At 60.8% G+C, this 57027-nt stretch carries 55 protein-coding genes (2 of these 55 only partly in view); 39 read left to right on the plus strand and 16 right to left on the minus strand.

Features of this window, described 5'->3' with window-relative positions; all coding sequences use genetic code 11:
• Positions 1–1523: the 5' portion of an extracellular solute-binding protein gene (locus tag NBG89_RS18020; protein ID WP_431321060.1), read on the minus strand. It extends 313 nt beyond the left edge of the window; the window shows 1523 of its 1836 coding nt (coding positions 1–1523); it begins with the start codon at positions 1521–1523; the stop codon falls past the left edge of the window.
• 113 nt (positions 1524–1636) lie between these two features.
• Positions 1637–2251, minus strand: coding sequence for a TetR/AcrR family transcriptional regulator (locus NBG89_RS18025; protein ID WP_431321061.1), 615 nt, complete (start codon positions 2249–2251; stop codon positions 1637–1639).
• Positions 2252–2302: 51 nt separating this feature from the next.
• On the opposite strand from NBG89_RS18025, the gene NBG89_RS18030 reads away from it, so the two are divergent.
• The 7 genes from NBG89_RS18030 (at position 2303) to NBG89_RS18060 (ending at position 8980) form a co-directional block, all read left to right on the plus strand.
• Positions 2303–2875: an isochorismatase family protein gene (locus NBG89_RS18030; protein WP_431322732.1), complete on the plus strand. Its 573-nt coding sequence runs from the start codon at positions 2303–2305 to the stop codon at positions 2873–2875.
• A 117-nt stretch (positions 2876–2992) separates the two neighbouring features.
• A complete protein-coding gene (gene mepA / locus NBG89_RS18035; RefSeq protein WP_088691476.1) occupies positions 2993–4063 on the plus strand; it encodes a penicillin-insensitive murein endopeptidase in 1071 nt (356 codons plus the stop codon).
• 92 nt (positions 4064–4155) lie between these two features.
• Positions 4156–4536: a methylglyoxal synthase gene (locus NBG89_RS18040; RefSeq protein ID WP_088691001.1), complete on the plus strand. Its 381-nt coding sequence runs from the start codon at positions 4156–4158 to the stop codon at positions 4534–4536.
• Positions 4537–4571: 35 nt separating this feature from the next.
• Complete coding sequence (locus NBG89_RS18045) at positions 4572–5597, plus strand: glucokinase (protein ID WP_431321062.1); 1026 nt, start codon at positions 4572–4574, stop codon at positions 5595–5597.
• Positions 5598–5693: 96 nt separating this feature from the next.
• Positions 5694–7481 (plus strand): ABC transporter ATP-binding protein, encoded by a 1788-nt coding sequence (locus NBG89_RS18050; protein WP_431321063.1) that lies wholly within the window; start codon positions 5694–5696, stop codon positions 7479–7481.
• Between the two features lie 17 nt (positions 7482–7498).
• Positions 7499–8323, plus strand: coding sequence for a 4-hydroxy-tetrahydrodipicolinate reductase (dapB, locus tag NBG89_RS18055; protein ID WP_431321064.1), 825 nt, complete (start codon positions 7499–7501; stop codon positions 8321–8323).
• A 21-nt stretch (positions 8324–8344) separates the two neighbouring features.
• A complete protein-coding gene (locus NBG89_RS18060) occupies positions 8345–8980 on the plus strand; it encodes a 2,3-bisphosphoglycerate-dependent phosphoglycerate mutase (RefSeq protein WP_431321065.1) in 636 nt (211 codons plus the stop codon).
• A 62-nt stretch (positions 8981–9042) separates the two neighbouring features.
• Here the strand turns inward: NBG89_RS18060 and NBG89_RS18065 are convergent, their stop codons facing one another.
• Positions 9043–9456, minus strand: coding sequence for a winged helix-turn-helix transcriptional regulator (locus NBG89_RS18065; RefSeq protein WP_431321066.1), 414 nt, complete (start codon positions 9454–9456; stop codon positions 9043–9045).
• A gap of 87 nt (positions 9457–9543) precedes the next feature.
• Between NBG89_RS18065 and NBG89_RS18070 the strand changes: the two genes are divergently transcribed.
• Entirely contained in the window at positions 9544–10413 is an 870-nt protein-coding gene (locus NBG89_RS18070; protein ID WP_431321067.1) for an oxidoreductase, read from the plus strand.
• A gap of 50 nt (positions 10414–10463) precedes the next feature.
• Here the strand turns inward: NBG89_RS18070 and phnF are convergent, their stop codons facing one another.
• On the minus strand, positions 10464–11195 hold the full coding sequence (phnF, locus tag NBG89_RS18075; RefSeq protein ID WP_431321068.1) for a phosphonate metabolism transcriptional regulator PhnF: 732 nt from the start codon (positions 11193–11195) through the stop codon (positions 10464–10466).
• Positions 11196–11293: 98 nt separating this feature from the next.
• Here phnF and phnG point away from each other — a divergent pair, with 98 nt between their 5' ends.
• The 7 genes from phnG (at position 11294) to NBG89_RS18110 (ending at position 16534) form a co-directional block, all read left to right on the plus strand.
• Positions 11294–11761, plus strand: coding sequence for a phosphonate C-P lyase system protein PhnG (gene phnG, locus NBG89_RS18080; protein WP_431321069.1), 468 nt, complete (start codon positions 11294–11296; stop codon positions 11759–11761).
• The gene (phnH, locus tag NBG89_RS18085; RefSeq protein ID WP_431321070.1) at positions 11761–12384 is read left to right on the plus strand and encodes a phosphonate C-P lyase system protein PhnH; all 624 of its coding nucleotides are present in this window, start codon (positions 11761–11763) and stop codon (positions 12382–12384) included. Before phnG ends, phnH begins: the two co-directional genes overlap by 1 nt.
• Before the next feature lie 3 nt (positions 12385–12387).
• Positions 12388–13497 (plus strand): carbon-phosphorus lyase complex subunit PhnI, encoded by a 1110-nt coding sequence (locus NBG89_RS18090; protein ID WP_431321071.1) that lies wholly within the window; start codon positions 12388–12390, stop codon positions 13495–13497.
• Positions 13494–14375 carry an alpha-D-ribose 1-methylphosphonate 5-phosphate C-P-lyase PhnJ gene (locus NBG89_RS18095; RefSeq protein WP_431321072.1) on the plus strand — a complete coding sequence of 294 codons (882 nt, stop codon included), beginning with the start codon at positions 13494–13496 and terminating at the stop codon, positions 14373–14375. The genes NBG89_RS18090 and NBG89_RS18095 overlap by 4 nt, the downstream gene beginning before the upstream one ends.
• Positions 14372–15148: a phosphonate C-P lyase system protein PhnK gene (gene phnK, locus NBG89_RS18100; RefSeq protein WP_431321073.1), complete on the plus strand. Its 777-nt coding sequence runs from the start codon at positions 14372–14374 to the stop codon at positions 15146–15148. The genes NBG89_RS18095 and phnK overlap by 4 nt, the downstream gene beginning before the upstream one ends.
• A 64-nt stretch (positions 15149–15212) precedes the next feature.
• Positions 15213–15923, plus strand: a complete 711-nt coding sequence (phnL, locus tag NBG89_RS18105; protein WP_431321074.1) for a phosphonate C-P lyase system protein PhnL — start codon at positions 15213–15215, stop codon at positions 15921–15923.
• Positions 15920–16534 (plus strand): DapH/DapD/GlmU-related protein, encoded by a 615-nt coding sequence (locus tag NBG89_RS18110; RefSeq protein WP_431321075.1) that lies wholly within the window; start codon positions 15920–15922, stop codon positions 16532–16534. The genes phnL and NBG89_RS18110 overlap by 4 nt, the downstream gene beginning before the upstream one ends.
• 81 nt (positions 16535–16615) lie before the next feature.
• Here the strand turns inward: NBG89_RS18110 and NBG89_RS18115 are convergent, their stop codons facing one another.
• Entirely contained in the window at positions 16616–16828 is a 213-nt protein-coding gene (locus NBG89_RS18115; RefSeq protein WP_431321076.1) for a hypothetical protein, read from the minus strand.
• Between the two features lie 289 nt (positions 16829–17117).
• Here NBG89_RS18115 and phnC point away from each other — a divergent pair, with 289 nt between their 5' ends.
• The 8 genes from phnC (at position 17118) to NBG89_RS18155 (ending at position 24443) form a co-directional block, all read left to right on the plus strand.
• A complete protein-coding gene (phnC, locus tag NBG89_RS18120; protein ID WP_431322733.1) occupies positions 17118–17963 on the plus strand; it encodes a phosphonate ABC transporter ATP-binding protein in 846 nt (281 codons plus the stop codon).
• 90 nt (positions 17964–18053) lie between these two features.
• Positions 18054–18959: a phosphonate ABC transporter substrate-binding protein gene (gene phnD / locus NBG89_RS18125; RefSeq protein ID WP_431321077.1), complete on the plus strand. Its 906-nt coding sequence runs from the start codon at positions 18054–18056 to the stop codon at positions 18957–18959.
• Between the two features lie 69 nt (positions 18960–19028).
• Positions 19029–19997, plus strand: coding sequence for a phosphonate ABC transporter, permease protein PhnE (phnE, locus tag NBG89_RS18130; RefSeq protein ID WP_431321078.1), 969 nt, complete (start codon positions 19029–19031; stop codon positions 19995–19997).
• 8 nt (positions 19998–20005) lie between these two features.
• A complete protein-coding gene (phnE, locus tag NBG89_RS18135; RefSeq protein WP_431321079.1) occupies positions 20006–21346 on the plus strand; it encodes a phosphonate ABC transporter, permease protein PhnE in 1341 nt (446 codons plus the stop codon).
• A 131-nt stretch (positions 21347–21477) separates the two neighbouring features.
• Positions 21478–22173 (plus strand): DUF1045 domain-containing protein, encoded by a 696-nt coding sequence (locus NBG89_RS18140; RefSeq protein ID WP_431321080.1) that lies wholly within the window; start codon positions 21478–21480, stop codon positions 22171–22173.
• Positions 22174–22186: 13 nt separating this feature from the next.
• Positions 22187–23326 carry an alpha-D-ribose 1-methylphosphonate 5-triphosphate diphosphatase gene (locus tag NBG89_RS18145; protein WP_431321081.1) on the plus strand — a complete coding sequence of 380 codons (1140 nt, stop codon included), beginning with the start codon at positions 22187–22189 and terminating at the stop codon, positions 23324–23326.
• Positions 23323–23922, plus strand: a complete 600-nt coding sequence (gene phnN, locus NBG89_RS18150; RefSeq protein WP_431321082.1) for a phosphonate metabolism protein/1,5-bisphosphokinase (PRPP-forming) PhnN — start codon at positions 23323–23325, stop codon at positions 23920–23922. The genes NBG89_RS18145 and phnN overlap by 4 nt, the downstream gene beginning before the upstream one ends.
• A gap of 14 nt (positions 23923–23936) precedes the next feature.
• Entirely contained in the window at positions 23937–24443 is a 507-nt protein-coding gene (locus NBG89_RS18155; protein ID WP_431321083.1) for a GrpB family protein, read from the plus strand.
• Between the two features lie 379 nt (positions 24444–24822).
• Here NBG89_RS18155 and NBG89_RS18160 read toward each other — a convergent pair whose 3' ends face one another.
• Both NBG89_RS18160 and polA read right to left on the minus strand, forming a co-directional pair.
• Complete coding sequence (locus tag NBG89_RS18160; protein WP_431321084.1) at positions 24823–27168, minus strand: DNA translocase FtsK; 2346 nt, start codon at positions 27166–27168, stop codon at positions 24823–24825.
• A 172-nt stretch (positions 27169–27340) separates the two neighbouring features.
• Positions 27341–30340 (minus strand): DNA polymerase I, encoded by a 3000-nt coding sequence (gene polA / locus NBG89_RS18165; RefSeq protein ID WP_431321085.1) that lies wholly within the window; start codon positions 30338–30340, stop codon positions 27341–27343.
• Between the two features lie 422 nt (positions 30341–30762).
• On the opposite strand from polA, the gene NBG89_RS18170 reads away from it, so the two are divergent.
• Positions 30763–31179, plus strand: coding sequence for a MarR family winged helix-turn-helix transcriptional regulator (locus tag NBG89_RS18170; RefSeq protein ID WP_088691027.1), 417 nt, complete (start codon positions 30763–30765; stop codon positions 31177–31179).
• Positions 31180–31182: 3 nt separating this feature from the next.
• Here NBG89_RS18170 and NBG89_RS18175 read toward each other — a convergent pair whose 3' ends face one another.
• A complete protein-coding gene (locus NBG89_RS18175) occupies positions 31183–33567 on the minus strand; it encodes a bifunctional diguanylate cyclase/phosphodiesterase (protein ID WP_431321086.1) in 2385 nt (794 codons plus the stop codon).
• A 201-nt stretch (positions 33568–33768) separates the two neighbouring features.
• Here NBG89_RS18175 and NBG89_RS18180 point away from each other — a divergent pair, with 201 nt between their 5' ends.
• The gene (locus NBG89_RS18180; RefSeq protein ID WP_431321087.1) at positions 33769–35157 is read left to right on the plus strand and encodes a M20/M25/M40 family metallo-hydrolase; all 1389 of its coding nucleotides are present in this window, start codon (positions 33769–33771) and stop codon (positions 35155–35157) included.
• Positions 35158–35301: 144 nt separating this feature from the next.
• Positions 35302–35424, plus strand: coding sequence for a hypothetical protein (locus NBG89_RS18185; RefSeq protein ID WP_431321088.1), 123 nt, complete (start codon positions 35302–35304; stop codon positions 35422–35424).
• A 251-nt stretch (positions 35425–35675) separates the two neighbouring features.
• Here the strand turns inward: NBG89_RS18185 and NBG89_RS18190 are convergent, their stop codons facing one another.
• Complete coding sequence (locus NBG89_RS18190; protein ID WP_088691029.1) at positions 35676–35858, minus strand: hypothetical protein; 183 nt, start codon at positions 35856–35858, stop codon at positions 35676–35678.
• Between the two features lie 181 nt (positions 35859–36039).
• Positions 36040–36366, minus strand: coding sequence for a GCG_CRPN prefix-to-repeats domain-containing protein (locus tag NBG89_RS18195; protein WP_431321089.1), 327 nt, complete (start codon positions 36364–36366; stop codon positions 36040–36042).
• 234 nt (positions 36367–36600) lie between these two features.
• Between NBG89_RS18195 and NBG89_RS18200 the strand changes: the two genes are divergently transcribed.
• From NBG89_RS18200 to NBG89_RS18220, 5 genes are all read left to right on the plus strand, one after another.
• A complete protein-coding gene (locus tag NBG89_RS18200; RefSeq protein ID WP_431321090.1) occupies positions 36601–38949 on the plus strand; it encodes a PBP1A family penicillin-binding protein in 2349 nt (782 codons plus the stop codon).
• Positions 38950–39184: 235 nt separating this feature from the next.
• The gene (gene dnaK, locus NBG89_RS18205; protein WP_431321091.1) at positions 39185–41101 is read left to right on the plus strand and encodes a molecular chaperone DnaK; all 1917 of its coding nucleotides are present in this window, start codon (positions 39185–39187) and stop codon (positions 41099–41101) included.
• 85 nt (positions 41102–41186) lie between these two features.
• Positions 41187–42314 carry a molecular chaperone DnaJ gene (gene dnaJ / locus NBG89_RS18210; protein WP_088691033.1) on the plus strand — a complete coding sequence of 376 codons (1128 nt, stop codon included), beginning with the start codon at positions 41187–41189 and terminating at the stop codon, positions 42312–42314.
• Between the two features lie 270 nt (positions 42315–42584).
• Complete coding sequence (locus NBG89_RS18215; RefSeq protein ID WP_431322734.1) at positions 42585–44420, plus strand: adenylate/guanylate cyclase domain-containing protein; 1836 nt, start codon at positions 42585–42587, stop codon at positions 44418–44420.
• Between the two features lie 147 nt (positions 44421–44567).
• On the plus strand, positions 44568–44777 hold the full coding sequence (locus tag NBG89_RS18220; protein ID WP_431321092.1) for a hypothetical protein: 210 nt from the start codon (positions 44568–44570) through the stop codon (positions 44775–44777).
• Between the two features lie 15 nt (positions 44778–44792).
• On the opposite strand, the gene NBG89_RS18225 is transcribed toward NBG89_RS18220, so the two are convergent.
• A complete protein-coding gene (locus NBG89_RS18225) occupies positions 44793–45161 on the minus strand; it encodes a helix-turn-helix domain-containing protein (protein WP_431321093.1) in 369 nt (122 codons plus the stop codon).
• A 316-nt stretch (positions 45162–45477) separates the two neighbouring features.
• Here NBG89_RS18225 and mbfA point away from each other — a divergent pair, with 316 nt between their 5' ends.
• Positions 45478–46461, plus strand: coding sequence for an iron exporter MbfA (mbfA, locus tag NBG89_RS18230; protein WP_431321094.1), 984 nt, complete (start codon positions 45478–45480; stop codon positions 46459–46461).
• Between the two features lie 92 nt (positions 46462–46553).
• On the opposite strand, the gene NBG89_RS18235 is transcribed toward mbfA, so the two are convergent.
• The gene (locus tag NBG89_RS18235) at positions 46554–47153 is read right to left on the minus strand and encodes a transglutaminase-like cysteine peptidase (RefSeq protein WP_431321095.1); all 600 of its coding nucleotides are present in this window, start codon (positions 47151–47153) and stop codon (positions 46554–46556) included.
• A gap of 151 nt (positions 47154–47304) precedes the next feature.
• Positions 47305–48105, minus strand: a complete 801-nt coding sequence (locus NBG89_RS18240) for an alpha/beta hydrolase (protein ID WP_431321096.1) — start codon at positions 48103–48105, stop codon at positions 47305–47307.
• Between the two features lie 179 nt (positions 48106–48284).
• On the opposite strand from NBG89_RS18240, the gene infC reads away from it, so the two are divergent.
• The 5 genes from infC (at position 48285) to pheT (ending at position 53557) form a co-directional block, all read left to right on the plus strand.
• Positions 48285–48821, plus strand: coding sequence for a translation initiation factor IF-3 (infC, locus tag NBG89_RS18245; RefSeq protein ID WP_025658610.1), 537 nt, complete (start codon positions 48285–48287; stop codon positions 48819–48821).
• Positions 48822–49113: 292 nt separating this feature from the next.
• Positions 49114–49317, plus strand: coding sequence for a 50S ribosomal protein L35 (gene rpmI / locus NBG89_RS18250; protein WP_007529267.1), 204 nt, complete (start codon positions 49114–49116; stop codon positions 49315–49317).
• Between the two features lie 39 nt (positions 49318–49356).
• Positions 49357–49761, plus strand: coding sequence for a 50S ribosomal protein L20 (gene rplT, locus NBG89_RS18255; protein WP_007798644.1), 405 nt, complete (start codon positions 49357–49359; stop codon positions 49759–49761).
• Positions 49762–50035: 274 nt separating this feature from the next.
• Positions 50036–51118 (plus strand): phenylalanine--tRNA ligase subunit alpha, encoded by a 1083-nt coding sequence (pheS, locus tag NBG89_RS18260; RefSeq protein WP_431321097.1) that lies wholly within the window; start codon positions 50036–50038, stop codon positions 51116–51118.
• 15 nt (positions 51119–51133) lie between these two features.
• Positions 51134–53557 (plus strand): phenylalanine--tRNA ligase subunit beta, encoded by a 2424-nt coding sequence (gene pheT / locus NBG89_RS18265; RefSeq protein ID WP_431321098.1) that lies wholly within the window; start codon positions 51134–51136, stop codon positions 53555–53557.
• Positions 53558–53609: 52 nt separating this feature from the next.
• Here pheT and NBG89_RS18270 read toward each other — a convergent pair whose 3' ends face one another.
• On the minus strand, positions 53610–53969 hold the full coding sequence (locus NBG89_RS18270) for a nuclear transport factor 2 family protein (protein WP_431321099.1): 360 nt from the start codon (positions 53967–53969) through the stop codon (positions 53610–53612).
• 99 nt (positions 53970–54068) lie between these two features.
• Complete coding sequence (locus NBG89_RS18275) at positions 54069–55064, minus strand: aldo/keto reductase (RefSeq protein WP_431321100.1); 996 nt, start codon at positions 55062–55064, stop codon at positions 54069–54071.
• Between the two features lie 126 nt (positions 55065–55190).
• On the opposite strand from NBG89_RS18275, the gene NBG89_RS18280 reads away from it, so the two are divergent.
• Together NBG89_RS18280 and NBG89_RS18285 are read left to right on the plus strand one after the other, a co-directional pair.
• Complete coding sequence (locus tag NBG89_RS18280; RefSeq protein WP_431321101.1) at positions 55191–56081, plus strand: LysR family transcriptional regulator; 891 nt, start codon at positions 55191–55193, stop codon at positions 56079–56081.
• A 69-nt stretch (positions 56082–56150) separates the two neighbouring features.
• Positions 56151–56768, plus strand: coding sequence for a hypothetical protein (locus NBG89_RS18285; protein ID WP_431321102.1), 618 nt, complete (start codon positions 56151–56153; stop codon positions 56766–56768).
• Here the strand turns inward: NBG89_RS18285 and NBG89_RS18290 are convergent.
• A protein-coding gene (locus NBG89_RS18290; protein ID WP_431321103.1) for an N-acetyltransferase family protein crosses the window boundary here: on the minus strand, positions 56758–57027 show its 3' portion. 174 nt of this gene lie beyond the right edge of the window; the window shows 270 of its 444 coding nt (coding positions 175–444); its start codon lies beyond the right edge, outside the window; its stop codon occupies positions 56758–56760. The genes NBG89_RS18285 and NBG89_RS18290 overlap by 11 nt on opposite strands.

Here is a 57027-nt window from a genome sequence, read left to right on the forward strand (position 1 = left end):
TTCATCGTCTCCGCCCACACGTTCCAGATCATGTCGTAGTCAAAGCTGCGCACCCGGTTGGTGTATTGCGAGGCATCGACGGTCCGGACACGCGCATCGATGCCGATCTTCTTCAGATTGTTGGTATAAGGCACTGCCCAGCGTTCCAGCATCGGGCTCGACAGCAGGATCTCGAAGCTCATCGGCTTGCCGGTCTTGGTATTGACCATACGGTTGCCCTTGATCTCCCAGCCGGCGTCCCTGAAGAGCCCGATCGCCTTGCGCAGGTTGTCGCGGCTCTTCTGCGGATCGCCGCCGACCGGATTGGTATAAGGCGTGGTGAAGACCGCAGGTGACAGCTTGTCCTTGAGACCATCAAGGATTTCAAGCTCGCGGCCTTGGGGCAGTCCGGAGGAGGCGAGCTCGGTGTTCCAGAAATAGCTGTCGATGCGCTTGTAGGTGTTGAATGCGACGGTGCGGTTCAGTTCTTCGAAGTCGAAGCCGTAGTTCAGCGCCTCGCGAACCTTTTCATCCTTGAAGATATCGCGACGCGTGTTCGGTACCAGGGCTTGCATGATGCCGGTGGCGCGCAGCGCGTTGGGGACGTCCTCCTTCTTCACGCGTCCGTCCTTGACGGCGGGGAAATCATAGCCGGTCGCCCAGCGCGCCGCTTGCGTCTCTTGCCAATAGTCGCTGTTGCCGGCCCGGAAGGCCTCGAACTCGACGTCCCGGTCGCCGAAATAGGTGTAAGTGATCGAGCCGAAATTGTTCTGGCCAACATTCACATTGAGGTCCTTGCCCCAATAGTCGTCGCGCAACTCGTAGCGGATCGTTGCGCCCGGGGCGAAGGCAGCGATCTTGTAGGGACCGGATCCCATCACAGGCTCGAGCGTCGTCTTGGAAATGTCACGCGGCTTGCCGTCTGGCCCCGTGCCCTCCCACCAGTGCTTAGGCACTACGGTCAGCTGTCCCAGGATATTGGGAAGCTCCTTGTTGTTCTTCTCGTCGAAGGTGAAGGTCACGTCGCGTTCGCCCGTCTTCTCGGCCTTTGCGACATGCTTGTAGTAGTTGGACAGGAGCGGGTTGAGCTCCTTCGATTTGTCGAAACTGAAGACGACGTCATCAGGCGTCACCGGGTTTCCGTCGGCCCACTTGGCTTCCTTGCGCAGCCGGAAGGTTGCGCTCGATACGTCGTCGGGAAAAGAAACGCCTTCCGCCAATAGCCCGTAGGAGGCGAGCAGCTCATCGTCGGCCGATTTCATCAGCGTTTCGAAAGGCAGCGTCAGGCCGACCGCCGTTTCGCCCTTCGCAAGCAACGGATTGAAGGTGTCGTAGGTGCCGGAGGCGGAAAGCCGCAGGTTGCCGCCCTTCGGTGCATCCGGATTGACGTAGTCGAAATGCTTGAAGCCTGGTTTGTATTTCAGCTCGCTGATGACGGAACTGCCGATCTGGAAATTTGGCTCCTGTGCAACGGTCTGCAATGGCAACGCCAATGTGCCGAAGAGAGAAAGGACCACACCAAGTTTCGACCACGTAAGCGCCATTCGCCAACCCCGATTGTTTTTCTGCTTTCGCCGACAATAGGCGAAAAGCAGGCGAAAAACAGGTGAGGCGGCTGTTTTTGTCTGGCTCGCGGGATCGTGACCAATGCGGTCTGTCAGGTCGTTGCTTCCTCCAGCCTTTTGCGCAGCATTCCGCGCAGTTCCGTCACCATGCGTGGGTCGCCTCCGATATCCGGATCGTGCGCTGCGGTGACGATGATCCGAAGGAGTTCGAGCACCAGCGCCGCCAATAGGTCCACGTCGTCGCCAATCGACGGCACGGCCTTCCGCAGCAGTGCTGTGATATTGCCGCGCAGTTCCGCCCGTGATTGCACCTTGCGTTCCTTGGGAATGTCCCGGCGCGCCGCCAGGACCGGAAATTCGCGATGCTCTTCCAGAAAGGCGCCAAGTCGGGCGAATATCGCGTCGCCGATCTCCGCCGCGCGTTTGCCATCCACCTTTGCCTGTAGATCCACCAGCGCCGCGTTGAGCTGCCGCAGCCGTTCGAGATGCAGCGCTTCCGCCAGGAGCATCTTGGTCGGGAAGAACTGGTAGAGCGAGCCGATCGAGGATTTTGCCTCAGCGGCGATCTCGGTCATCGTCGCGGCTTCGTAGCCTCTATCGAGAAACACCTTGGCCGCCGCCTCGGTCAGAACGGCGACGCGCTCCCGCCCGCGCTTCTGCTTCGGCGAACGATTCATCAGATCGGGGCTTGATTTTTGTGAGGTCATCCTCATATTTCCAATTGTGAGGATGGCCTCATGTTTATTCCGGAGTCTTTCATGTCCCTCTACGATCCCAAGACCACGGCCCTGATCTCCATCGATCTGCAGGGCTTTATCATTTCCAGGCCTGTGGCACCCCATTCCGCCCAGCAGGTGATCGAAAATACGGCCGCAATCGCCAAGTCGCTGAAATCCGCCGGCGGCACCACGATTTTCGTGACGGTCGGATTTTCCGCAGACTATGCCGATGCTGTCAACCAGCCGACCGACGAGCCGGCTGCCTTCCCACAGGGTGGATTGCCGGCCGAAGCCCTGCGCGAGCCGCCCGAGATCGCGGCCCTCACGCCCGACGTGCGCATCACCAAGCATCAATGGAGCGCCTTCTACGGGACTGAAATGGACCTGCAACTGCGCCGGCGCAGCATCAAGACCGTTATTCTCACCGGCATCGCCACCAATTTCGGTGTTGAAGCCACCATCCGCGATGCCTTCGCGCATAACTATGCGGTCATCGCCGTCGAGGATGCGATGACGACGTTCTCAGGCGAGATGCAGGCCTTTGCCTGTGAGCGCATCTTCCCGCGCCTTGCCCGGGTGCGCAAAACCGCCGACATTCTCGCGAACGCCTGAGCCTCACACGCTGCCCGAGCTGGTGTGGGTGAAAACATCGATTCACCAAAATTGCTTTTCACTATAGATTCGATCGCAAATCACTCGGCCGCGCGCCGCAGACGCTCAGGACATGGCATGGCTCTCCATACCACCAGGACTTTTCAGACATTTTTGAAATTGGCATTTGCCGGCATGCTCGGTGCAAGTCTCGTCGCCGGCGATGCCGGCGCCGAAGATAAGCAGCCGAGTCCCGGGAGCGCTAAGGCCATTTTCGGCTCTGTCTCTCTGCCGAGCCAAGGCGCAGCTCAGCCTTATGGCTTCTACGCGAAAGGTTGCATGTCCGGAGCTGTCGCTCTGCCGATCGATGGACCAACCTGGCAGACCATGCGGCTTTCGCGCAATCGCCGTTGGGGCAATCCCGCCATGATCTCGCTGCTGGAACGGCTGTCCCGTGACGCGGCAAAGTATGACGGATGGCCGGGCCTGCTCGTCGGCGATATCTCGCAGCCGCGCGGCGGGCCGATGTTTAACGGCCATGCGTCGCACCAGATCGGACTTGATGCCGACATTTGGCTGACGCCAATGCCCGCTCATCCGCTGAGCGTCGAGGAACGCGAAACGCTGCCCTTCACGACGATGCTGCAGAAGAATGCGTTCCTGACCATCAATCCCAATGTCTGGACCGAATCGCGTGCCAGGCTGTTGATGCGTGCGGCGAGCTATCCCCAGGTGGAACGGATCTTCGTCAATCCTGCCATCAAGAAGAAGATGTGTGACACCTGGACGGGCGATCGCACCAATCTCGGCAAGCTGCGCCCGATCTACGGCCACGACTCGCACTTCCATATCCGCATCAAGTGCCCGCCGGGCGCAACCGCCTGCAAGCCGCAGGCGCCAGTGTCTGCCGACGATGGATGCGGCAAATCGCTGGCATGGTGGTTCACGAAGGAACCATGGGCTCCGCCGAAGCCACCAAAGCCCGGCACGAAGCCCGTCAAGCCGCGCGAAGTGATGGTCTCTGATCTTCCGAACGCCTGCTCGGCGGTCCTTGCAGCACCGTCCGTTGACTCCATCCAGGCGGCGACGTTCGGGGGTGCCGCCGATGCCCCGGCGGTCGCGCCGATGGCGGTGATGCCTGCCGCGGCGTCCGACGAGGGACTGCCTGCCATCGGGCCGGTGCCGGATGACAAGCCGTCCGTCGAGTGACGTATTGCCAGTGCTGGCGGTGGTCTTTCAAAAGACGGGCGCTTCGTATAGAAGCAGTCAAATCGATTGAATTTCAGGCGGAGGTCCTTTTCATGGCCGGCGGCAAGTGCCTTGCATTGATTGCGCATGACCAGAAGAAGGACGACATGGCGGAGTTCGCACGCCGCAACCGTGAGACATTCGCGAAGTGGAAGATCGTTGCCACGGGCACGACCGGCGGCCGGGTTCTTGAGGCCGCTCCGGACCTCGATGTGACCCGCCTGAAAAGCGGCCCGCTCGGCGGCGACCAACAGATCGGCGCACTGATTGCCACCGGCGAAGTCGATGCGCTGATCTTTTTTGTCGATCCTCTGACACCGATGCCGCATGATGTCGATGTCAAGGCTTTGATGCGGCTTGCAATCGTCTACGATATCCCGATGGCGCTGAACGAAGCGACCGCCGACAAGCTTATTGCCACCCTTCACGCGTAACCGGCGCTTGATTGCGCGCACGTACGGAACCTGCCATGCCCCAGTTCGATACCAGCGACACCGCCATGCCTTTCCCAATCCTGATCGGCGATATCGGCGGCACGAATGCCCGTTTTGCGATCATCCCGGACGCCGCGGCAGAGCAGATCCATTTTCCGAATGTCCGCACCGCCGATTTCGAGACGATCGACGATGCGATCCGCAGCTGCATTCTTGAAAAGAGCAGCTTGCGACCGCGCTCGGCAATCCTTGCTGTCGCTGGCCCGATCAGCCGGGACGAGATACCGCTGACGAACTGCGACTGGGTTGTCCGCCCACGCACGATGATCGACGGCCTCGGCATTGAGGACGTGCTCGTCGTCAACGACTTCGAGGCGCAGGCACTGGCAATTGCCAACCTCTCTGACGAGAACCGCGAGCGCCTTGGCAATGCATCGGGCGAGATGGTCGCATCCCGTGTCGTCCTTGGTCCGGGTACCGGTCTCGGCGTCGGTGGGCTTGTTCATGCACGAGGCTCCTGGATTCCCGTGCCGGGCGAGGGTGGCCACGTCGATCTCGGGCCGCGCACCGCGCGCGACCTTCAGATCTTCCCGCATGTGGAGACGATTGAGGGCCGGGTTTCTGCAGAGCAGATTCTGTGCGGCCGGGGTATCGTCAACCTCTACCGGGCAATCTGCACGGCGGATGGTGTCGAGCCCGTCTACTCCGACCCCGCAGACATCACCTCACACGCGCTTGCCGCTACCGACAAGGTTGCCGTTGAGACGATCAGCCTGTTCTCGACCTATCTCGGCCGCGTTGCAGGCGACATGGCAATGATCTTCATGGCGCGCGGTGGCGTCTTCCTGTCAGGGGGTATCTCGCAGAAGATCCTGCCCGCGCTCAAGAAGCCGGAATTCCGGGCTGCGTTCGAGGACAAGGCGCCGCATTCGGCGTTGCTTGCGACGATCCCGACTTATGTCGTCACACACCCGCTTGCGGCGCTTGCGGGCCTTTCATCTTATGCCCGCAAGCCCGAGAGCTTCGGCGTCTCGACGGACGGCCGTCGCTGGCGGGCGTAGCGGCACTGGTCAAAACGCCGTCAACTCTTTATAGAGCCGGGCGAGAGCACGCAGCCATGAAGACATGCGTGTCCTGACACACAGGAAGACTGATTTTTGCAAGCACCGGACACCCAGCAGAAGCCTCTAACGAGCGACAGCATCACCGGCATTTTGAAGCGCATTATCGCGGAAAACGGCCGTGAGCATCTGTGGGGCTATGTTTTTGCCATAAGCTGCCTCGTCATCGTTGCCCTGTCGACGGCGTATACTGCCTGGATCATGAAGTCGGTGATCAACGAGGCGTTCGCAAATCGGCGTGCGGATATCGTCTGGGCGATCTGCTTTACCATCTTCATTGCCTTCGTCGCGCGCGGTTTTGCGAGCTACGGCCAGGCCGTGGTTCTGTCCAAGATCGGCAACAACATTGTCGCGCAGTATCAGCAGCGTGCCTATTCGCACCTGATGAAGCTGTCGCTCGGTTATTTCAACCAGACGCGATCGGCCCATGTTGTTGCGCAGCTCAACCAGAACATCAGCGGCATCCGCGATGTGATGAACCTGACGATCACGTCGACGGTGCGCGATCTCCTGACGTTCATCTCTCTGCTCGTCGTGATGATCATTCAGGATCCGCTGCTCAGCCTGGCGGTTTTCGTTCTGGCGCCACCTCTTCTTTACGCGTTGCGATATGTGTCGAAGCGGCTTCGCGTGGCAACCAAGGATGCGATCCACGTCAACAGCCACGTTGCCGGTGCGATGCAGGAGACCATCCAGGGTATCGCTATCGTCAAGGCCTTCACCATGGAAGCCCAGCTGGAGGACAAGGTTGACAGGCTTGTCGTAAGCGCCGAACGGCGTGCGAACCGGATCGCCCGTCTGTCCGAACGAACGGCCCCGCTCACGGAAAGCTTCGCCGGTCTTGCCGTGGCCAGCGTTCTCGCCTACGCCGCTTACCGGACGATCTACAACAATATTCCGCCGGGCGCCTTTTTCTCGTTCGTGATGGCCTTGCTGCTGGCCTACGATCCCGCGCGCCGTCTCGCTCGCCTTCAGGTGCAGATGGAGCGCGCCGTCGTCAACGCCCGCATGATCTATGAATTCCTCGATACGGTGCCGCATCAGCGCGATGTGCCCGGCGCAAAGGCGCTCGTCGTCACGGAAGCCAGGATAGAGTTCCGTAACGTCTCCTTCGCCTATGGTGACGATGAAGTCCTGCGCGATGTCAGCCTCGTCGCCGATGGCGGCAAGACAACGGCGCTAGTCGGACCGTCGGGTGCCGGCAAATCGACGATCATTACGCTCATTCCGCGTTTCTACGATCCGAAGGCCGGGCAAATCCTGATCGACGGCCAGGACATTGCGCATGTGACGAAGCAGTCGCTGCGTGAACAACTGGCCTATGTTTCCCAGCAGCCATATCTTTTCGAAGGGACGATCCGCGACAACATCCGTTATGGCCGCCAGGAGGCGACCGACGCGGAAGTCGAACGCGCCGCGCGTCTCGCTTATGCGCACGACTTCATCCTGGCGCAGCCGCAAGGCTACGACACGCCCGTTGGCGAGAATGGCGTGACGCTTTCAGGCGGTCAGCGCCAACGCCTTTCGATCGCCCGCGCTCTGGTGCGCAATGCTCCGATCCTGCTCCTCGATGAAGCGACCTCCGCGCTCGACACCGAGTCTGAAGCGGCCGTTCAGAAGGCCCTCGATGAGGCCATGGTCGGCCGCACCGTGGTCGTCATCGCCCACCGCCTTTCAACCGTTGTGCGCGCCGACAAGATCGTCGTCATGCAACAGGGCCGGGTCATCGAAGAGGGCAATCACGATAGTCTTGCACAGCGCAACGACGGTCTTTACGCTCGCCTCAACAATCTGCAGAGGCCAGCCGCCTCGGATGCCCGCTGATAGGATGATCGACTGACATGAGCGATGCTGCGATGAAACTGGTTGTGGTTGGCGCGGCAGGGCGCATGGGGCAAACGCTCATCCGTCTCATCCACGCCATGGATTGCGTAACGCTGCATGCCGCGGTCGAGCGCACCGGCTCGCCCTTCGTTGGCAGGGACGCGGGCGAAATCGCCGGTCTTGGCCCGAATGGCGTCATCATCGGGGATGATCCGCTGGCGGCCTTTCTCCATGCCGAAGGTGTTCTCGATTTCACCTCACCCGCCGGCACGGTGGAGTTCGCGGCTTTGGCCGCACAGGCGCGCATTGTCCATGTCATCGGCACGACCGGCTGCTCAGTCGACGATGATGCCAAGATCGCGGCCGCGGCCCGTCATGCCCGCGTCGTGAAGTCCGGCAATATGGGCCTTGGCGTGAATTTGCTCAGCGTCCTTGTCGAGCAGGCTGCTCGGGCCTTGGACCCTGCGGATTGGGATATTGAAGTCCTTGAAATGCATCACAAGCGCAAGGTCGACGCGCCTTCGGGCACCGCGCTGCTGCTCGGCGACGCGGCGGCCAAGGGCAGAGGCATCGACCTCGCCTCGAAGTCGGTGCGCGTGCGCGACGGCCACACCGGCCCGCGCGAGCAAGGTACCATCGGCTTTGCGACGCTGCGCGGCGGCTCGGTTGTCGGCGAGCATTCGGTCATCTTCGCTGGTGAGGGCGAAACCGTGACGATGTCGCACAGCGCCACCGATCGCTCGATCTTCGGCCGCGGCGCCGTCAAGGCAGCGCTCTGGGCGCGCGACAAGAAGCCCGGTCTCTATTCCATGCTCGACGTGCTCGGGCTTTCTTCAAAATAATCTTTTTCGGAGGCATATTTCATGAGCGGCACTCTCGTCCTCGTTCGCCACGGCCAGAGCGACTGGAACCTCAAGAATCTTTTCACCGGCTGGAAGGACCCTGAACTGACCGAACTCGGCATTCAGGAAGCCAACACCGGCGGCAAGGCGCTCGTCGACTACGGCATCAAGTTCGACGTCGCCTTCACGTCTGACCTGAAGCGCGCCCAGGACACGCTGAAGATCATCCTCGACAATGTCGGTCAGCCGGACCTCAAGACCTTCAGGGATCAGGCGCTGAACGAGCGCGATTACGGCGATCTCTCGGGCCTCAACAAGGATGACGCCCGCGCCAAGTGGGGCGAAGAGCAGGTTCACATTTGGCGCCGCTCCTACGACGTTCCGCCTCCGGGCGGCGAAAGCCTGCGCGACACCGGCGCCCGCGTCTGGCCTTACTACCTGACGGAAATCCTGCCTCGCGTCCTGCGCGGCGAAAAGGTGCTGGTCGCCGCCCACGGCAACTCGCTGCGCTCTCTGGTCATGGTCCTCGACAAGCTCACCAAGGAACAGATCCTCGGCGTCAACCTCGCGACCGGCGTGCCCATGGTCTACAAGCTCAACGCCGACTCGACCGTCGCTTCCAAGGAAGTGCTCGGCGACATGTCCGGCGCTCACTGATATCGATTGCGCCGCGCATCGTTTGCTGCGCGGCGCTTCGCCGGCCTTGTTGGCACCGGCTTTCAGCCTTTAGACGTGTCCGTAGCCTGAGGCGCCTTTTTTCGCGCCGCCTCGAAATCCGGCAGACGGTTGGCGATCCACTGCCAGAGCGTCACCACCTCCACCAGAAGCTCTCCGCCGAGCGGCGTCAGTTCATATTCCACCCGTGGCGGCACCTGCGGGTAGAGCGTCCGCGTTACCAGCCCGTCGCTCTCAAGCGTCCGTAGCGTCTGCGTCAGCACCTTCTGGCTGATCCCCTCGACCCGCTCCAGAACCCGCGAAAACCGCAAAGGCCCCTTGGCCTCCGCCAGAATGTGCATGACGCGCAGCGGCCATTTGGCGCTGGCGCGTTCCAGCATCTCACGGGCCAGCGCATCCTGCGCATCGGTCAGCGTCTCGCAAAAATCGAATGTACCATCGTCCAGGTCAGTTACCATTAGGTATGTATAGCTCCCCCGGGTACCTTCTTTCAAGATGAAACTGACCTGCCTATATGGTGTTGCGACGGATCAAGGAGATTTTGGATGTCACAGGTTTGGTTGATTACAGGCAGCTCGCGTGGCCTGGGCAGGGCACTGGCCGAAGCGGTACTGGCGGCCGGGCACAAACTGGTCGCGACCGCGCGCGATCCTTCGCAGCTTCAGGATATCAAGCAGCGCTACGCCGACAATGTCTTGACGATTCCTCTTGACGTGACCGACGCGCAATCGGCGGCATCAGCCGTGAAGGCCGCAGTGCAGACGTTCGGTCGCCTCGACGTGCTCGTCAACAATGCAGGCTTTGGCGATGTCGGATCGATCGAGGACACCAGCCTTGCCGATTTCCGCGCCCAGATCGAAACCAACCTGTTCGGAACCATCATCGTCACCAAGGCGGCGCTGTCGCTGATGCGCGAGCAGGGCTCCGGCCACATCATCCAGTTTTCCTCCGTCGGCGGTCGCATCGGCCCGGCCGGCCGCGCGCCTTATGCGGCAGCGAAGTGGGGCGTCGAAGGTTTTTCGGAGGTGCTTTCCCGGGAAGTCGGCCCGCTCGGCATCAAGGTGACGATCATCGAGCCCGGCGGCTTTCGCACAGATTTCGCCGGTGCCTCGACGACGCTCCGCGAAGGACGCCCGGAATACGAGGGCACCGTCGGCAAGATGGCCCGCTACCAGCGCGATTACAACGGCAAGCAGCCGGGCGATCCCGCAAAGGCAGCCGCTGTGATCATCCATGTTGCCGGTGTCGCTGAACCGCCGCTGCGCCTGCTGCTTGGTAGCGATGCGGTGCGTGGTGTCGAGCAGAACGACGCGGTACGAGCCAAGGAGCATGCAGCCTGGCGCGACTTCAGTGTCTCCACAGACTTCGAGCCCGGCGCCGGCGCAGGAAAGTTCCCCTGGGAAGCCGGGAAATAACGACCGGTCCCGTTATCGATGCCGGAGACCATTCCCGGCATCGGCCTGACCTAATTCTCGATCGTGAACTGCACGCGATCCGCGGCAAACCGGCTGATCGCATATTGGACCGGCACGCCTTCAAGGTCGGTGTTGACAGCCTTGGTAATCAAGAGGATCGCGCCCGGCGCCAGTTCGAGCGCTGCCGTATCCGCCTCGTCGGCATGGACGGCGGTGATCTCGGTCGTCGCGCGCACATAGTCCGATAATCCAAGCTCGGCAAAGGCCTTGGTGATGGATTCCGTTCGCTTGTAGGCATCGGGCATGCCGCCGAAGCGCCCGGCTGGAAACCATGCCGTCGCGCAGGAGACCGGGCGGCCATCCGCCTTGCGAACCGTTTCCATGCGGATGACAGGCTCGCCCGGCCGGATCTTCAGCCCGCGCGCCACGTCCGCGTCCGCCTTCTCCTCCGAATAGGAGAGCAGCAGTCCGCGCATCTCGCGCGCCTGCTCGCCGATCCCCGCGGTGAACCGGGTGCGCTTGGTGATCGGAAAATTCAGCCGTTCCTTGCGCTCGATCAGCGTGCCGCGTCCCTGCACGGCGCGCACAATGCCTTCCTGGGCAAGGGCCGCGATCGCGCTTCTGACCGTATGTCTGTTGACGCCGAACTGCAGCGCCAGCACCGTCTCCGGCGGCACCATGCCGGTCTCGTCATAGGCGCCAGCGCTGATCGCCTGGCGAATGCGGTCGGCGATCTGCCGCCACAGCGCCACGCCTGTCTGTCTTTGTACCTGCCCAGCCATTTTACCCCTTGATGTCACACGCTTGTCATGTCGCCGATTTAAGCGTAACCATATCTTGTATAGTTGTCTATATCAATAGACATTTAAAGGATGTGGCGATGACCTTAGCGGAAAAGAATGAGCCGGGGGCAGGCGGGCGCAAGCGCGTCGTCGACCTGCTTGCGCGCGCGAAACGGCAGGAGCTGGTCGAGGCATGGGACAAGCTGGCGGAAAAGCCTGCGGCCCAGCCGGTGCGCGGACCGGAAACGGGCCTCGTCATGGTCCGGGGCCGCATGGGCGGCGGCGGTGCGCCGTTCAATCTCGGTGAGGTGACGGTCACCCGCGCCACCGTGCGCCTTGCATCCGGCACCGTCGGTCACGCCCAGGCGCTCGGCACGGATTGCGAGAAGGCCCGGCTTTGCGCCATCTTCGACGCGCTCTGGCAGGAGCAGGCGAGGCAATCCTTCGTCGAGCAGGCGCTTCTGCAGCCGATCGCCGCACGCGTGGCGGATGCCGATCGCCGCAAGGCCGACGAGACGGCGGCAACCCGCGTCGATTTCTTCACCATGGTTCGCGGAGACGACTGATGAGCCTCAAGACCGAAGCCCCCGGGAATGATGCGTTGGCCGGCGGCTTTGCCGAGCCGGTCTTCCACGCACAGAGCGTCTTCAAGCTGATGATGGATGCGATGGCCCGTCCGGGCACGATCCAGACGGTCGCTCCCGACGCCCTGCCGCCGGCGCCCCTCGGCGTTGCGGCCGGCGCGATCGCGCTGACGCTCTGCGATCACGACACCCCGGTCTGGCTGTCATCAGGGCTTGCGAAATCCGCCGTGCCGCAATGGCTCGGCTTCCACAGCGGTGCGCCGGTCACGCCGGAGAAGGCCGAAGCGCGCTTCGCCTTTGTCGAGGCCGGAACGCCGCTGTCGTCCTTCGGTCTCTTTGCCGCCGGCACCCAGGAATATCCGGACCGTTCCACGACGCTGGTCATCGAACTGGCTGATATCGAAGGCGGCCGCAAGCTGGCGCTGATGGGTCCCGGCATCAAGACCGTGACCGACACCGCGCCGCTTGGCCTGCCCGACACCTTCCTGCGCCTCTGGATGGAGAACCGCGCCCTCTTCCCGCGCGGCATCGACATCGTGCTGACCTCGGGCAGCCGTTTTCTCTGCCTGCCCCGCACCACCAAGATCACCGCAACGGAGATGTGACCCATGTATGTTGCTGTCAAAGGGGGCGAGGCCGCCATTGCCAACGCCCATCGCCTGCTGGCGGATCGCCGTCGCGGCGACCGTTCGTTGCCGGCTATCGGTATCGACCAGATCGTTGCGCAGCTGGCGCTGGCCGTCGACCGTGTCATGGCCGAAGCCTCGCTCTACGATCGCACGCTTGCCGCTCTTGCTGTCCGCCAATCGCGCGGCGACATGATCGAAGCGATCTTCCTGCTCCGCGCCTATCGCACGACGCTGCCGCGCTTCGGCTATAGCAAGCCGATCGACACTGCCCGCATGAAGATGGAGCGCCGCGTCTCCGCCACCTACAAGGATCTGCCCGGCGGCCAGCTGCTCGGCCCGACCTTCGACTACACGCATCGCCTCCTCGACCCGTCGCTCCTGACGGACGAAGCCGTCGAGGAACCGACGCTTCGCGATTCAGAATCCGGCCGCGTCATGCGCGTTTCGGAAATCCTCGCGCAGGAAGGCCTGATCGAGGGCGATGGCGAAATGCCGGAGGATCACGAGATCGGTGACCTCACCCGCGAGCCGATGGAATTCCCGATGACCCGCGATCTGCGCCTGCAGGCGCTGGCGCGTGGGGATGAGGGTTTCCTTCTGGCGCTCGGCTATTCCACCCAGCGCGGCTATGGCCGCAACCATCCCTTCACCGGCGAAATCCGCATTGGTGAGGTCGAGGTCGAATTCGATGTTCCCGAACTCGGCTTCGCCGTCTCGCTCGGCACCATCCAGGTCACCGAATGCCAGATGGTCAACCAGTTCAAGGGTTCGTCGAAGGCGCCGCCGCAGTTCACCCGCGGCTACGGCCTCGTCTTCGGCCAGAGCGAGCGCAAGGCGATGTCCATGTCGCTCGTTGATCGTGCCCTGCGCGCCGAAGAACTCGGCGAGGACATCACGGCCCCGGCGCAGGACGAGGAGTTCGTCATCTCGCATGCCGATAACGTGCAGTCGACCGGCTTCGTCGAGCACCTGAAGCTGCCGCACTACGTCGACTTCCAGGCCGAGCTCAATCTGGTCCGCCGCATGCGCAACGAATTCGAAGCCAACCGCATCGGCGGCGACGATAACATCAAGGAGGCTGCGCAATGACCGATCTGGCCGGCTACAATTTCGCCTATCTCGACGAACAGACGAAGCGCATGATCCGCCGCGCGATCCTCAAGGCGATCGCCATCCCCGGCTATCAGGTGCCCTTCGCTTCGCGCGAAATGCCGATGCCTTACGGCTGGGGCACCGGCGGCGTGCAGGTCACGGCCTCGATCATCGGCCCAGATGACGTGCTGAAGGTCATCGACCAGGGCGCCGACGATACGACCAACGCGGTCTCGATCCGCGCCTTCTTCCAGAAGGTCGCCAATGTCGCGGTGACCACGCACACCAAGGATGCGACGATCATCCAGACCCGTCACCGCATCCCCGAAGAAAAGCTCGGGACCAACCAGGTGCTGGTCTATCAGGTGCCGATCCCCGAGCCGCTCCGCTTCCTCGAGCCGCGCGAGACCGAGACCCGCAAGATGCACGCGCTCGAGGAATACGGCCTCATGCATGTGAAGCTCTACGAGGACATCGCGCATAACGGCCGCATCTCCAAGACCTACGCCTATCCGGTCAAGGTTGCCGGCCGCTACGTCATGGATCCGTCGCCAACGCCGAAGTTCGACAATCCGAAAATGCACATGTCGGACGCGTTGCAGCTCTTCGGGGCAGGGCGCGAGAAGCGCATCTATGCCGTTCCGCCCTATACCGAAGTCGTCAGCCTCGATTTCGACGACTACCCCTTCGAGATCCAGCGCTTCGGCAAGCCCTGCGCGCTCTGCGGCGCCGAAGAAGTCTATCTCGACGAAGTCATCCTCGATGATAAGGGCGGACGCATGTTCGTCTGCTCCGACACCGACCATTGCGAAGACCGCCGCGCCCACGGGCATGCCGGCGAGATTTTGGCACCCAATCAGGAGGCCGCCGAATGAGCGACACGCCGCTCCTCAAAGTCAATGACGTCTCGAAGTTCTATGGTAACCGCATCGGCTGCCGCAATGTCTCCTTCGAGCTCTGGCCCGGCGAAGTGCTCGCCATCGTCGGTGAATCCGGTTCAGGCAAGACGACGCTGCTCAACTGCATCTCGACCCGTATGATGCCGACGACAGGCAGCGTCGAATATCACATGCGCGACGGCGCCTATCGCGACCTCTATCGCATGAATGAGGCCGAGCGCCGCTTCCTGATGCGCACCGACTGGGGGTTCGTGCATCAGAATCCGGCTGACGGTCTGCGCATGACGGTCTCGGCCGGCGCCAATGTGGGCGAACGCCTGATGGCGATCGGCGACCGTCACTACGGCAATATCCGCTCCACGGCCATCGACTGGCTGCAGCGCGTCGAGATCGACGAAGGCCGTATCGACGATCAGCCGCGCGCCTTCTCCGGCGGCATGCGCCAGCGTCTGCAGATCGCCCGCAACCTGGTGACCGGCCCGCGTCTGGTGTTCATGGACGAGCCGACCGGCGGCCTCGACGTGTCGGTGCAGGCCCGCCTGCTCGATCTCGTGCGCGGCCTCGTCAACGATCTCAGCCTTGCCGCGATCATCGTCACCCACGACCTCGCCGTCGCGCGCCTGCTCTCGCACCGCATGATGGTGATGAAGGATGGCCATGTCATAGAGCACGGGCTGACCGATCGCGTCCTCGACGATCCGCGCGAGCCGTACACGCAACTCCTCGTTTCCTCCATCCTGCAGGTCTGATCGCGACTGCTGTTCTGACTCCGGCTACCGGTGTCGGCGGCAAGCGAAACTAAGGAAAGAAATCATGGCAACGCCACTCGTTGTTTCTGAAGTCGTCAAGAGCTTCACCATGCACCTGCGCGACGGCATCAAGCTGCCGGTCGTTTCGGATGTATCCTTTTCCGTGGCATGCGGGGAATGCGTCGTCCTCGGCGGCCCGTCGGGCATCGGCAAGAGCTCGCTGCTCAAGATGATCTACGGCAACTATGCCGTCGATCGCGGCCAGATCCTCATCAAGCACCACGACAAGATCGTCGATCTGGCAACGGCGGACCCGCGCACGGTGATCGACGTACGCCGTCAGGCGCTCGGCTATGTCAGCCAGTTCCTGCGTACCGTCCCGCGTGTCGCGGCCATCGACGTGGTGGCCGAGCCGCTGGTCGCCCGCGGCGAGAAGGCGGAAACGGCGCGGGAGAAGGCGGCAAACCTTCTTTCGAAGCTGAACCTGCCGGAAGCGCTCTGGCAGCTGCCGCCCGCCACGTTCTCCGGCGGCGAGCAGCAGCGCGTCAACATCGCCCGCGGCTTCATCACCGACCACACGGTCCTGCTGCTCGACGAGCCGACCGCCTCGCTCGACGCCAGGAACCGCGCCGTCGTCGTCGGCATGATCGAAGAGAAGAAGAAGGCGGGCGTCGCCCTCCTCGGCATCTTCCACGATGAAGAGGTGCGCGAGGCCGTCGCCGACCGCATTCTCGACGTCCAGAAGTTCTCGCCGCGAAAGGCAATCGCTGCATGAGCCGCAAGATTGGCCTCGAGCCTTATTTCCACGAAACAGCGTCCGTGAAGAACGCCACCTTCGGGCGCTTCACGGAGGTCTCCGAGCGTTGCCGTATCGAGGAAGTCGAGTTCGGCGATTATTCCTATGTCATGCAGGATGGCGCCATCTGGTGTGCGACGATCGGCAAGTTCGTCAACATCGCCGCCTCGGTGCGGATCAACGCCACCAACCATCCGACCTGGCGCGCAACGCTGCATCACTTTACCTATCGCGCCGCCGATTATTGGCCGGATGCCGATATGGAGACGGATTTCTTCGAATGGCGCCGCTCAAACCGCGTCGTCATCGGTCACGACGTCTGGATCGGCCACGGCGCCACCATCCTGCCCGGCGTTACGGTCGGCAACGGTGCTGTGATCGGCGCCGGTGCGGTCGTCTCGAGGGATGTCGCCCCCTACGCCATCGTCGGCGGCGTCCCCGCCAAACTGATCCGCGAACGCTTCCCGAAAGAGGTCGGCGAACGCATGGACAAGCTAGCATGGTGGGATTGGGAGCATGATCGCTTGCGGATCGCCCTGCAGGACTTCCGGAACCTCAGCGCCGAAGATTTTCTCTCGCGCTACGAATAGTGACCGAAGCCCCTGAGTTCGCTCAGGGGCTTTTCTCTTCGGTCCACGAAGGCAGCCCCATGCGAAGGGCCAGGCTTTACTCTACGGATTTGGGTTCTTCGCCAGCTGCCATTCACCGGTCTCGTCCGGCTCGACGCGTTTGTTGCCTCGATAGAAGATCGGCCGTCCGGTCTTCTTATCCATCGAGAAGCGGCTTGGCGTGAACTTTTCGTCCTCGTGTCCTCGGATGGCGAGGCCGAGCGCCTCCTTGAACTTCCCGGCGTTGCACAGGCTTTTGAAGAGGGTCTGATCCATCGCTTTACTCCAGTATCCCCGATATCCTTTGAATTGCCTGCCATCGACCGGTGATCGGGTCAACTGCAACGACGATACCTCGCGTACCGACTTCGTGCGCAATCGCCCAGCCCAGCTGCCATTGGCAGGTTCTCGTCGGTATTGTTTACCCGGCACACGACCGCGGCTGGATTCGATGTCCGTCAAAGGCTCGATTATGACAGTCCTTACACAAAACTGACATTGGAGCTTCATCAAGCGGGACTAATGCACTCCCTCATATCGCCTTTGGACCATGAGGAAGAGCATGATGTTCGAGCTGAGGAATGTCACCCGCCGTTTCGGAAAGAAGACCGCCGTCGATTCCGTTACGCTCGACATTCCTCAGGGCCAGATGGTCGGCATCATCGGACGTTCCGGTGCGGGCAAGTCCACGCTTCTGCGTATGATCAACCGCCTGCAGGAGCCGACATCGGGCTCGATCCATTTCGCCGGCGTCGAGGTCTCCAGCCTTCGCGGCCAGGCGCTGCGCAACTGGCAGCGCGATTGCGCGATGATCTTCCAGCAATTCAATCTCGTTCCGCGTCTCGACGTGCTGACCAACGTCATGCTCGGCCGTCTCAATCATCGCTCCACCGCGATGAGCCTGCTCGGCCTCTTCAGCCACGAAGAGCGCATCCATGCAATTGCCGCTCTTGAGCGCCTCGGCATCGAGCAGACGGCCTTGCAGATGGCAGGCACTCTGTCGGGTGGCCAGCAGCAGCGCGTGGCGATTGCCCGCGCGCTGATGCAGAACCCGAAGATGGTGCTCGCCGACGAGCCGATCGCCTCGCTTGATCCGCTCAACGCCAAGATCGTCATGGACGCACTGCGCGACATCAACGAGCGCGAAGGCATCACCGTCATCACCAATCTTCATACACTCGATACCGCCCGCAACTACTGCGAACGCATCGTCGGCATGGCTGCTGGTCGCGTCGCGTTCGACGGCAAGCCCTCTGAACTGACGGCTGAAGCCGTCAAACAGATTTACGGCACCGACAGGGATGGCGCCGGCATCGACGAGACGATGACCTCGACCTCGATCAACATTCCCGCGGCTGCTGTCGCCAATCAATCCGCCGGCCTGCAACCGCTGGCGCTGGCCGGTCTCTGAGAGGGGCGGCCTCGATCGTAAGCCCGCGTTATGGGCGCACTTCTTCTTAACCAGGGATCGCCGGGAAAACCGGTCAATCAGGAGAGTACCATGTTGAAGAAAGCACTCTTTGCCGCGACGGCGCTGTTTGCGCTTGCCGGCGTTTCGCATGCTGCAGACCTCAAGGAATTCCGCGTTGGTATTCTCGGTGGCGAAAACGAAGCCGACCGCCTGCGTAACTACGCTTGCCTTGCTGACCACCTGAAGACCGAATTTGGCTTCGAGAAGGTTTCGCTCTTCCCGGCTGCCGACTATGACGGCGTTATCCAGGGTCTGCTCGGCGGCACGCTCGACTTCGCGGAACTCGGCGCTTCGGGCTACGCTGCGATCGCCATCAAGAACGACAAGGCTGTCACCCCGATCCTGACGACCGTTCAGAAGGACGGTTCGACGGGCTACCACTCGATCGGTCTCGCCCTGAAGTCATCGGGCATCAAGGACATCAAGGACGCCAAGGGCAAGAAGCTCGGCTACGCCGATCCGGACTCCACCTCGGGCTACCTGATCCCGCTGACGCAGATCCCGAAGGACACTGGCATGCCGAATGACCAGTACTTCGCTTCCACGCAGTTCAACGGCGGCCACGAGAACAACCTTCTCGCTGCCTATGACGGCAAGGTCGATATCGCGGTTGACGACTCCTCGGGCATCGGCGATTTCAAGGACGGCTACACTTCCGGTACCTTCCGCAAGGCTGTCGACAAGGGCACCGTAGATCCGAACAAGCTCGTCGAAGTCTGGCGTTCGCCCCTGATCCCGAACGGCCCGCTCGTTGTTCGCAACGAACTCGGCGCTGATTGGCAGGCAAAGCTCACCGACTTCTTCATGAAGCTCCCCGCAAAGGATGCCAAGTGCTTCGCAGCCATCGAAGGCGGCGATTACCAGGGCTACACCAAGGTTCAGCCTGACTTCTACAACGCCATCATCGATGCTCGTAAGGCTGCCATCGGCGGTTGATCGATCCTGACGGTTGAAGGGCGGCCATAACAAGCCGCCCTTTTTCTGGCGAAGAAAGCGGACACCTTCATGACTTTTGCCGATCCCAACGCCCACGCGCCGGCCCAGCAAAGCGCCCGTGAAATCGGTGACGCCTGGAGCAAGATGGTGGCCCGCCGCCGCTTCTATACCGGCCTTGGGCTGGTGATCCTGCTTGCCGCTTTCATTGCCTCCGTGCGCTTCGCTGACGAAAGCAATGCCGGCCATTTCTTCGAGCGCCTGCCGCATCTCTTCGATTTTTTGAGCTGGCTCATTCCCAAGGATTGGAATGACGTCTGGCGCGCCCTGTTCGATATCGCAAGCCCGACCCAGAAAACCGGTGAAGAGTATAATTTCGCAAAGGGTCGCGTTTATGTCTGGGGCGGTTTCTATATCCCCGAATATTTCGAGCTGATGATCATCACGATCAACGTCGCGCTGGTCTCGACGATCATCGGATTCATCTTCGCCGTGCCGCTGAGCTTTCTCGTGGCCCGCAATCTGGCGCCGTCCAATCCGCTGCGCATCATCGCCAAGCGTCTGGCGGAGCTCCTCCGCGCGTTCCCCGAGATTGTTATCGCAGGCCTGTTTTCCGCCATCCTCTCGATCGGTCCAGTCGCCGCGATCATCGCCGTCAGCCTGCACACCATCGGTGCGCTCGGCAAACTCTTCTATGAAGTCGTCGAAAACATCGACATGAAGCCGGATGAAGGCATGAAAGCCGTCGGCGCCAGCTGGTCGGAGCGTGTCCGCTTCGCTGCCCTGCCGCAGGTCATGCCGAACTTCGTCTCCTACGCGCTGCTGCGCCTGGAGATCAATGTCCGCGCCTCCACCATCATCGGTGCGGTCGGCGGCGGCGGTATCGGTGAGGAGTTGAAGCTCTCCATCTCGCGCGGTTTCGGCGCCAAGACGATGGCTCTCGTTCTCCTGCTCTTCATCACTATCGTTGCGGTCGACCAGTTCTCCGCATGGCTGCGCCGCCGCCTCGTCGGTGAGCACGCTTTCCTTTTGCAGCATTGAGGTTCGCCATGACGGTGATCGACGCCAACCGGATGCACGAGATCGAGCAGCGTTATCCGGAGTATTTCAAACGTTCCTTCCGGCAGCGCTTCGGCGGCCTGATGATCGTGATCGCGACGCTTGTCTATGCGCTTTACGCAACCTGGTTCTTCGACCTGCCGAAGCTGCTTGCCGACGCCCATTGGGAGCGCGTCGGCCTCTATCTCAGCCAGTGGGTAAGCTATGACGTGCAGCCCGAATTGCGCATTGGCGATGACGGCATCACGGTCAAATATCCGCGTTTCTCGCCGCTCGGCGACAACCCGCATCCGAATTGGGTCATCAACAATCCGGATGGCAGCGTCACGGTTTCGGTCAGCGGCACGCGCCGCAGCGTCACCATCTCCAAAACGGAGACGACGGTGACCGCCCACGGCATCAGCGTGCCGGTCGAAGTCTCGAGCGGCGCCCCGAAGGTCGTCGGCCCGGTGCCGAGTTGGATGACGGTCTACGACGACAACGTCCTTGCCGATCTCGGCTTTGCCGGCGATGTCAGCATCTCGGTCGATCGCGTCAAGGTCCGCAAGCGCTTCCTCGGCTGGGCGAACTTCGTCTTCGACACGCAGTCGCCGTTCTTCGATAAGCCGGCGAGCGAGGTCATCAGCCTGATCGTTTCGGGACCGGAACTGAAGCCCGGCCAATCCAACCTGTCGCTTGCCTTCGATAATATCTGGCACAACAGCGCCTGGCAGCACGGCGACGTCTGGACAAAACTGTTCCAGACCATCGTGATGGCTTTCCTGGGGACGCTGCTCGGTGCATTGCTCGCTTTTCCGCTGGCATTTCTTGCCGCGCGCAACATCACCCCCAACAAGGTGCTGAATCAGGTCCTGAAGCGCTTCTTCGACTTTCTGCGCTCGGTCGACATGCTGATCTGGGCACTCTTTCTGACCCGCGCCTTCGGTCCCGGTCCTCTGGCTGGGTCCGGCGCGATTTTCCTCACCGAAACGGGCACGCTCGGCAAGCTCTATTCAGAAGGCCTGGAGAACGTCGACAACAGGCCGCGCGAAGGCATCAAATCGACCGGTGCGTCCACCGTACTCACGCATCGCTACGGCATTATTCCACAGGTCGTCCCTGTTTTCGTCAGCCAGACCCTCTACCAATGGGAGTCGAATGTTCGTGGCGCCACCATTATCGGCGCGGTTGGCGCGGGTGGTATCGGCCTCAAGCTTTGGGAAGCGATGCGCACCAACGCCAACTGGGAAAACGTCGCCTATATGGTGCTGTTGATCCTCGTTGTCGTCTTCCTGTTCGACATGGCCTCGAACGCGCTGCGCCATCGATTGATGGGCACCAAGGCACACTGAAAAAGCGCAGGATCGTTCCGGATCATCATCATTCTGTCACGGAAATCTTTTAGCCGGAAGCCAGCTTGCGGTGGCGGTCAAATCACTGAACACTACAATCCGCATTCGGAACGATTCCCAGGATACGAGCCTTGCGCTACGCACTCTATTTCACGCCGCCGAAGGACGATCCTTTGAACGGCACGGCCGCGCTCTGGCTCGGCCGCGATGCCTTCACCGGCGAAACTTACCCGGCTCCTGATCATCCGGACCTGCCGGCCGCCGAGCAGTTCGAGCTGACCGCCGATCCTCGCCGCTACGCTTTCCACGCGACGATAAAGGCGCCCTTCCATCTGGCAGCCTCCGTCACCGAGGAGGACCTGATCCAGGTTGTCGAGGATTTTGCCGCCCGCATATCGGCCTTCGAGATTCCCGAGCTGGTGCTTGGGCAACTGGGTAAATTCTTTGCGCTGGTGCCCGCTTTTCTGCATCCGCCGCTTCAGGATTTCGCTGCCACGGTGGTAAAATCCTTCGAACCGTTTCGGGCCGCCTTGTCGGATGCCGATATCGCGCGCCGCAATCCGGAGAAACTGAGCGAGAGGCAGAGGACCAATCTGTTGCGCTGGGGCTATCCCTATGTGATGGATGACTTCGGGTTTCATATGACGCTGACCGGCCAGGTGCCGCAGGAGCGTGCCGGCATAATGAAGGCCATTCTGGCGGAGCGTTTCGCCGCCTTTACTGGCCGGCCGCTCCCAATCACCGGCCTTGCCGTTTTCGTTGAGGAGGCGCGCGGCGCTCCGTTTACAGCTCATTCCTGGTGGCCGCTTGCCGGCGCGAAAAACTGAGAGACCATATTCAATGACCAAAGAAACCGTCTTCTCCAACGCCCGCATTGTCCTCGAGGATGAAATCATCGAAGGATCGGTCCTCGTCCGCGACGGCAAGATTGCCGATATCTCGACAGGCAGCTCTCGCGTCGGCGAGGATTTTGAAAGTGACTACCTGATCCCTGGTCTCGTCGAACTCCACACCGATCATCTCGAAGGCCACTATTCGCCGCGCCCGGGTCTGCGCTGGCACAAGACGGCTGCGATCCAGGCGCATGATGCCCAGATCGTCACATCCGGCATCACCACGGTCTTCGATTGCCTGCGCATGGGCGCCGACGAGGATGGCGGCTTCGAGCACGGCGAGATGCGCGAGATGGCAGATGCGATCCAGAAGGCCGAGCAGGAAGGCCGTTTGCGGGCTGAGCATCTGCTTCACCTGCGCTGCGAGGTTTCTGCCGACAACGTGCTGCAGCACTTCTCCGATTTCGAAAGCGATCCCTACGTCCGTCTTGTCTCGCTGATGGACCACGCGCCTGGCCAGCGGCAGTTCCAGACGATGGACCAGTACATCTTCTACTACCAGAAGAAGCGCGGTCTCTCCGATGCCGAGTTCGCCAAGTTCGTCGATCGCCGCGTGTCGGAGTCCGAGCGCAACTCGACGCCGCATCGCGCGGCCATTTCCAGGGTCTGCGCTGAGCGTGGCATTACCGTCGCCAGTCACGACGACGCAACGCTCGCCCATGTCGACGAAGCCATCGAAAATGGCGTTCGCCTCGCCGAATTCCCGACCAGCTTCAACGCTGCCAAGGCGTCGCACGAGCATGGCATGAGCGTGCTGATGGGCGCCCCGAACATCGTTCGCGGCAAGTCGCACTCCGGCAACATTGCCGCCCGTGATCTCGCCGAACACGGCGTTCTCGACGTGCTGTCCTCCGACTACGTCCCGCTCAGCCTCCTCTACGCACCCTTCCTGATCGCCGACGAAGTCGAGAGCATTTCGCTGCCGAAGGCGATCGCCATGGTCACTGCTACTCCGGCCCGCGCCGTCAGCCTCAGCGACCGCGGCCGCATCGCCACTGGCCTGCGCGCCGATCTCGTCCGCGTCTTCCGCGACCACGGCGTGCCGGTCACCCGTTCTGTTTGGCGTGAAGGGCGCCGTGTCGCATGAACCCGTCGCACGAACCTCACATCGTTCCGGGCACCGAACGCGGCATCATGGTCGTGGTCGTTGGTCCGAGCGGTGCCGGCAAGGACACGTTGATGGCGCTGGCCGCCAAGCACTTCCGGGGTCGTCCAGAGGTGCATTTCGTCCGCCGCGTCATCACCCGTCACACCCATGCCGGCGGCGAGCAGCATCTCGCCGTGTCGGACCAGGGCTTTGCGTCGATGGAACAGGCCGGAAGTTTTGCGGTCTGGTGGGAAGCACACGGCCTGAAATATGGCATTCCAGCCGAGGTGTCGGTCTCGCTCGCGCAGGGAAACCTGGTCATTGCCAACGGCTCCCGCTCGGCACTTCACCATTTCAAGGCCGCTTTCCCGCGACTCAAGGTCATCAATGTGACGGCGACCGCCGAGGTGCTGGCCAGCCGTCTGGAAGCGCGCGGCCGCGAGACGCATGAAGACATCATGGCGCGTCTCGCCCGCGGCCCGCTGACGGTGCGCGGCGATTACGACGTGACCGACCTCGACAACAGCAGTTCGCTGGAAGAAGGCGAGCGCAGGATCGTGGATGCGCTGAACGGCTTCCTCGCGGAAGTAGCATAGGATCGGGAGGTACGATGGCCATTGTTGTCGTTCCTTACAATCCCGAGTGGCCACGGCTTTTCGACGAGGTCAAAGCAGAGCTGCATCCGGTACTATCCGATTTGGCACCGGTTTTTCATCATGTCGGTAGCACATCGGTTCCTGGTCTTGCCGCGAAGCCCAAGATCGATCTGCACGCTGCTTTCCGCAATGAGGATGGGTTGCTGACCGCGATCGAGCGGGTAAAAGACCTCTCCGCCTACGCGTTTCACGGTGACAAATACAACGACCAGAGCTGGACCTTCACCAGCGGCAAGGGCTCCTACGGCGCGCGGCTCTATCTCTGTTCATCCGATAACCACGTGCTCCGCGATCGCATCGTTTTCCGCGACTACCTGCGGGCGCATCCCCAGCGGGCGCAAGCATACGCCGCGCTGAAGCTTCGCCTGATGAGCGAGGCGAACGACGATTGGGCCTACTACACCGGCGGCAAGCGGTGCAATTTTGTTGTGCGTGGAAAAAATCGAATGAACTTTCAGTGATTTGAACAAACTGTTCTTCCCCGCCGATCCCCGCGCAAATGATCTGCGGCACACTGATGACGTCATTGGACAGGGAGCCGGGTCGCGAACCGGATCTGACAAACTGGTCGAAATCCGGCGTTCGATGATCATTGCAGGAGAGGGATCGTAGGCCGTCAGGACCGGCGATCCACCGCAACGGAAGGGCCGAGAGACGCTCCTGTCGGCCTGGAAGAGTGGGGACTCGATGCGATCGGGCAGGCGGCACCGCCTGACAATCCACATCTACCACGACCGTCGCCTGCCCATTCCCGGCAAGGCCATGCCGTGCCGGATCATTCTCCGGCGCGGACATCACTGCTGGCGGCGGCACCAGTTCTGGGATGCCGCAGCCACTGCGTTATTCGCCTTCGCCGCGTCCAGCCACGATCTCGCGCTTGCCGACATGGTTTGCCGGGCCAACGAGACCTTCCTTTTCCATGCGCTCGACGAGCGAAGCCGCACGGTTGTAGCCGATGCCAAGACGGCGCTGGATGTAGGAGGTCGAGCACTTCTTGTCACGCATGACGACCTTGACCGCCTTGTCGTAGAGATCGTTACCGTCCTCGGCCGCCATGTCGCCCTTGTCGAAGACGGCGCTGTCCTCTTCCTCGGTGTCTTCCTCTTCGTCAGCTGTAACGGTGTCGAGATACTCCGGCCGCCCCTGCGTCTTCAGGTGCGCGACGACCTTCTCCACCTCGGCATCCGAAACAAATGGTCCGTGTACGCGCGAAATCCGCCCGCCGCCCTGCATATGCAGCATGTCGCCCTGGCCGAGCAGCTGTTCTGCGCCCTGCTCTCCAAGAATTGTGCGGCTGTCGATCTTCGACGTCACTTGGAAGGAGATGCGGGTCGGGAAGTTCGCCTTGATGGTGCCGGTAATGACGTCGACCGAAGGGCGCTGCGTCGCCATGATCAGGTGAATACCGGCCGCACGCGCCATCTGCGCCAGGCGCTGGATCGCGCCTTCGATTTCCTTGCCGGCGACCATCATCAGGTCGGCCATCTCGTCGACGATGACGACGATGTAAGGCATCGGCGTCAGATCCATCTCCTGTTGCTCCTCGATCGGAGCGCCGGTGCTTCTGTCGAAGCCGGTCTGGACCATGACGTGGATGGTCTCGCCCTTGTCGCGCGCCTGCGCCACGCGGCTGTTGTAGCCGTCGATATTGCGCACGCCGAGACGCGACATCTTGCGATAGCGATCCTCCATCTCGCGCACCGCCCACTTCAGCGCCATGACGGCCTTCTTGGGGTCGGTGACGACAGGTGTCAAAAGGTGCGGGATGCCATCATAGACGGAGAGTTCCAGCATCTTCGGATCGACCATGATCAGGCGGCACTGTTCCGGTGACATCCGGTAGAGTAGCGACAGGATCATCGTATTGATGGCGACGGATTTGCCCGAACCGGTGGTACCGGCGACGAGCAGGTGTGGCATCTTCGCAAGCTCGGCGATGACGGGTTCGCCGCCGATCGTCTTGCCGAGGCCGAGCGCAAGCTTGTAGCCGCTTTTCTCGAAATCCTGGCTTTCGATCATCTCACGGAAGTAGACGGTTTCGCGCAGCGCGTTCGGCAGCTCTATGCCGATGACGTTGCGGCCGGGAACCACGGCAACACGCGCCGACAGCGCCGACATCGAACGGGCGATATCGTCGGCCAAGCCGATGACGCGGGAGGACTTGACGCCCGGTGCCGGCTCGAACTCGTAAAGTGTGACGACGGGGCCGGGGCGGACATGGATGATCTCGCCCTTGATGCCGAAATCCTCGAGCACGCTTTCGAGAAGGCCGGCATTCTGCTCCAGCGTCTCCTGCGACATGATCTCGCCGACACGCTCCGGCGGTTCCTGCAGCAGCGAATGTGAGGGGAATTCGTAGCCGGAGGCATCCACCCTGGAGGGCACGATCTTCGGCGCGGCAAAGCGCGGCGCCGGAGCGAGCGGCTGGGGAGCCTGCGCGCGAACCGGCAGCGGAGCGATCGGCTGCGTCTTCGGCTGGACTGCCGCCGCTTCTTCTACGCGGGTCTGCCCGGTCGCGACCGGGCTCTGTGTTGTGCGGCCGCGCGTCAAACCGGGAGCGGGCGCGACGGGTGGCGGGGCGACTGGCTCAGGCATCGGTGCAACGGCGATTGTCTGATGTTGCCGACCTGGCCGCCACTCCATGACGCGGAACCGGCTGATGATCGATTCGGGGCTGACTTCCGGCCGCGGCAATGAAATCTGAGGCAGCAGGATCGGTTCGGCTACCGCTTCCTCGAAGGCCATGACCTCCCAGAACGCGAAGTCCGAAATAGCAGCCAGTTCATTGGATGCACGGACAATGGTCTGGGTTTCAGGCTGGACCGACATCACCGGCGATACAGCCACAGCCGGCTGCACTTCGATCGCAAGGGGGGTCTCGGCTTCATAGACTTCGAGTGGGACGTTGACGACAACAGGCGCCGCCGGCGCCACACTCGCGCCGATTTCGGCCGCAACGCGTTCCTGCAGCGCAAGAGGCGGCGTGTGAACCGGCGGTGCCGGCACGCGCTTCGGATTGATCAGATTTTCGGGCGTGCGGGTGAATCGCACATTCGGAGCCAGTGAAAAATTGCTCTGCCAGATGGGTGCCGTAGGCTTCTCGCCTGCGTATTCCTGCAGCTGTTCACCTTCGACTTCCGCGGAAATCTCCTCGGCCCCTGTCAGATTGGTTCTAGGAAAGCGCATACGACCGCTACTCACTCATGATTAGCAACTAATATCCGCTCTCGGATTAGGAAATGAAGGTTAATAAGTTCCTTCCGTCCGCACCGTCGGTCGATGAAAAATATAAAGAAAAATGTTTAATATCAACAATTTGAAAGGTGGAGAAAATTTTAATGGATTTTCGACGAAGCGCTCAGTGCGCTTCGTCCCAGTTGGTCGCCGAACGCGCGTCGACCCTCAGCGGCACGCGCATTTCAAGCGCCGGCATGGTGGCGTTTTCCATGACCGAAACGATGATCGGCGTGGCCTTTTCGACGTCCGCATCCTCGACCTCGAAGATCAGTTCGTCATGGACCTGCAGGAGCATGCGCACCCGGTCGCCAAGTCCCGCTTCGGCAAGCGCCGGTTCCATCTTGATCATTGCCCGGCGAATGATATCGGCCGCCGATCCCTGGATCGGTGCGTTGATCGCCGCACGCTCGTTGAAGGCGCGAACCGATGGATTGGAGGAACGGATTTCCGGGTAGTTGATTCGCCGCCCGAAGATCGTTTCGACGTAGCCCTTGTCGCGCGCCATCTGCTTGCGGCTGTCCATGTAGTCACGGATGCCGGGGAAGCGCTCGAAGTACTTCTTGATGTATTCGCCCGCTTCCGCGCGCTCGATCGAGAGCTGATTGGCAAGGCCGAAGGCGGAAATGCCGTAGATGATCCCAAAGTTGATTGCCTTGGCGCGACGGCGCACCTCTGACGGCATGCCCTCGACCGGAACGCCGAACATCTCGGACGCGGTCATGGCATGAATGTCGACACCGTCGGCAAAGGCCTGCGTCAGCTGCGGGATCTCCGCGACATGCGCGAGCACGCGCAGTTCGATCTGGCTGTAGTCGGCCGAAATCAGCTTGTGGCCCGGCGACGAAATGAATGCCGTGCGGATCTTGCGGCCTTCCGCCGTCCGCACCGGAATGTTCTGCAGGTTCGGTTCCGAGGAGGACAGCCGGCCTGTCGTCGTCGAAGCCAGCGAATAGGAGGTGTGGACCCGCTTCGTCTGGGGGTGAACGTATCCCGGTAGCGCATCGGTGTAGGTCGACTTGAGCTTGGTCAGCTGGCGCCAGTCGACGATCTTGCGTGGCAGTTCGAAGCCCGCGGCTGCGAGGTCTTCGAGCACGCTTGCCGAGGTGGACCACTGGCCAGTCTTCGTCTTCGTACCGCCGGCCAGTCCCATCTTGCCAAACAGGATATCGCCCAGCTGCTTCGGCGAGCCGATGGTGAAGCGCCCGCCCGCGAGTTTGAAAATTTCGTCCTCGAGCGCGGCGGCGCCCTGTGCGAGATCGCCGGACAGGCGCGAGAGGATCTGCCGGTCAACGGTGATACCGCGCTCTTCCATATGCGCCAGAACGGGCACCAGTGGGCGCTCAAGACGTTCGTAAACCGTCGTCAGTTTCTCGGCCGCAAGGCGCGGCTTCAGGACCAGCCAGAGCCGCAGCGTGATATCGGCATCCTCCGCGGCGTAGTGCGTCGCGCGATCGATATCGACGAGGTCGAATGTAACGTTCGACTTACCACTGCCAGCCACGTCCTTGTAGGCAATGGGTGTATGGCCGAGGAGCTTCTCCGACAGCGGATCCATGCCGTGCGCGCCGGTTCCGGCGTCCAGCACGTAGGAGATCAGCATCGTATCGTCGAAGTTCTTCGTTTCGACGCCGTAGCGCTTCATCAGCAGGTAGTCGTATTTGAGGTTCTGGGCGACCTTCAGGATCGACTCGTCTTCCAAAAGCGCCTTCAGTCGGGGAAGGGCGTCCCGCATCGGGATCTGGTTGTCTGCAAGCCCGCCGCCGAGCAGATCGCCGACGCCCGTCTTGTGGCCGATCGGGACATAGGCGGCGCGGATGCTGGTGCCGGTGGGGTTCTTGTCGTTGTCGGCGATCGCCATCGAGAACCCGACGAGCTCCGCCTGCATCGCATCGAGCGACGTTGTCTCGGTGTCGAAGCCAACCACTCCGGTATCGCGCGCATCGGCAATCCATTTGTCGAGCGTCGCGACATCGCGAATGGTGACATAGCGCGAGTGGTCGAACGGCAGCGAGGCAAACGCTTCTGCGCGCGCCTTGGCAAAATTAGCCGGCAAGAAGGTGCCTTCGCGACCATTCGCGCCGTTCGCCTTTGCCGGAACAGGCACCGCCTCGCCGGCGACCTCGGGAATTCCACCGGCAACCGGCTCCGGCTCGGCGGCATCGAGGTCCGGCCCGCGCGCTGCTGCACCCCACTCGACCGGCACATCGACCGCATCGATGGCGCTGGCATCGCAATCGCAAGCCTCGGCCACCCGCCGCGTCAGCGAGGTAAACTGCATGGCCTTCAGGAAACCGATCAGCTTTGGCCCGTTTTGCGGCTCGAGGATCAGGTCTTCGACCTTGAGTTCAAGCGGAACGTCGGTGCGCAGCCGCACCAGCTCACGCGACAGGCGGGCCTTGTCGGCATTCTCGATGATCGTCTGGCGGCGCTTCTCCTGCTTGATCTCGGTCGCGCGTTCGAGAAGCGCATCGAGATTGCCGTACTCGGCAAGCAGCTGCGCCGCCGTCTTCGGGCCAATGCCGGGAATGCCAGGCACGTTGTCGACCGAGTCGCCGGTCATCGCCTGAAGATCGATCATTTTCTCGGGTGGAACGCCCCATTTCTCAATGACATCAGGGATACCGATCTGCTTGTCCTTCATGCTGTCGTACATGTGGACAGCAGGCGTCACCAGCTGCATCAAATCCTTGTCCGAGGAGACGATCGTCACGTCAGCGCCGAGGGCCTCGGCCTGGCGGGCATAGGTCGCAATGATGTCGTCGGCCTCGAAGCCTTCAGTTTCGATGCACGGCAGATTGAAGGCCCGCGTGGCTTGGCGGATGAGCCCGAATTGGGGGATCAGTTCCTCCGGCGGCGCCGAGCGGTTGGCCTTGTAGGCGTCGTAGAGATCCTTGCGGAACGTCCTTGCCGAGTAGTCGAAGACGACCGCCAAATGCGTCGGCGTCACGCCGACCGACGTGTCGCGCGCATCCGTCAATAGCTTCCACAACATGTTGCAGAATCCTGACACCGCGCCGACCGGCAAACCATCGGATTTGCGGGTCAAAGGGGGGAGTGCGTGAAAGGCTCGAAAGATGAAACCGGAGCCGTCGACAAGGAAAAGATGATCGCCTTTTTTCATGGCGTCATGGATAGCGCGGCGACCTTGGAAGGTCCATATAAAGTTCGGAGGGAGAAAAGATTCTGCCTCACCAAACTGTTACTAATTTGTAATAGTCAATCCTCGGCTTTCCCTTGAAAAGCCACATTCCCGATCACAAATGATTACTACCGACGTTTGATCGTGTTGATCGCGTCGAGGGTCTGATAGCTGGCTTGTCCCCCGCCGCATCGGACTTGGACAAAGGCCTTATCCCCTCTCCGGGCCTTTGTCCCCATTTTAGAGCCGCCATAGCCAGACCTCCAGGCTATGGCGGCTTTGTTTTTCTGCTCTATCTTTCCAAGGAAAACCTGCGATGAAGCGTTTGTGATCCATCGTATGAGATTTGTTGCATTGTTTTGTCGAGTTTTTTGCGACTAACTGAAAAGATGGGAATTAATCGTATGGACTCGGGGGCTTACCTTGCCAGCCAGCTGGCCAAGGGCTTCGCTCGTTCGCTCCAACAGCGCGCGGCAAGGCTCGGCTTTTCGCCGGGGCAGTTCCCAGTTCTTCTCGAACTTTGGGCCGAGGACGGGCTGACGCAGAAGCAATTGCTGGCCCGCGTCGACATCGAACAGGCGACGATGGCAAACACCCTTGCACGCATGGCGCGCGACGGGCTCATCGACCGCCGCCCGCATCCGTCCGACAAGCGCGCCCAGCTGATCTTCCTGACGGACAAGGCCAAGGGCATGGAAGACGACGCGATCGAGGCGGCGCGTGAAGCGGATCTAGCGCTGTTTGAGGGCTTCAAGAGCTTCGAGCGCGAGCTGACCCTCGAATATATCCGTCGCCTTCTCGACAACGCCAAGAAGCTCTGAGCTCTATTCCGCCGCCGTTATGGTGGCGGAAGCGAGCGGCCGATCCAACTCGCCGTGGGTTGCGAGGAAGCTCTCACGCGCTGCCAGCTTGACGCTCGGCTCGATGTCCGGCTTGCCGAGAAGCAGGCCCTGCATCTGCTCGCAGCCTTCCTCGATGACGATCTGACGCTGAAGTTCCGTTTCGACGCCTTCGGTCACGACCTGAATTCCCAGGCTGTGACCGAGACCGATGATGGCGCGCACGATGGAACGGGCGGCGGCGTCATGTTCGAGAATGCCCGTGAAGCTGCGATCCACCTTGATCTTGTCAAATGGCAAAGCGCGCAGGTTCGAAAGCGATGAGAAGCCCGTTCCGAAGTCGTCCATGACGATGCGAACGCCGAGTCCATGCAGACGCATCAGCGTTGCGATGACATTGCTTCGGTCGCGCACGAAGGCAGCTTCGGTAATTTCCAGTTCCAGCCTCTCCGGGGCCAACCCGGTCTCTTCGAGGATAGCCGCGACCCGCTCGCAAAGGTTCGGGAGCATGAACTGCACCGGCGAGACGTTGACGGCAATGGACAGTGGCTGCGGCCACCGCGCCGCTTCGGTGCATGCCTGGCGCATCACCCACTCTCCAAGCTGCACGATCACGCCGCTTTCCTCGGCTATGCCGATAAAGACCTCTGGTTCACTCATGCCATGTCCGGGCCGATTCCACCGCATCAGGGCTTCATAGCCGGTGACGGTATCCGTCCTGCTGTCGAGGATCGGTTGGTAGCTTACGGAGACCTGATTGCGCGTGATCGCATGCCGCAGCTCGGCCTCGATCTGGCGGCGGGCGCGCACGGCCTCATCCATTTCCGCGTCGAAGAAGCAGGCCTTGCCGCGCCCGCCGTGCTTGGCACGGTAAAGCGCCGTATCGGCGTTATCGCTCAGCTCCTCCGCCGTGTGTCCGTCCGTAGGATAAACAGCAATACCGACACTGATGCCGACGGCGGTCGGATCGCGGGCGATATCCATTTCAGCGGCGAGCCCGTCAAGAATAAGCCCAGCGAGCTTGCGCGCGGCGTCCGGCTGCTGCTTGCCCGTCTGGATGATCGCGAACTCATCGCCTCCAAGTCGGGCGACCGTGTCGCCGTCGTCGGCCACGCGCTGCAGGATTGTCGAAACCTTGCAGAGGATGCGGTCGCCCTCCGCATGCCCGAAGATGTCGTTGACGGCCTTGAAGCGATCGAGGTCCAGACAGAAGACGGCAATCTGCGTGTGCTTGCGCTGGGCCAGTTGAAGGGCATGGCGGATGCGCGTGTCAAACAGCGAACGGTTCGGCAGGCCGGTCAAAACGTCGTGCTGCGCGAGATGTTCGATCATTTTCTCAGCGCGCTTGCGCTCGGTGAGATCGCGAATCACCAGGACGTCGCAGTTGCGCCCACGATAGACCATGCGACGGGACAGGATCTCCACCGGGATCTCGCTGTCGTCTTTGGTGGTCAGCTGCGTTTCCTCTCGGAAGACTGTCGTACTTCCATCCATGCTCATCAGAACGGAGGTCGGATCACCCCCGAGCAACTCGGCCAATTGCCAGCCCGACATTTGCTGGAACCGTTCGTTGGCGTCGACGATCTTTCCTTCGCGCAGAACGAGCAGCCCCTCCATCGAGGCGTTTGCGAGGCCGCGCAGATCGGTCAGATGGCTTTCGAGAAACACCGCGCCGAGAGCGACGAGGATCAGGGCAGTAGACACCACCATGATGATCGCCGCCAGCGCTTTGGGCTCCAGAACAGTCGTGGTCACGCTTCGTCCCGGCTCGGGAATGAGCGTAATACTGCTCATGGAGATGAAATGCATCGCTGCGATGGCGAGCACCATGGCGATCGCCGACACCAGCAGCCGTTTCGTTCCCTTGAGCCTCTTGAAGGAGAGAAACGCCATGCTCGCGAGTGTCGCACCAATCCACAGCGCGATCAGCGTTGCCGGGAGATCGTAGACGATATCAACTTGGGCTTCGATCGCCCGCATGCCGGTCAGATGCATCGAACCGATGCCGAGTGCCATCAAGATGCCGCCGGGCACGAAGGAATACTCACTCGAACCCTCCACGGAAACCAGGATGGCGAGCCACGAGACGCATATCGCCAGTATGACGGAGAGTGTTGTCAGGCCAAGACCATAAGTGATCGTGAAGCCGCCGTCGTAGGCCAGCATGGAGATGAAGTGCGTAGCCCAGATGCCAACGCCGCAGGCAAATGCCGATGCCATGATCCAGTGCCGTTGCTGTCCGGGGTCGCATTCCTGAGCGCGGAACAAGAGCAGCATGGAGGCAAGGTTGCCGATCAGGCAAACGATGACGGCGGCAACAATCAGACGCCAGTCATGGTTCTCGCGAATGCAGGTGACTACAGAGAACATATCTCACCTCGAACACATTGCCGGTATACTATTTATCCTTCCCTAAATAACCGTAAATTGTATATGCGATTTCATGCATTCGTCTTGCGGTATATCTGACGCGCCCATCCGTCGTGATCGTCTCCTCTCTCGATCTTTTTTCAACTCGAAAGCGATTTACCTTTGGTCTATCGTCCCGCGGAATTTCGAAAGGAGTCGAAAATGACTGACGTAACGCCGGTGCTTTCGCGCGCAGATCAAAATCTGCCATCAAGCCTCGACAAGCTGTTTGAACTCTTGAGGATCAAATCGATCTCCACTGACCCGGCCTTCAAGGTCGAGTGCCGCAAGGCGGCCGAATGGCTGGTTTCCTATCTCGAGACGCTGGGTTTCGATGCTTCCGTGCGCGATACGCCCGGTCATCCCATGGTTGTCGCCCACCATGCCGGTGCGAGCGCCGACGCACCGCACGTGCTGTTTTACGGCCATTACGACGTGCAGCCGGTCGATCCCATCGAGCTTTGGGAGAATGATCCGTTCGAACCGTCGATCAAGGATGTCGGCAATGGCCGGAAGATCCTTACGGGTCGCGGCACCGCCGACGACAAGGGCCAGTTGATGACCTTCGTCGAAGCCTGCCGCGCCTACAAGGAAGTCAACGGTGCTTTGCCCTGCCGCATCACAATCCTTTTCGAAGGCGAAGAGGAATCCGGTTCACCGTCGCTGAAGCCGTTCCTCGAGGCCAACGCCGCGGAATTGAAGGCGGACTACGCCCTCGTGTGCGACACCGGCATGTGGGACCGCGATACGCCGGCGATTGCTGCGGCGCTTCGGGGTCTCGTCGGCGAAGAGGTCGTCGTGACGGCAGCCGACCGCGATTTGCACTCCGGCCTGTTCGGCGGTGCCGCCGCAAATCCGATCCATATCCTGACGGCAGCACTTGCTGGCCTGCACGATGAAACCGGCCGCATCACGCTCGAGGGCTTCTATGATGGCGTGGAGGAAACGCCGGCCAATATAAAGGCATCCTGGGAAACACTCGGCAAGACCGCCGAGACCTTCCTGGGCGAGGTGGGTCTGTCGATCCCGTCGGGAGAGAAAGGCCGGTCGGTCCTCGAATTGACCTGGGCGCGTCCGACCGCTGAGGTCAATGGCATCTGGGGTGGCTATACCGGTGAAGGTTTCAAGACGGTGATCGCAGCCAAGGCCTCCGCCAAGGTCTCCTTCCGTCTCGTCGGGACGCAGGATCCGGATGCCGTCCGGGAAAGCTTCCGCACCTACATCCGCTCGAAAATCCCCGCCGATTGCTCCGTCGATTTCCATCCGCATGGCGGCTCGCCGGCCATCCATCTTTCCTACGATTCGCCGGTGCTGACGAAGGCCAAGAATGCGCTTTCCGACGAGTGGCCGAGGCCTGCCGTGGTCATCGGCATGGGCGGATCGATCCCGATCGTCGGTGACTTCCAGAAGATGCTCGGCATGGAATCGTTGCTGGTTGGCTTCGGCCTCAGCGACGACCGCATTCACTCGCCAAACGAGAAGTACGAGCTCGCTTCCTATCACAAGGGTATCCGGTCCTGGATTCGCATCGTGGAAGCGCTGGCCAAGTAATAGGAAAGCGCGCCTCGAGCGCCCGAAAAACAAAAAGGCCGGAACAAGCCGGCCTTTCGTCATTCGCTTCACTTCGATGCCAGTACATCCGTGGTCAAGGAGGAAGCGAATGTTGCAGCCAGACTGATCGGGAAAGGTTAACGAATGGCTAACCGCAGAGCCGCGATCAAAACGATGGAAGCGGCAACGTTGCTTGCGCGCACAGCTTTCCATCGGCTGCAATATGTTGGTCCCTATGTCGGAACGCCGACCTCGGGTTTCAAGTAGGCGAACGCATGTCTGTGTTTCGAAGCTTTCAAGTGTTCGACGAGAGCGCTTCAGCGACCGCCATTTTGCCTACGCCTGTGCTTGCCGAGGTAGAGGCTTTCATAGGAGAAATGGGAAGGCCCGGCGCTCTGGGAGAGACACCGGGCCTGATCGTGATCGGCACGTTTGAGGGGAGACGGCCGACCTTTAGCGAAACGTGTAGGGCGTGTTTCGCTACGGAACTAATTCACTGCGTCCCTAATGGTTCCCTGCTACCAGAGAGAAACTGAATTCTGACGACAGCCCAGCAACTCGCGCATCTCCGCGAACGGGCCGTGCAGCATCTTCAGGCGGCTCTCTTCCATCTTTGTCAGCCGGTAGCGGCGCGCAAACTCTTGCACGCTCCAGACTTCACGCAGCCTGAATTCTTCGGTGTTACTAAAGTCGATGCTCATGAAATGCCTACCTAATGCGCGTTCTGCGCTAATCTTAGGCGCAATTCGACCTGCTATATGTCAGATTTGTGACAGTCGCAACGAATGGCAGCCATGCCAAAAAAGCGTGGCTTGGAGGGCCAAATGAAACAGAGCCCGGCTAGGCCGGGCTCTGATGCTGTCTTCGGTTCGGAGAATGTGATCAGCGCCAATCGCGGTAGCGATCACGAGCCCACGGCGGCGGACGATCCCATCCGTAGGACCGCTCGTAACGCCAGCCATAGCGTGGCGGGCCGCCCCATCCATAGCGGCGGTCATCGCGCCAGCCGTAACGCGGTGGTGGAGGCCGGTTCCAGTTCGGGCGGCAATTGCCCCACCGCGTCAGGTGGTACCCGCGCCCGCAAGCGTAGTCGACAAGTACCGTATTTGGGGCCGCAATGCCGTTCATCGGCGCGACCGGCATCGCTTCAGCCACGGAAACGCCAAATCCACACATGGCGATCGCGACTGCAATCATTCTCATACGCATCTCTGCACCTCTGTTATGCAAGTCCCTTGCGCGTCGATTAGAGAGCCGGTTCGGTGAATGGGGGCTGAACCAAATTTGACATTATTGGGGCAAACGCGGACCGCTCTAACCACTTCTTAACCACCCCTTAAATCGCCGCATTTAAAGTTCAACCGGGCGAAGAACCGTTTGGCAAAGCACGGTTTCTGCGGCGTCGCCGCGCAAGAAGCGAAGATGGGGTGCACCGGGTACTAGATGGCGGGCAGAGGCAAATCACGCGACAGGATCGAACCTTCTTTCAGCGGTCGCGACGACCGTGACGACGATGACGATTTCTCGCTCGATGCCGATGACCGCGTGGTGCGCGGACGCTCGACTAGGCGCGCAGCGCCGAAATCGTCCCGCGCGCGGCAGCCGGAGCGTCGCAAACGCGACCGCCGCGATCGCGAAGGCGGTGGGCTTTTCGGCCTCATCCGTCGCATCGTCTACTGGTGCATCGTTTTCGGCATTTGGGCTGGGATCGGCGTCGCCGGCCTCGTTATCTACTACGGCTCGCGTATGCCGAGCGCCAGCACCTGGGCCATTCCGGAGCGTCCGCCGAACGTCAAGATCACCGCTGTCGACGGCAGCGTCATCGCCAATCGCGGCACGACGGGCGGCGAGGCCCTCGCGCTCGAAGACATGTCGCCGTACATTCCCGAAGCGATCGTCGCCATCGAAGATCGCCGCTTCTACTCGCATTTCGGCGTCGATCCGCTTGGCCTTGCACGTGCCTTCGTCACCAATCTGACGACCGGGCACATGGTCCAGGGTGGCTCGACGCTGACGCAGCAGCTTGCAAAGAACCTCTTCCTGTCGCCGGACCGCACGCTGGAGCGCAAGGTGCAGGAAGTCCTGCTCGCCCTGTGGCTGGAGCAGAAATACACCAAGGACCAGATCCTTGCGATGTATCTCAATCGCGTGTTTTTCGGCTCGAACGCGTACGGCGTCGAAGCTGCCTCGCGCCGTTACTTCAACAAGTCCGCACGCGATGTGAACCTCGGTGAAGCAGCCCTTCTTGCCGGTCTCGTCAAGGCACCGTCGCGTCTGTCGCCGGCACGCGATCCCGAGGCCGCCAATGCCCGCGCACAGGTGGTGCTGCAGACGATGCGCGAGCAGGGCTATATCACCGATGACGAAGTCAAGACCGCCATGTCGCAGACGCCGGCCAAGGCAAAGCGCTATTGGTCAGGTGCCGGCCACTATGTTGCCGATATGGTGATGGACCAGCTGCCCGCCCTGATTGGCGACGTCAAGGAAGACATTGTCGTCGACACGACGATCGACAAGACCCTGGAAAAGCGCGCGGAGCAGTCGCTGAATGACGTCCTTGGTAAGGATGGCGCCAAGCTCGATGCCTCGCAGGCAGCACTGGTCTCTCTCGATGGGACCGGTGCAATCCGTGCCCTCGTCGGCGGCAGGGACTATGCCGACAGTCAGTTCAACCGCGCCGTCACCGCCAAACGCCAGCCCGGATCGTCCTTCAAGCCGTTCGTCTACGCTGCAGCGCTGGAAAAGGGCCTGACGCCGTTCTCCGTATTCAATGACGCGCCGATTCGCATAGGCGATTGGACGCCCGAGAATTACGAGAAGAAGTATAATGGCGAAGTGACCCTCGCGACGGCGCTTGCAAAGTCGCTGAACACGGTCGCCGCCCAGCTGGTCATGTATGATGGGCCGGATCAGGTCATCAAGTTGGCTCACCGCCTCGGCATCGAATCGGAACTGCAGCCGAATGCGTCGATTGCTTTGGGTACATCGGAAGTGTCGTTAATGGAGCTCACCGGCGCCTACGCCGCCTTCATGAATGGCGGCTACAAGGCGACGCCGCACGTCATCCGTCGCGTGACGACGGCCGACGGCAGCAAGGTGCTCTACGAGAACACCTACGATAATCCGCCTCGCGTCCTGTCGGAAGCGATTGCCGCCAACATGAACACGATGATGATGGGCGTCATCAACCAGGGAACGGGCAAGAGCGCGAAACTTGCCGGCTGGCAGGCAGCTGGCAAGACCGGCACCACCCAAAATTCGCGGGACGCGCTCTTTGTTGGCTTCACCAGCAATCTCACAACTGGCGTCTGGTTCGGCAACGACGATGGCAAGCCGATGAAGAAGGTGACAGGGGGCGGCCTGCCGGCCAAGGCGTGGCAGGAATTCATGGTCGCCGCACACAAGGGACTGTCGCCGGCACCGCTGTTCGGCAACGGGCAGTTCATGGCTGATCCCGCAGCCAATCCCGGTGTTGGCGATCAGCCGATGGCGTCTGTCGAGCCTGGTGCGGCGCCACCGCTTGAAGAGCCGACGACGATCGGCAGCATTCTTTCCGGTGTCTTCGGAGGCGGGGCCGATGTTCGTGAGCGCAATCCGCAGGCGACCGACCGACCGAGACGTCAGCCGATGGCGCCTGCTAATGGCGGTCCGGTGCCTCCCGCCGACGTCGCTCAGGACGGCGATGATGGCTACGGCGATGCGCTGCCGCCTGGTGATATTGGCGAGCCTGAACCGTCGCCGGCAGGCAGGCCGAGACGGACGACATTGCTCGACTTGATCATGGGGCAGTAGCCAAAGCGTTTGGCCGGAAAAATGCCATTTTCCTGCGCCTGTCGAAATTAATCGCTGGGCGCTTGTTTTGCTGGTTTTCTGGCTATTTCTCGCCTTGCAGTCCCGAAAACCGCTCCTTATATACGCGGCATCACCGCAATCACGATTGCGTTAATCTTAAAGACCCATCCCGTAAGGGGCTGTCAGGGAAATGCCTTCTCGGGGTTCCGACAGCTTGCTTCAAGGAGAGAATGACATGGCAAAAGTAATTGGTATCGACCTCGGAACGACAAATTCCTGCGTCGCGGTCATGGACGGCAAAGACGCAAAGGTCATTGAGAATGCGGAAGGCGCGCGCACGACCCCTTCCATGGTGGCATTTTCCGATGACGGCGAGCGCCTCGTCGGTCAGCCGGCCAAGCGCCAGGCTGTCACCAACCCCACGAATACCCTCTTCGCTGTAAAGCGCCTCATCGGCCGCCGCTACGAAGATCCGACCGTTGAGAAGGACAAGAGCCTCGTTCCTTTCCACATCGTCAAGGGTGACAACGGCGACGCCTGGGTCGAGGCCCAGGGCAAGTCCTATTCTCCGGCACAGATCTCCGCGATGATCCTTCAGAAGATGAAGGAAACCGCCGAATCCTATCTCGGTGAAAAGGTCGAAAAGGCCGTCATCACCGTTCCCGCATACTTCAACGACGCACAGCGCCAGGCAACCAAGGATGCCGGCAAGATCGCTGGTCTCGAAGTTCTCCGTATCATCAACGAGCCGACGGCGGCAGCCCTTGCCTACGGTCTCGACAAGAAGGACGGCAAGACCATCGCCGTTTACGACTTGGGTGGCGGTACTTTCGATATCTCGATCCTCGAAATCGGCGACGGCGTCTTCGAAGTGAAGTCCACCAACGGCGATACCTTCCTCGGCGGTGAAGACTTCGACATGCGTCTCGTCGAATACCTCGTTGCCGAGTTCAAGAAGGACAACGGCATCGACCTCAAGGGCGACAAGCTTGCTCTGCAGCGCCTCAAGGAAGCTGCTGAAAAGGCGAAGATTGAACTGTCCTCCGCTCAGCAGACCGAAATCAACCTGCCGTTCATCACGGCCGATGCAACCGGTCCGAAGCACCTGACGCTGAAGCTGACCCGCGCCAAGCTGGAAAGCCTGGTCGACGATCTCGTCCAGCGCACCATCGCGCCGTGCAAGGCAGCCCTCAAGGACGCCGGTGTCACGCCTGCAGAGATCGATGAAGTCGTTCTCGTCGGTGGTATGAGCCGCATGCCGAAGGTGCAGGAAGTCGTCAAGCAGCTGTTCGGCAAGGAGCCGCACAAGGGCGTCAACCCGGATGAAGTCGTCGCTCTCGGCGCCGCCATCCAGGCCGGCGTTCTGCAGGGCGACGTCAAGGACGTTCTGCTTCTCGACGTAACCCCGCTGTCCCTCGGCATCGAAACGCTGGGCGGCGTCTTCACCCGTCTGATCGAGCGCAACACCACGATCCCGACGAAGAAGTCGCAGACCTTCTCGACCGCCGACGACAACCAGCAGGCCGTCACCATCCGCGTTTCGCAGGGCGAGCGCGAAATGGCTGCCGACAACAAGCTGCTCGGCCAGTTCGACCTCGTTGGCCTGCCGCCGGCACCGCGTGGCGTTCCGCAGATCGAAGTGACCTTCGACATCGACGCCAACGGCATCGTGCAGGTTTCGGCCAAGGACAAGGGTACCGGCAAGGAACAGCAGATCCGCATCCAGGCTTCGGGTGGTCTCTCCGACGCCGACATCGAGAAGATGGTCAAGGATGCCGAAGCCAACGCCGAAGCCGACAAGAAGCGCCGCGAAGCCGTGGAAGCCAAGAATCAGGCCGAAAGCCTGATCCACTCCACGGAAAAGTCGCTGAAGGATTACGGCGACAAGGTTTCTGAAGCCGACCGCACCGCGATCTCCGATGCGATCGCCGCTCTGAAATCTGCTGTCGAAGCAACCGAGCCGGATGCTGAAGACATCAAGGCGAAGACCCAGACCCTCATGGAAGTTTCCATGAAGCTCGGTCAGGCGATTTATGAAGCCCAGCAGGCTGAAGCCGGCTCTGCGGACGCTTCGGCAGAAGGCGGTGATGACAATGTCGTCGATGCCGACTACGAAGAAGTCAAGGACGACGACCGCAAGAAGTCCGCGTAAGCGAGACGAAGCGGTCTAGCTTGAAACTGACGTTCCGGCTGCTCACCATGGCAGCCGGAAAACCATTTCCGGGGTCTAATCCTTAATGGCAAAAGCCGATTTTTACGAAACGCTGGGTGTCGCCAAGACGGCGGACGACAAAGAGCTGAAAAGCGCCTTCCGCAAACTCGCCATGAAGTTTCATCCGGACAAGAATCCGGGCGACCATGACGCCGAGCGCAAATTCAAGGAAATCAACGAAGCCTACGAGACGCTCAAGGATCCGCAGAAACGCGCGGCCTATGACCGGTATGGTCACGCAGCCTTCGAACACGGCGGCATGGGCGGTGGCGGCGGCGGTTTCGGCGGCGGCGGCTTCTCCGACATTTTCGAGGATATCTTCGGCGAGATGATGGGCGGCGGTCGTCAGCGGCAGCGCTCGTCCGGCGGACGCGAGCGTGGCGCCGATCTTCGTTACAACATGGAAATTTCGCTGGAGGAATCATTCTCGGGCAAGACGGCACAGATTCGCGTGCCGACATCGATTACCTGCGACGTCTGTTCCGGCTCGGGCGCAAAGCCGGGCACCCAGCCGAAGACCTGCGGCACCTGCCAGGGTTCCGGCCGCGTACGCGCAGCCCAGGGCTTCTTCTCGATCGAGCGGACCTGCCCGACCTGTCACGGTCGCGGCACGATCATTCCCGATCCCTGCACGAAGTGCCATGGCCAGGGCCGCGTCACTGAAGAGCGTTCGCTTTCCGTGAACATTCCGGCCGGCATCGAAGACGGCACCCGCATCCGCCTGCAGGGCGAGGGCGAAGCCGGCATGCGCGGCGGTCCGGCGGGCGATCTCTATATTTTCCTGTCGGTCAAGCCGCATGAATTCTATCAGCGCGATGGCGCCGATCTTTACTGCACCATCCCGATCTCGATGACGACGGCTGCCCTCGGCGGCACCTTTGACGTCGCGACGCTCGACGGCACGAAGTCGCGTGTGACCGTGCCGGAAGGCACCCAGGCCGGCAAGCAGTTCCGTCTGAAGGGCAAGGGTATGCCGGTGCTGCGTTCGCCCCAAACAGGCGACCTCTACATCCAGATCCAGATCGAGACCCCTCAGAAGCTGACGAAGCGCCAGCGCGAGCTACTTCAGGAGTTCGAGCAGCTTTCCTCGAAGGAGAACAATCCGGAATCGACCGGGTTCTTTGCGCGGATGAAGGAATTCTTCGAGAACTGATCGATCAGACACGAAATGCCGCAAAGGCCCGGTTGTTACAACCGGGCCTTTGTTGTTTTTGGTCCCACCAGACTATGCAGGGTTGTTGCGGCGGTGTGACCTTCATAATCAAAATCGCTTTATTATCTTGTATCAACCGAATGATTGGCAGGACATTAAGATAATAAAAGGTTAAATTAGCAGATCTCGCAACATTGCAGCGCCGGGGGACACTTGGAACGCCGTCTCGCAGCCATCCTTGCAGCAGACATCGTCGGCTACAGCCGATTGATGGGCTCAGACGAATCCGGGACGCTGAGTGCGGTGAAAAATTGCCGCACCGAGTTCCTCAATCCAAAGATTGCCCAGCATCGCGGCCGCATCGTCAAGCTCACCGGTGATGGCATGCTGGTCGAATTCTCCAGCATCGTGAATGCCGTCGCTTGTGCCGATGAGATTCAGCGCGAGACGGCTCAGCGAAACCTGTCCGTCCTGGAAGACAAGCGGATCGAATTTCGGATTGGCATCCATCTGGGCGACGTGATCGTCGAGGAGGGTGACATCTTCGGAGATGGCGTGAATGTTGCCGCGCGGCTTGAGACGCTCGCTGAGCCGGGCGGCGTTGCGGTCTCCGCTTCCGTGAGGGACCATGTCGGAACTCGGCTCGACCTTTCCTTCGAGGACAGGGGCGAGCATAGGCTCAAGAACATCAAGGAGCCGGTGAGGGTCTACGCGATTTCGCCACGGCGGGCGCTGCCACTGAAGGTGAACAAGGCCGCTTTGACCGCGGCTAGGGAAAAGCACAAGCAGCTTGTCGCCGTGCTGCCGTTCACCAATATGAGCGGTGACGCTGAGCAGGAGTATTTTTCCGACGGCATCACAGAAGACATCATCACCGACCTCTCGAAGATCTCGAATCTTTACGTCGTCGCGCGTAACACCGCCTTCACTTACAAGGGAAAATCGGTGCAGGTGAAGCAGGTCGCGGCCGAGCTCGGTGTCGACTTTGTTCTCGAGGGAAGCGTCCGCAAGGCGGCGCAGCGCGTGCGCATCACGGGACAGTTGATTGACGCTAGGAATGGCGGGCACCTCTGGGCGGACCGCTTTGATCGCGACCTGACCGACATCTTTGCGATCCAGGACGAGATCACGCACGCGATCGTCGACCAGCTCAAGATCAAGCTCTTGCCCGAGGAGCGGCGGGCAATCGAGGCGGAACCGACAAACAATGTCGAGGCCTACACCTACTATCTGCGCGGCCGGCAGCTTTCCCACACCTGGACAAGGCCTTACCTAGTCTTGGCCCGACGGATGTTTGCAACGGCAGTCGCGCTGGATCCGGAATATGCGCGTGCCTATGCCGGCATGGCCGATTGCGAGTCGGCGCTGCGCGACTGGCATGCGGGAGAGTACACGCTACAGGGAATTCTCAATCTGAGCGCCAAGGCACTTGCGCTCGATCCAAATCTTGCGGAGGCGCATGCCTCGCGGGGGCTGGCGCTGCACCAGGACGGGCGAGACGAGGAGGCGCTTGCCGAGTTCGAAAAGGCGTTGGCGCTGGAGCCCGATCTCTATGAAGCGAATTTCCACTACGGCCGCTTTCTTTTCATGCAGGGCAAGTTCGAGGGCGCGATCACCTTCTTCACAAGGGCAGCCGAGATACGTCCCGACGACTATCTCTCGCCGATCCATTTGATGAGTGCATGTCGATCGCTTGGGTTGGAGGAAGAACGAGCGCATTGGGCGCGCGTGTGCATCGAGCGCGCCGAAGAGGCCTTGGAGCGGCATCCGGAAAACTCGGGGCCGGCTCATCGCGGCGCGCTCGCATTGGCTCACATGGGCGAAGCGGAGCGAGCAAAGGAGTGGGTGAAGCGCGCGCAGACGATCGATCCGGATGATATCGTTGCGCAATACAACGTCGCCTGCGTTTATGCGCTATTGAACGAATGCGACGCCGCGCTCGACTTGTTGGAGGAACTGCTGCCGCAGTCGTCTTGTTATCATATCCTGTGGTTCAAGCACGACTCGGACCTGGATTCGGTGCGCGATCACCCACGGTTCGAGAAAATGCTGGATGCGATCGAGGCGTGTTCGGCCTCGCTGGACTACAGGGTCGCTTCCGAATAGCGCTGGCGCACACCAATTGTTCCATTATGAAACAGGCGGAAATGCACATCTGCCTTGCGTTAACGCAGGCAGTGAATGCCGCTTTGCAAAGACAAACAAAGCAGCCAGTATCCTGTCGGGGATCAACCAAAAATAAGGGCAACTTCCATGACGGCAGCAGCCACTACCTTGTCTTTGCAGTCCGATGACATCGACGTGCTTGCCGGCGCGCTCTACGCTTGGTGTGCCGAGCGCAATATCAAGATGCGCAGCCAACAGGGACTTTCAATTGCAAGCATCGCGATTGATCTCTATCACGCGGGTCATCAAACGCAGGACGATCTGCTCGTCGCGCTTCATGAAAGCGACCTGCACTGACGCGAGAGCCTAGCCTTAGCCTAGCGCCTCGGCGTAGGTTTCACCGGACATGATGGAGAGAATCGTCTTCACGGCCTCCTTGCCTGCCGTGGAGCGAAGCCTGTCGTAGTATATGGCGAGCTCATAGGCTTCTGGGCTGAGGCCTTGCTTTCCCGCGCCATCGTTGGGATTGGCGCCTTCGAACAATTCGGAAATATCCACGCCCAGAAAGACCGCAATCTGGTGCAATTTACTCGCCGAGACGCGGTTGGTGCCTTTTTCGTATTTCTGAATTTGCTGAAAAGTCAGCCCGAGCGCCTCTCCGAGTTCCAGTTGCGATATGCGTCTCTTGGACCTGAGCGCCCGAACGTTTCTGCCAACAATAATATCTACCGGATCTGGCACCTTGCTGTTCCCTTATAAGGCAATTATTTTGGCTAGTACTATGCCCGCGTTTTGCAATATCTCAACCCTTCAGTTGCAAAATTCAACCGGCCTTTTCTGTGGTTTTTCGATCGGCATGCCTAGCCATTCGACGTAGGCATCGACTGCAACGTGCACATTATTTTGGATACCAGTTAGGGGAGGGTGGTCGGTCCGAACCGCACCCTATTTTTACTTATGGGACTCGCCCGCCGTTTTCTCATTCGGCTCGCGGCGGGTAACTTGACCGGAGCTAACGCTAGGCCTATTTTAGAATAATTCTAAAAATGAGGTTGTTATGCTGCGTAGACTCTTTGGATCATCCAAGCGTTCTTTTGACTCTTTGTCCGAGCAGGAAATACTGGCGCTCGCTATCGGTTCCGAAGAGGACGATGCGCGCATTTATCTCGCCTACGCCGACATGCTGCGTGACGATTACCCTGCCTCCGCCAAGGTCTTCGAGGAAATGGCCGAGGTGGAGGACACTCATCGAAAGTCCCTGATCGAAATTTATCGCCAGCGGTTTGGCGAGCGCATTACGCTCATTCGTAGGGAGCATGTTCGCGGATTTTATGAGCGCAAGCCCGACTGGCTGCGGCGCAATCTGTCATTGGATAGAATCCGGGCTGAAGCGGCGGCCATGGAACAGCAGGCCTATCGCTTCTACGTCGAAGCGGCGAGCCGCGTGACCGATGCCAACACCCGGCAGTTGCTCGGAGACTTGGCGCTGGCCGAGCAAGGCCATGAAGAGATCACCCATACGTTGGGCGACAAGCACACGCCCGAGAGTGTGAAGACAGAAGAAGATGTTGCCGCGCGCCGGCAGCTGGTTCTGACCTACGTGCAGCCGGGGCTTGCCGGCTTGATGGATGGCTCGGTATCAACGCTGGCACCGATCTTCGCTGCGGCCTTTGCGACGCAGGATACCTGGCAGACGTTTCTGGTTGGCATGTCGGCCTCCGTCGGCGCCGGCATCTCGATGGGCTTTACCGAAGCTGCCCACGATGACGGCAAGATTTCAGGCCGTGGTTCGCCGATCAAGCGCGGCCTTGCCTGCGGTGTCATGACCGCGCTTGGCGGTCTTGGCCACACCCTGCCGTATCTGATCCCAAACTTCTGGACTGCGACGACGATGGCGGTGATCATCGCGATCTTCGAGCTCTGGGCGATCGCGTTCATTCAGAACAGATTTATGGAAACGCCGTTCTTGCGTGCTGCTTTACAGGTGGTCGTCGGCGGCGGCCTCGTCCTCGGTGCCGGCATCCTGATCGGCAATGGCTGACCTGCGGTTCCTGCGCAGCCAGAGCAATCAACCCAGTCCCAAAACAAAAAGGCCGGCATCTCGCCGGCCTTTTTTGTTCAATCCGATCTCGCCTACTTCAAGGCACCGACAAGGACGTCGCGACCATTCTCGATGGTGACCCAGCGACCGGCATTGGCGCTCGACTGGCGCTTGATGAAGGAATAGGGGGTGTCGAACCACGGCTTGACGTTGGATGCCAGGTTGTCGAGCACGAAGTCGCCGTTGCTGGTGCGCAGCGTCAGGACGGCATGGCCTTCGCCATCAGGCTTGCGAACCACGGTGAGCAGAAGGTTGGCCGGCGAAATTCCGCGCTGGATCAGAATGCGGCGCTTCAGCAGGGCGAAGTCTTCGCAATCGCCAGCCGTCGTCGGATAAGCCCAGACCTCATCCTTGCCGTAGATTTCCTTATCGGTCATCGGCGTGATGCTGTTGTTGACCATGGTGTTGACCGACCGCACCATTCCCCATTTGGCATCCGACATCTCGGCCGGCGAGGTATTGTGGTTCGGGCCGCATTCATCGCGGTGGATCTGGCAGAAGTCATAATGGCCGATCGGCTGGGAAGTCGCTGCGCCGGTAACCATCGAGAGGTTGTTGGTGGAAGCCGGCGTCGCGGCTGTAGCCATAGCAAACACGGCCATCATGGCCACGAGGAAACCCTTGATCCGCACGCCCGCTCTTCCCTTGCATCGCCCATGTATTATTAACAAAAAGTTAACGGACGGAGGCTCGGAGAGTCAATCGTTACTTCTGGGGAGGGGCCTGCTACCCATCAACATGGTTAAAATCCGTTAGGATTTGGCACAGGTGGTACGCTTTCGTTTAGCGTATCAGCCCTTTGACCGCGGCAAGCATGCGCTCGATGTCCTGGGGTCGCGACAGCCGATGGTCGCCGTCGCGTACGAAGGTCAGCACGACGTCGTCGGCGGGTAGATGCTCCACGAGCTTCATCGCATGCTGATGGGGAACATCAGGGTCCTTCATTCCTTGCAGGATATGCACCGGACAGCCGGTCTCGATGATGCCCTTGAGCACGCTGTTGTCGCGCCCATCCTCCATCAGCGCCCGCGTATAGATGTTCGGCTCCGGGCTGTAGGCAGACCGCTCTTCGAAATAACCGCGCTCGGCCAGGGAGGCTTTCTCTTTCTTCGTGAGGTTCGGTTCGATCAGATCGGAGGTGAAGTCGGGAGCCGGCGCAATCAGCACCATGCCTTCCAGCTTTGGCCCATCCGGTCGCTTGGCGAGTTCCTGGGCGAGCCGCAAGGCAATCCATCCGCCCATCGACGAGCCGACGACGAGGATGCGCTCGGGTGCTGTATGGAGGATCACCGCAAGCGCTTCTTCCAGCCAACGCGAGATCGTCCCGTCCTCAAATTTGCCGCCGGATACGCCATGACCGGAATAGTCGAGGCGCAGGCAGGCGAGGCCGTTTTCCGCCGCGAACTTGTCGAGTTCGATCGCCTTGCTGCCGCTCATGTCGGAGCGGTATCCGGATAACCAAACCAGAGTTGGGCCGTTCGTCTGGCTCGATTGGCTTCGCGCGATATAGGCAATCGCGCGCGCGGCCTCGCCCTCACCGACGGTCAGATATTGATGGTCATGGACGAGATTTGCGTCAAACATCGCGGAACTCCAGTTGTTTTGGCCTATAAAACAGATTCTTGACAGGCTGACAGCAGGTGTTTTTTCCGCTAAAGAGTGTTACCGACTCCGGTGCAGCAATGGCGAAACTACGTTTGTGCTTCCATTATTGGGAGTGCCTAGGCTGCAGCGATCCGAAACAACGCGAGGAGAATACGACCATTCGCAGACCCTTTAAAGCCGACGCGCCCGTGAAGGAAGGGCCGCGCTCGAACCGGGAAATTCGCATCCCCCGAGTTCAGCTGATTGATGCTGAAGGACAGAACTTGGGCGTTGTGCCCACCGACCAGGCGTTGAAAATGGCTGAAGAAGCCGGCCTCGACCTGGTGGAAATCTCCCCCAATGCCGAACCGCCTGTGTGCAAGATCCTCGATCTGGGCAAGCTGAAATATGCCAACCAGAAGAAGGCTGCCGAGGCGCGCAAGAAGCAGAAGATTGTCGAAGTCAAAGAAATCAAGATGCGCCCCAATATCGACACTCATGACTATGAGGTGAAGATGAAGGCGATGGGCCGTTTCTTTGAGGACGGTGACAAGGTCAAGGTGACACTGAAGTTCCGCGGCCGCGAAATGGCGCACCAGGAACTTGGTATGAAGCTGCTGCAGCAGGTGAAGGCCGACACGACCGAGTATGCAAAGGTCGAAGCCGAGCCCAAGCTTGAAGGCCGCCAGATGATGATGGTGCTTGCGCCGAAGTGAGGCGCGCCGCCACTCTCGTATCAAAGCCGTCCGCGAGGGCGGCTTTTGTATTTTGGCCTAGAAGATTCATTGGCCGCCCCGTTGCACTTTCATGACGCTGCGGTTATAAGCGCGCGTCCGAACTGACCGGCAGGGCATGCCGTGGCAGTTTCGAATGCTTGCGGAACGGTTCGTCACCGGAGCCGCAGATCAACAACAAACGCTCCCGCACCTTGTTGCGACGGCCGGAAACCGGGCATCGCGAGAAGGCTTCTTTGATGAAGAGCCGGGGGTCCAGAAACGGAGTAGCAAAATGCCCAAGATGAAGACGAAGTCTGCTGCCAAGAAGCGGTTCAAGATCACCGCGACCGGCAAGGTCAAGGCTGCAGCCGCTGGCAAGCGCCATGGCATGATCAAGCGTACCAACAAGTTCATCCGCGATGCACGTGGCACCATGGTTCTCGCAGAACCGGATGGCCGCAAGGTCGTGAAGAACTACCTGCCGAACGGTCTCTAAGACTATTCCGCGAACGCTTTAGATTAAGGAGATCATGAAATGGCACGTGTAAAAAGAGGCGTTACCGCCCACGCCAAGCACAAGAAGGTTCTGAAGGCCGCTAAGGGCTTTTACGGCCGTCGCAAGAACACCATCCGCGCTGCGAAGGCTGCTGTCGATCGTTCCAAGCAGTACGCTTACCGCGACCGCAAGATCAACAAGCGCAACTTCCGCGCCCTCTGGATCCAGCGTATCAACGCTGCCGTCCGCGAATTCGGCCTGACCTACGGCCGCTTCATCGACGGCCTGAACAAGGCTGGCATCGAAGTTGACCGTAAGGTTCTCTCCGACATGGCAATCCATGAGCCGGAAGCATTCGGTGCCCTCGTTGCTGCCTCCAAGAAGGCTCTCGAGTACCTGAAGGACGCCGGTACGAAGAACGAGTTTGAAGCAGCCGTCAACTAAGCCGGCGCTGTCAGAGCTTTTGCTTCGATGATTTGGAACCCGCGCTGGCCAGGCTTGCGCGGGTTCTTTGCATTTGGCGCGATGGCGATTGAGGCGGCATTGCCCGCGATGGGCCGTTCCTCTCTCGACGTCGCGGGCTTTTTGTGGTGTGCCCGGTTGATTGGCCGCGTGCACATGGGTAGTGATCTGCGACGCTTCATCGTGGCGCTTGAGCTATCCGATGCATGTTTTCGTGAATTATCGACAAGACTGACGCCCTGTGAGGCAGGAAAAGATGACCGAACTCGAAACTCTGGAAAAGCAACTTCTGTCTGATGTGGCAGCCGCTGCCGACGAGCCGGCGATCGAAGCCGTGCGTGTTGGCGCACTCGGCAAGAAGGGTTCGGTCTCCGAGCTCCTGAAGACGCTCGGCGCGATGACGCCGGAAGAGCGCCAGACGCGCGGCGCGGCGATCAACGCGCTGAAGAACGCCGTCACCGACGCAATCACCGACCGCAAGGCGGAGCTGAAGAAGGCCGCGATCGACGCGCGCCTGAAGGCCGAAACGGTCGACGTCAGCCTGCCGGTACGCTCTTCGCCCGCCGAGCGCGGCCGCATTCATCCGATCAGCCAGATCATCGACGAGATCACGGCGATCTTCGGTGACATGGGCTTCTCGATCGCCGAAGGTCCCGATGTCGAGACCGACTACTATAACTTCACGGCGCTGAACTTCCCGGAAGGTCACCCGGCTCGCGAGATGCACGACACCTTCTTCTTCAATCCGGATGAGAAGGGTGAGCGCAAGGTTCTGCGCACGCACACCTCGCCGGTGCAGGTGCGCACCATGGAAGCGCAAAAGCCGCCGATCCGTATCATCATCCCCGGCAAGACCTATCGCCAGGACAGTGACGCGACGCACTCGCCAATGTTCCACCAGGTCGAAGGCCTGGTCGTCGACAAGAAGGCAAATGTCGCCAACATCCGCTGGGTGCTTGAAGAGTTCTGCAAGTCCTTCTTCGAGGTCGACAGCGTGACGATGCGTTTCCGCCCGTCCTTCTTCCCGTTCACCGAGCCGTCCTTCGAGGTCGATATCCAGTGCGACCGCTCCGGCCCGATCGTCAAGTTCGGCGAAGGCACCGACTGGATGGAAATCCTCGGCTGCGGCATGGTGCACCCGAACGTGCTGCGATCAGGCGGTCTCGATCCGGACGAATACCAGGGCTTTGCCTGGGGCATGGGCCTCGACCGCATCGCCATGCTGAAATACGGCATGCCTGATCTGCGGGACTTCTTCAACGCCGATGTCCGCTGGATGACCCACTACGGCTTCCGTCCGCTCGACATGCCGACGCTGTTCGGCGGCTTGAGCGCGTAAGGGAGGATAGAGATCATGAAGTTCACACTCTCCTGGCTGAAGGATCACCTCGATACCGACGCCACCCTGGATGAAATCTGCAAGCGCCTGACCGAGATCGGGCTTGAGGTCGAGGACGTCGACGACAAGGCGGCGTTCAAGCCCTTCGTCATCGCCAAGGTCCTCTCGGCCGAAAAGCACCCGCAGGCCGATCGCCTCAAGGTCCTGTCGGTCGATACCGGCAAGGGCGCGCCGGTTCAGGTCGTCTGCGGCGCTCCGAACGCGCGCGCCGGTCTGATCGGCGCCTTCGCGGCCCCCGGCACCTATGTTCCTGGCATCGACGTGACGCTTGCGGTCGGCAACATCCGCGGCGTCGAAAGCCACGGCATGATGTGCTCCGAAAGGGAGCTGCAGATCTCCGACAGCCACGACGGCATCATCGATCTTCCTGACGATGCGCCTGTTGGTCAGAGCTACGCCGCCTACGCGCACCTCGACGATCCGGTCATCGAGATCAACCTGACGCCGAACCGTCCTGATTGCACCTCGATCTACGGTATCGCGCGTGATCTGGCTGCCTCCGGCCTCGGCACGCTGAAGACACGGCCCGCGCCGTCCTTCGCCGTTGAAGGCGAGACGCCCGTCAAGGTGACGCTCGACCTCGATGACGAGAAGCTTTGCCCGGGCTTTGCGCTGCGCCTCGTGCGCGGCGTCAAGAACGGACCGAGCCCGAAGTGGATGCAGCAGCGTCTGCTGGCGATCGGCCTGCGCCCGATCAACGCGCTCGTCGACATCACCAATTACATGACCTTCGACCGGGGTCGCCCGATGCACGTCTTCGACGCCGCCAAGGTCACGGGCAATCTGACCGTCCGCCGCGCCAAGGATGGCGAAACGGTACTGGCGCTCGATCAGCGCGAGTACAAGCTTGGGCCGAACAATGTCGTGATCGCGGACGCCGATGGCATCGAGTCGATCGGCGGTATCATGGGCGGTGAGCATTCCGGCTGCGACGAGAACACGACCGACGTCCTGATCGAGAGTGCTCTGTGGGATCCGATGAACATCGCCAAGTCCGGTCGCGGCCTCGGCATCATCACCGATGCCCGCTACCGCTTCGAGCGCGGCGTCGATCCGGAATACATGGTTCCGGGCATCGAACGCACGACGGAGCTGGTGCTCGAGCTTTGCGGCGGGACGGCGGCCAAGACCGATGTCGTCGGCTACAGGGGCCATGAACCTGACATCGTCGATTTCCCCTATTCGGAGGTGAAACGCCTGACCGGTCTCGACATCTCCACAGAGGAGAGCACCGAGATCCTGACGCGGCTGGGCTTCAAGGTGTTCGGTTCCGGCGAGCGCGTTTCCGTCGCCGTTCCCTCCTGGCGTCCCGATGTCGACGGCAAGGCCGACCTCGTCGAGGAAGTTATGCGCATTCATGGCGTCGACAACATCAAGCCGGCGCCGCTGGAAAGCCATGCAGCGGTCAACGGCAAGATCCTGACGACGCTGCAGATCCGCACCCGCACGGCCAAGCGCGCGCTTGCCTCGCGCGGCATGCTGGAAGCCGTCACCTGGTCATTCATCTCCGAGGATCAGGCAAAGCTCTTCGGCGGCGGCTCGCCGGCTCTCAAGCTTGCCAACCCGATCGCATCAGATATGTCCGACATGCGGCCGTCGCTGCTGCCCGGTCTGCTCAGCGCTGCCCAGCGCAATGCCGACAAGGGTTATGGCGACGTCGCGATCTTCGAAGTCTCCGGCACCTATGAGAACGATCGGCCCGAGGGCCAGCGCCGCGTTGCCGGCGGTGTCCGCCGCGGCACCGCTTCACTTGCCGGCGCAGGCCGCATGTGGCTGAACGCTGCCAAGGGCGGCGGCAAGCCGGTCGACGTCTTCGACGCCAAGGCCGATGCGCTTGCCGTGATCGAGGCTTGCGGACTGCCGATGGGCAACATCCAGATCGAGCAGGGCGGACCGGACTGGTATCACCCGGGCCGTTCCGGCACCATCAAGATGGGTCCGAAAATCGTTCTCGGTTATTTCGGCGAGTTCCATCCCTCGACGCTGGAAGCCCTCGACGTATCAGGCGCGCTCTGCGGCTTCGAGGTCTATATCGACGCGATGGCCGAGCCGAAGAAGAAGGCGACCCGCACTAAGCCGGCGCTCGAGCTTTCGCCCTTCCAAGCCGTCAAGCGCGACTTCGCCTTCGTCGTCGACAAGTCGGTTGAAGCAGGCGCGATCATCAAGGCCGCATCTGGCGTCGACCGCAAGCTCGTCACCGGTGTCAATGTCTTCGACATCTTCGAAGGCCCGTCGCTCGGTGAAGGCAAGAAGTCGGTCGCGATCGAGGTGCAGATCCAGCCAGTCGACCGCACGCTGACCGACGAGGATTTCGAGGCGCTGACTGAGAAGATCGTTGCCAGCGTAATGAAGTTTACCGGCGGCGTCCTCAGAGCCTAAAGCGCATAGCATCTTGTAAGATTGAAGGCCGGCGATCATCTCGCCGGCTTTTCTATGTGTGGAGATAGTAGAGCTTGTTGACGATCATCCAGCGGCCCTCGATCTTCAGCATCGAGAGATAGTCGGTGAAGCGCATGCCGGCAAAATCGTCGCTGACCTTCACGCACGCCGCATCGCCGACGACGTCAAGCATCTGGATGTCCATATGCGGCTGTGTTGTGGGCGGTGCCGAACCTTCGGCGACGATCGCGGCGATGAATTCTTCCCGGTTCAGCCACTCGACCGCGTTCTCGTAGTGCCCGATGATGTCGCATTGCGGATGAAAGGCTTTCCGCAATGCAGCTTCGTTGGCGAAGGTCATGCCTTCGACATAGAGATGAACGACTGCTTCGATTGCTTGCTGATCCGACATGTCTCACCTCGCCAGAACATGTCCATAGCATAGTGCAGCGAATGGGTGCGGCAAGGTCGCCGAAGGATGCGGCACGCGTTTGAAGCTTCAACCTTTCGGCTAAAGGTTCGTCATCGCCAGCGATGCGTCGGAGTAGCGCTTGCCGGCGATTTGATCCAGTGGGACCGCTTCGTTGATCTGTGCCAGTTCGGACGCGCTGAGCACGATATCGGCCGCCGTTGCATTCTGTTCAAGATGATGGATCTTGCGGGCGCCGGGGATCGGCACGATGTCGTCGCCCTGATGTAGCACCCAGGCGAGCGCCAGTTGCGCTGCGGTCACGCCCCTTTCCGTCGCGAGCGTTTCGAGCTTGGCCACGAGCGCGGCATTGGCATCGAAATTATCGGACTGGAAGCGCGGCAGCTGGCGCCGGAAATCGTCGGCGCCAAGGTCCTCCGGTTTCTGGATCGTGCCGGTCAGGAAGCCACGCCCGAGCGGGCTATAGGGCACGAAGCCGATTCCCAGCTCACGGCAGGTATCGAGAACACCATTTTCAGGGTCGCGAGACCAGAGCGAATATTCGCTCTGCAGCGCCGCGATCGGGTGGACTGCATGGGCGCGGCGGATTGTGGCGCTGCCGGCCTCGGAGAGACCGAGCGCGCGCACCTTGCCTTCGCGCACCAGCTCCGCCATGGCGCCGACGGTCTCCTCGATCGGCACATTGGGGTCGACACGATGCTGGTAGAAAAGGTCGATCGTCTCTATGCCGAGGCGCTTCAGCGAGGCTTCGGCGACGCGCCTGACGTTTTCCGGACGGCTGTCGACGCCCGCAATTGCTGCCGGTCCTGACTTTTGGAGGTCGAGCCTGAAGCCGAACTTGGTGGCGATGACGACGCGGTCGCGCACCGGCTTCAATGCCCGGCCGAGAAGCTCTTCATTGGTATAGGGGCCGTATACCTCGGCCGTGTCGAAGAAGGTGATGCCCAGTTCGACGGCGCGCTGCAACGTCCTGATCGACTCGTTTTCGTCGCTGGCGCCATAGGCGAAGCTCATGCCCATGCAGCCGAGGCCGACGGCAGAGACTTCAAGGTTGTTTCCGAGTTTGCGGGTTTTCATGCGGAGGCTCCTCTGTCGAGCGAAATTCAAGCCGCGGGCCATGCCGGGTACGGAGGAAACTTAGCGCCCCGCCAGTCATCAAAAAATACGTGCAATACATAACAGGCTGTTCTAGCAATTAGATCAATGAACCGGACCCAGCTCGCCCAACTCGCCGTTCTTGCCGCCGTTTCCGAGCGGCGAAGCTTTCGCGCCGCCGCCAAGGAATTGCAGATCGCGCCTTCGGCGGTCAGCCATGCTATCTCCAGCCTGGAGGAGAGCCTTGGCGTCCGGCTTCTGGCGCGCACGACCCGCAGTGTCGCGCCGACGGAGGAGGGGCGTCTTCTGCTGCAGCGCCTGAAGCCGGCGCTGGACGAAATCGGGATCGCCCTGGAGGCGGTCACCGAAGCCGCTGGAAGGCCGGCCGGCAATCTGCGCATCAGCGCACCGCGTTTTGCCTCGGACATCCTGCTTGCACCGAGGCTCGGCGAATTCCTGAACCGCTATCCTGATATCACCCTCGAAATCGCCAATGAGGATGGCTTCACCGATATCGTGCGTGAGGGGTTCGACGCCGGCATCCGTCTGGAGGAGAGCCTAGAGGCGGATATGATCGCCGTGCGCGCCTCGCCGAACCTGACGACGGTGATTGCCGGCTCCCCTGAGTATTTCGAACGCCACCCCAAACCTCTGCACCCCTGCGATCTCGTCCACCATCGCTGCATCAAGCGGCGCTTCACGAACGGCACGATCTATCGCTGGGAGTTCGAGAAGGACGGGCAGGAGCTCGTCGTTGCAGTCGACGGTCCTCTGATCGTCAGCGAAGACAGGCTGGGATTGATCGCGGCGCTGAATGGCGCGGGGCTCGCCTATCTGTTCGACCTGCGCGTAGAGGATGAACTGGCGAGCGGCAAGCTCGTCCGCGTGCTGGAGGACTGGTGCTCGCCCTATCCGGGAATGTTCATCTACTATCCGAGTCGGCGCCAAATGCGGCCGGCTCTGCGCGCCTTCATCGACTTCTTCCGATATAGCCCATAGGCTTGTCGGCACACGGGTGGTCTGCAGCGCGCCGATCAGGGAGGATCGCATGGAAGCAGGAGGCGGTGCATGAAGAAACCTGGATCGATGAAGGGTTTGGAGGAGCTCGGACGTGCGCGGCTTTCGAAGAATTTCTTCCTCCGCGATTTCCTGCATTCCGAAATCGCCGATTTCTATCGTATTGCGAACATCCCCGAGAATCCCGATCTGGCGATCGAAGCGGGGAAGCGGCTTTGCGAAGAGCTGCTGGAACCGCTGCAGGCGACCTTTGGTCGGCTGCACATCCGCTCCGGCTATCGCTCCGCAGAGGTCAACCAGTTCGGCAACCGCAACAACCTCAACTGCTCGTCGAACGCCGCGACGGCCGCCGATCACATCTGGGATCTTCGCGATTTCGACGGCTGCATGGGTGCGACCGCCTGCGTCGTCGTCCCGTGGATGATCGACAACTATAGCAACGAAGAGGACTGGCAGAGACTTGCCTGGTGGATCCACGACCATCTGCCCTATGCGTCGCTCTGCTTCTTCCCCAAGCTCTGGGCTTTCAACATCCAGTGGCACGAGCGACCACGGCGCGTGATCCAGAGCTACGTCAGGCCGCGCGGCATATTGACGAAGCCGGGGATGGGAAACTGGGAGGGCACTCACGCCGGGTTCTATGAGGGCTTCCCGCCACCTAGAAATTGATGCGATAGCGAATATGCCCGTCGCTTTTGACGTAACTGTCGTAGAGCGCCCGCGCCGTCTTGTTCTGCTCGCTGGTGTGCCAGTAAAGCCGCGACCAGCCGTTCTTCGTGCAGAGCCAAACGAGGTCGTCCATCAAGGCTCGCCCCACACCCTTGCCGCGTGCAGCCGGATCGACGAAGAGGTCTTCGAGATAGCAGTCCTTGGCGCGGATCCAGGTGCCTTCATGCGTCAGGCTGAGCGTGAAGCCCATCACCTTGCC

Source organism: Rhizobium sp. YTU87027 (assembly GCF_050644135.1).
Taxonomy (GTDB): domain Bacteria; phylum Pseudomonadota; class Alphaproteobacteria; order Rhizobiales; family Rhizobiaceae; genus Rhizobium.

Coding starts and splice junctions, on each gene's coding strand:
- NBG89_RS18115 (WP_431321076.1), bottom strand. CDS start 16,828: ATGGATCAGACCCTCTTCAAAAGCCTGTGCAACGCCGGGAAGTTCAAG.
- dnaK (WP_431321091.1), top strand. CDS start 39,185: ATGGCAAAAGTAATTGGTATCGACCTCGGAACGACAAATTCCTGCGTC.
- dapB (WP_431321064.1), top strand. CDS start 7,499: ATGAGCGATGCTGCGATGAAACTGGTTGTGGTTGGCGCGGCAGGGCGC.
- phnN (WP_431321082.1), top strand. CDS start 23,323: ATGAACCCGTCGCACGAACCTCACATCGTTCCGGGCACCGAACGCGGC.
- NBG89_RS18180 (WP_431321087.1), top strand. CDS start 33,769: ATGACTGACGTAACGCCGGTGCTTTCGCGCGCAGATCAAAATCTGCCA.
- phnC (WP_431322733.1), top strand. CDS start 17,118: ATGTTCGAGCTGAGGAATGTCACCCGCCGTTTCGGAAAGAAGACCGCC.
- pheS (WP_431321097.1), top strand. CDS start 50,036: ATGACCGAACTCGAAACTCTGGAAAAGCAACTTCTGTCTGATGTGGCA.
- NBG89_RS18190 (WP_088691029.1), bottom strand. CDS start 35,858: ATGAGCATCGACTTTAGTAACACCGAAGAATTCAGGCTGCGTGAAGTC.
- NBG89_RS18040 (WP_088691001.1), top strand. CDS start 4,156: ATGGCCGGCGGCAAGTGCCTTGCATTGATTGCGCATGACCAGAAGAAG.
- NBG89_RS18175 (WP_431321086.1), bottom strand. CDS start 33,567: ATGTTCTCTGTAGTCACCTGCATTCGCGAGAACCATGACTGGCGTCTG.
- NBG89_RS18060 (WP_431321065.1), top strand. CDS start 8,345: ATGAGCGGCACTCTCGTCCTCGTTCGCCACGGCCAGAGCGACTGGAAC.
- NBG89_RS18025 (WP_431321061.1), bottom strand. CDS start 2,251: ATGACCTCACAAAAATCAAGCCCCGATCTGATGAATCGTTCGCCGAAG.
- NBG89_RS18270 (WP_431321099.1), bottom strand. CDS start 53,969: ATGTCGGATCAGCAAGCAATCGAAGCAGTCGTTCATCTCTATGTCGAA.
- NBG89_RS18195 (WP_431321089.1), bottom strand. CDS start 36,366: ATGCGTATGAGAATGATTGCAGTCGCGATCGCCATGTGTGGATTTGGC.
- phnG (WP_431321069.1), top strand. CDS start 11,294: ATGACCTTAGCGGAAAAGAATGAGCCGGGGGCAGGCGGGCGCAAGCGC.
- phnK (WP_431321073.1), top strand. CDS start 14,372: ATGAGCGACACGCCGCTCCTCAAAGTCAATGACGTCTCGAAGTTCTAT.
- NBG89_RS18095 (WP_431321072.1), top strand. CDS start 13,494: ATGACCGATCTGGCCGGCTACAATTTCGCCTATCTCGACGAACAGACG.
- mbfA (WP_431321094.1), top strand. CDS start 45,478: ATGCTGCGTAGACTCTTTGGATCATCCAAGCGTTCTTTTGACTCTTTG.
- NBG89_RS18065 (WP_431321066.1), bottom strand. CDS start 9,456: ATGGTAACTGACCTGGACGATGGTACATTCGATTTTTGCGAGACGCTG.
- pheT (WP_431321098.1), top strand. CDS start 51,134: ATGAAGTTCACACTCTCCTGGCTGAAGGATCACCTCGATACCGACGCC.
- rpmI (WP_007529267.1), top strand. CDS start 49,114: ATGCCCAAGATGAAGACGAAGTCTGCTGCCAAGAAGCGGTTCAAGATC.
- NBG89_RS18030 (WP_431322732.1), top strand. CDS start 2,303: ATGTCCCTCTACGATCCCAAGACCACGGCCCTGATCTCCATCGATCTG.
- NBG89_RS18185 (WP_431321088.1), top strand. CDS start 35,302: ATGGCTAACCGCAGAGCCGCGATCAAAACGATGGAAGCGGCAACGTTG.
- phnH (WP_431321070.1), top strand. CDS start 11,761: ATGAGCCTCAAGACCGAAGCCCCCGGGAATGATGCGTTGGCCGGCGGC.
- NBG89_RS18240 (WP_431321096.1), bottom strand. CDS start 48,105: ATGTTTGACGCAAATCTCGTCCATGACCATCAATATCTGACCGTCGGT.
- NBG89_RS18220 (WP_431321092.1), top strand. CDS start 44,568: ATGACGGCAGCAGCCACTACCTTGTCTTTGCAGTCCGATGACATCGAC.
- NBG89_RS18170 (WP_088691027.1), top strand. CDS start 30,763: ATGGACTCGGGGGCTTACCTTGCCAGCCAGCTGGCCAAGGGCTTCGCT.
- phnF (WP_431321068.1), bottom strand. CDS start 11,195: ATGGCTGGGCAGGTACAAAGACAGACAGGCGTGGCGCTGTGGCGGCAG.
- NBG89_RS18070 (WP_431321067.1), top strand. CDS start 9,544: ATGTCACAGGTTTGGTTGATTACAGGCAGCTCGCGTGGCCTGGGCAGG.
- rplT (WP_007798644.1), top strand. CDS start 49,357: ATGGCACGTGTAAAAAGAGGCGTTACCGCCCACGCCAAGCACAAGAAG.
- NBG89_RS18045 (WP_431321062.1), top strand. CDS start 4,572: ATGCCCCAGTTCGATACCAGCGACACCGCCATGCCTTTCCCAATCCTG.
- NBG89_RS18110 (WP_431321075.1), top strand. CDS start 15,920: ATGAGCCGCAAGATTGGCCTCGAGCCTTATTTCCACGAAACAGCGTCC.
- phnE (WP_431321079.1), top strand. CDS start 20,006: ATGACGGTGATCGACGCCAACCGGATGCACGAGATCGAGCAGCGTTAT.
- NBG89_RS18090 (WP_431321071.1), top strand. CDS start 12,388: ATGTATGTTGCTGTCAAAGGGGGCGAGGCCGCCATTGCCAACGCCCAT.
- NBG89_RS18215 (WP_431322734.1), top strand. CDS start 42,585: ATGGGCTCAGACGAATCCGGGACGCTGAGTGCGGTGAAAAATTGCCGC.
- NBG89_RS18145 (WP_431321081.1), top strand. CDS start 22,187: ATGACCAAAGAAACCGTCTTCTCCAACGCCCGCATTGTCCTCGAGGAT.
- NBG89_RS18280 (WP_431321101.1), top strand. CDS start 55,191: ATGAACCGGACCCAGCTCGCCCAACTCGCCGTTCTTGCCGCCGTTTCC.
- NBG89_RS18200 (WP_431321090.1), top strand. CDS start 36,601: ATGGCGGGCAGAGGCAAATCACGCGACAGGATCGAACCTTCTTTCAGC.
- NBG89_RS18160 (WP_431321084.1), bottom strand. CDS start 27,168: ATGCGCTTTCCTAGAACCAATCTGACAGGGGCCGAGGAGATTTCCGCG.
- phnE (WP_431321078.1), top strand. CDS start 19,029: ATGACTTTTGCCGATCCCAACGCCCACGCGCCGGCCCAGCAAAGCGCC.
- phnL (WP_431321074.1), top strand. CDS start 15,213: ATGGCAACGCCACTCGTTGTTTCTGAAGTCGTCAAGAGCTTCACCATG.
- mepA (WP_088691476.1), top strand. CDS start 2,993: ATGGCTCTCCATACCACCAGGACTTTTCAGACATTTTTGAAATTGGCA.
- dnaJ (WP_088691033.1), top strand. CDS start 41,187: ATGGCAAAAGCCGATTTTTACGAAACGCTGGGTGTCGCCAAGACGGCG.
- polA (WP_431321085.1), bottom strand. CDS start 30,340: ATGAAAAAAGGCGATCATCTTTTCCTTGTCGACGGCTCCGGTTTCATC.
- phnD (WP_431321077.1), top strand. CDS start 18,054: ATGTTGAAGAAAGCACTCTTTGCCGCGACGGCGCTGTTTGCGCTTGCC.
- NBG89_RS18285 (WP_431321102.1), top strand. CDS start 56,151: ATGAAGAAACCTGGATCGATGAAGGGTTTGGAGGAGCTCGGACGTGCG.
- NBG89_RS18275 (WP_431321100.1), bottom strand. CDS start 55,064: ATGAAAACCCGCAAACTCGGAAACAACCTTGAAGTCTCTGCCGTCGGC.
- NBG89_RS18155 (WP_431321083.1), top strand. CDS start 23,937: ATGGCCATTGTTGTCGTTCCTTACAATCCCGAGTGGCCACGGCTTTTC.